Below are 53,025 nucleotides of genomic sequence, written 5' to 3'. Positions count from 1 at the left end.
GGGGGGGGGGGTGGGGGGTGGGGGGTGGGGGGCTACTTCTTGCCGGTGGGTTTGGCGTCGCCGGAGTCGGAGGAGAGGGCGGCGATGAAGGCCTCCTGGGGCACCTCGACGCGGCCGACCATCTTCATCCGCTTCTTGCCTTCCTTCTGCTTCTCCAGCAGCTTGCGCTTACGGCTGATGTCACCGCCGTAGCACTTGGCGAGCACGTCCTTGCGGATGGCGCGGATGGTCTCCCGGGCGATCACCCGGCTGCCGATGGCCGCCTGGATGGGCACCTCGAACTGCTGGCGCGGGATGAGCGTACGGAGCTTCGCGGCGATGGTGACGCCGTAGTTGTACGCCTTGTCCTTGTGCACGATGGCGCTGAACGCGTCCACCGGCTCGCCGTGCAGCAGGATGTCCACCTTCACCAGGTCGGACGCCTGCTCGCCGGAGGGCTCGTAGTCCAGCGAGGCGTACCCCTTGGTACGACTCTTCAACTGGTCGAAGAAGTCGTAGATGATCTCGGCGAGGGGCAGCGTGTAGCGCAGCTCCACCCGGTCGGCGGAGAGGTAGTCCATGCCGAGCAGGCTGCCGCGCCGGCCCTGGCACAGCTCCATGACCGCGCCCACGTAGTCGTTGGGCGTCAGCACGGTGGCCCGCACCACCGGCTCGTACACCTCGGCGATCTTGCCGGTCGGGTACTCGCTCGGGTTGGTGACGACGATCTCCTCGCCGTCGTCCGTGATCGCCCGGTAGACGACGTTGGGCGCGGTGGAGATGAGGTCGAGGTTGTACTCGCGCTCCAACCGCTCCCGGATGATCTCCAGGTGGAGCAGGCCGAGGAAGCCGCAGCGGAAGCCGAAGCCGAGCGCGCCGGAGGTCTCCGGCTCGTAGTCCAGGGCGGCGTCGTTGAGCTTGAGCTTGTCCAGGGCCTCGCGCAGGTTCGGGTAGTCGGACCCGTCGATCGGGTAGAGGCCGGAGTAGACCATCGGCTTCGGGTCCTTGTAGCCACCCAGCGGCTCGGCCGCCGGCCGGGCGTTGATGGTGACCGTGTCACCGACCCGGGACTGCCGGACGTCCTTCACACCGGTGATCAGGTAGCCGACCTCGCCGACCCCGAGCGCCTCGGCCTTGACCATCTCGGGTGAGATGACGCCGATCTCGAGCAGCTCGTGCACGGCGCCGGTGGACATCATCTTGATCCGGTCGCGGGCGCTGATCCGGCCGTCGATGACCCGGACGTACGTGACGACGCCGCGGTACACGTCGTACACCGAATCGAAGATCATCGCCCGGGCGGGCGATTCGGCCTCGCCGACCGGCGGGACGAACTGCCGGACGATCTCGTCGAGCAGGTGCGGTACGCCCTCGCCGGTCTTGCCGGAGACTCGGATGCAGTCGGCGGGGTCACCGCCGATGAGGTGGGCCAGCTCCTCGGCGTACTTCTCCGGCTGGGCGGCCGGCAGGTCGATCTTGTTGAGCACCGGGATGATGCGCAGGTCGTTCTCGAGGGCCAGGTAGAGGTTGGCCAGGGTCTGCGCCTCGATGCCCTGGGCGGCGTCGACCAGCAGCACGGCGCCCTCGCAGGCGGCCAGCGACCGGGACACCTCGTACGTGAAGTCGACGTGCCCCGGGGTGTCGATCATGTTGAGCACGGCCTGCTCGCCGGTCCGCTCGCCCTCGCGGATGGTCCACGGCATGCGCACGGCCTGGCTCTTGATGGTGATGCCGCGTTCGCGCTCGATGTCCATCCGGTCCAGGTACTGCGCGCGCATCTGCCGGGGGTCGACCACGCCGGTGAGCTGCAACATCCGGTCGGCCAGGGTCGACTTCCCGTGGTCGATGTGGGCGATGATGCCGAAGTTCCGGATGCGACCGGGGTCGGTGGCACCAGGGGCGTTCGCGCCGGGATCGAGCTTCGGTGGCACAGCGGTCCGTTCTAGTCGGCTGACGTGAACAGGCCGGCGCGCCGCCGACCCCCTCCATGTTCCCACGCCGCCGGGGTACGCCCACTGCGCGGGCGACGGATCGGCCCCCGGGACGCCTCACTCCATCGGCGGCTCCACGAAGAGCGCGGCCAGCCGGGGCAGCCGGCGGCGGGCCTCGGACTCGTCGTCGAAGTCCCAGAAGTCGTTGAGGTTCGGCGTCCGGACCGGCTCGCGGTCCGTCGGCAGCTCCGACGCGGTGGCCCTGCGGTACGCGTCCCACGGCACCGCCAGCATCTGCTCGGCGGAGAACTCCTCCCCGCTGAGCGACGCGGCCCGCACCTGGGGCAGCTCGGCCAGCGAGTCGGGGTCGCCGACCGCGCGGGCGAACACCGCCCGACCCTGGGTCATCAGCCAGCCCCGGAAGTGCTCGAAACCCTCCGCCGACGCCCCACCGTTGATCAGGTACGCCGCGCCCCACAGGTCCGCCTTGTGCGAGGCGGCCAGCACTCTGGCCTGGTGCTGGGCGTACCCGACGATGTCCTGCGGATCGCGCTCGGCGAGCAGCGCCACGGCCCGCGCGGCGACCGGCCCGGGCTCACCCCCGCCCCCGGCGCGGGCCTGGTCGATCAGCTGCCAGAAGTCCTCGGTCCTCATGGGTTGGCAGTCTGGCAGTGTCGCCGCGCGCCGCGCATGTACCCCGGGGGAGCATGGTGGGGTGTCCTCCCCGCCACCGCCAGTGCCGTACCACGCGAGCGCGTCGCGCCCGTCGTGGCCGGAGCTGCCGGCGGCGCTGCGGGCCGCGATCGCCGACCGGCTCGGCGCGCCGGTGGTCACCGCCCAGGTTGCCACCGCCGGCTTCACCCGGGGCTTCGCCGCCGTGCTGCACACCGCCGACGGCGGTCGGGCTTTCGTCAAGGCGGCACCCGCCGCCGTGCAGCCGGGCCTGGTTCAGGGGTACGCCCGGGAGGCGGCGATCCTCGACCGGCTGCCGACCGACCTGCCCGCGCCCCGCCTGCGGTGGACGCTGGACGAGGCCGGCTGGTTCGTGCTCTGCGCCGAAGCGGTCGACGGCCACCTCCCACGCCTGCCCTGGGCGCGGGCCGAGCTGGACGCCACCCTCGCCGCGTACGCCGAGGTCGCCGCCGTGCTCGCCGATCCACCGACCGGCCTGACCGCGCTCGGCCTCCCCCGCCTGGCCGACCTGGCCCGCTCGGACATCCTCTGGTGGGAGGAGGTCGCCGCGGGCCGGGAGCCGCTCCCCGCGCTGCCCGCCGCCGCCCGGGGCAGACTCCCCGAGCTGGTGGCGCTGGAGTCCCGCCTCCCCGCGTACGCGGACGGGGCGACCGGCGTGATCCACGGCGACCTGCGGGTGGACAACGTGCTCATCGGCCGGGACGGCCGGGCCTGGATCTGCGACTGGACCTGGGCCTGCACCGGACCGGCCTGGTTCGACCTGGTCACGCTGCTGCTCACCGCATCCGACGGCGGCCTGGACGTCGATCGGATCTTCGCCGCGCACCCGGCGAGCGCGGGCGCTCCCCCGGACGCGCTGGACGCCACCCTCGCCGCGTTGGCCGGCTACTACCTCACCGGGGCGGACGCGACATCGGTGACGGCCTCACCGCACCGGTCCACGCACCAGCGGTCCAGCGGAAGACAGGCCCTCGACTGGCTCGCCCGCCGGCAGGGCTGGCGGTGACCGCGCCGGCGTCCTCGCGCGGGCCGTCCCGTGGTCCACCCCGGCTTTCCGGAAATCGGGCGGTCAGCGGCCGGCGGATACCCTGGTTCGCAGGAAGCCGGGTGGATCACGGCTCCCGCACCCACTGGGCGCGGGAGTCGAGCAGGCGCGGTCGGGTGGAGCCGTTTTGGCTTGTCCCCGGGCGACCTGGTAACCTGGCTTTTCGCGCGGCGATGACTCATGTCGTCATGCCGTGCGCAAGCTGACCAACCCGAGCTATCAAGACGAGGCTGTCGCGTGGCGAACATCAAGTCCCAGATCAAGCGCAACCGGCAGAACGAGAAGGCCCGGCTGCGCAACAAGTCGGTCAAGTCGTCGCTGAAGACCGCCGTCCGGAAGTTCCACGAGGCCGCCGAGGCCGGTGACGTCGAGAAGGCCACCGCTCTCATGCAGGATGCCTCGCGCAAGCTGGACAAGGCCGTCAGCAAGGGCGTGATCCACGCCAACCAGGCCGCGAACCGCAAGTCGGCGATCGCGAAGCGCGTGGTGACGCTCTCCGCCTGACGCTTCGTCGTCAGACTGATTCGGAAAGCCCCGGACCGAGGTCCGGGGCTTCCGTGTGTCCACGAACCGGCGCGCGCCTGCGCTTCGGCGGCCGTCAGTCCAGCGGGTCCCTGCGGCGTCTGGGCCGCACCGGGTCGGGTCGGACCACCACCGGAGTCACGGCGCTCCACTCGACCCGGGCCCGGCCGACCACCGGCTCCATCTGCCGGCGGAAGCGGTCCCGCTCCTGTTCGGGTACGAGCGCGGCGGAACGGACCACCACCGCGGCCACCATGTCGTTGAGCTTGACCATCGCCGCCACCACCACGGGTAGCACCAGCACCGCCCACCAGGTGACCAGCTCCGCGAGGGCGAGCAGCACGGCCAGGGCGATGGCGCCCTCGAAGAACAGGAAGCAGAGCACCCCACCGGGGTTGACGAACCGCAGGCCGAGGAGCCGGGCGTAGAGCGGCCGGTACCGCTCCTCGTCGGCGGACACGGTGGCCCACGCCGTACGGTTCGGCCCCGTCACCGACTGCTGCCCTGCCGGGCCGCCGCCACCGAGAAGACCGCCCGTTCCAGGGCGTACGCCCGGTCGTCCGAGCCGCCCTTGACGGCCGCGTTGCACTCCGCAGCGACCTGCATGGCGCGGACCAGTCCTTCCGGGGTCCAGCCGCGCCCCTGTCGCTGCGCCCGTTCGATCTTCCACGCCGGCATGCCGAGGCTGCTGGCGAGCTGGTACGCGTTGCCCCGTCCGGCCGACGCCACCCGGGCCACCGTCCGCACCCCGTCGGCCAGGGCGTCGGCGATGGGCACCGGGTCGACACCGACGTGCAGGGCCCAGCGCAGCGCTTCCAGGGCGGCCGGCACGTCGCCGACCATGGTGGCGTCCGCCACGGTGAAGCCGGTCACCTCGACCCGTCCCCGGTAGTAGCGGGATACCGTCTCGGCGCTGATCCGCCCGTCGGTGTCGGCCATGAGCTGGGAACAGGCGGCGGCCAGTTCGCGCAGGTCGTTGCCGACCGCCGCGATCAGCGCCTCGGCGGCGTCGTCGGGGCACCGGCCGCCGGCCCGCCGGATCTCGTCGCGGACGAAGGCGACCCGGTCGCGGTGGCCCTTGAGCTTGGCCGCCGGCACCACCGTCGCGCCGGCCGACCGCAGCCCGTCGGCGAACGCCTTGCCCTTGGCGCCGCCCAGGTGCAGCACCAGGAGCTGCACCTCCGGGTCGGGATTCTTCGCGTACGCCAGCAGCGCGGCGACCAGGTCCTTGCGGGCGTCCTGGCCGGAGCGCAGGACGAGCAGCCGCCGGCCGCCGAACAGCGACGGGCTGAGCATCTCGGCTATCTCGCCGACGGTGAGCGCACCCGCCTGGTACTCGCGGACGTCCACCTCGGGGTCGGTGGCGCGGGCCCGTTCGACAGCTTCGGAGACCGCGCGCGTGGCGAGCAGCTCCTCGTCGCCGAGGACGAGCACAATGGGGGCGAGGCTGGCGGGGGTCACGTCGCCCATATTCGCACGGCCCACGGCGGGTACGGGCCTGCTCATTCGCCGCCCGGTCGGCGCAGCCCGCACTTAGCGCAAATCCAGACATTTATCTCGGTTCACCACCTAATCCGCAAATGACTAGGATTCTGGGTCGAGTGCGCGCAATTTCCACGCGACCGACGGTCCCCCTCACGGTGGCCGTCCCGGCGGTACCCCTCGACGGGCCACCGCCAGGCCGTCGGCGGTCCGGATCGCCGCCACGTCGCCGTCGGTGTCGGTCCGCAGGACCCGGGCGCCGTGCCGGCTCAACCGGGACAGCAGCGCCGGGTTCGGATGCCCGTACGTGTTGCCCGTGCCGACCGGCACCAGCGCCACGGCCGGCCGCACGGCGGCGAGGAAGCTCTCGTCCTGGTACGCCGAGCCGTGGTGCGCGACCTTCAGCACGTCCGCCCGTAGCTGGTCGGGCGGCGTCCGGACTAGGACGGCGTGCTGCTCCTCGGTCTCGGCGTCGCCGGGCAGCAGGACCGAGACGCCGGCGACCGTGGCGCGCAGCACCAGCGAGTTGTTGTTCGGGTCCGAGCGGGTGCCGGCCAGCGGATACGGCGGTCCGAGCACCAGCAGCTCGACACCGCCGACCCGGTGACGTGCCCCGGCGGTGGTGTCCCGCATCGTGGCCCGGCCGCCGGTCGCCGCCGCGCGGACGGCCGCCCGACCGCTCGCCGGGTCCGTCGACGGCGGGGTCAGCACGGCGGCCACCCGTCGCCCCCGGAACACCCCGGCCACCCCGCCCACGTGGTCGAGATGGAAGTGGCTGACCACCAGCAGCGACACCTCCCGGATGCCGAGCCGTCGCAGACACGCGTCCACCGCGCCCGGCTCCGGCCCGGTGTCGACCAGCACCGCCCGGCCGGGCGCGACGCGCAGCACGAGGGCGTCCCCCTGCCCCACGGCGCACGCCACCACCACCCAGCCGGGCGGCGGCCAGCCGCTGGCGAGCAACCGGACCCCGAGAGCGCCCACCAGGACGGCGACCGCGACCACCGCCACCAACCGGCGCACCAGCGGGCGGCGCGCGGCCACCAGAAACGCGACGGTCAGCCCGGCCAGCAGCAGGGCACCGGCCGCCCCACCCGGCCACGCCAGGGTGCCGGCCGGCAGGCGGGCGCCGTGGCGGGCGATGACGACCAGCCACCAGGCCGGCCAGCTCGCCAGCCACGCGACGAACCCGGCCCCGGCCGGCCAGACCGGCGACAGCAGCGCGGCCGTCACCCCCAGCACCGTCGCCGGCGCGATGGCCGGCACCGCCAGCAGGTTGGCCGGCACCGCCACCAGGCTGACCGTGCCGGAGATTCCGGCGACGACCGGCCCGCAGGCCACCTGGGCGGCCGCCGGTACCGCCAACGCCTCGGCCAACCCGGCCGGTACGCCCCGACGGCGCAGCCCGTCGCGCCAACGCGGCGCGAGCAGCAGCAGACCCGCGGTGGCCAGTACGGACAGCGCGAACCCGGCGTCGCCCGCCAACTCGGGGTCGACGAGCACCAGCACGGTGACGGCGGCGGCCAGCGCGGGCAGCGCGGCCCGGGGTCGACCGGCGGCCAGCGCGACGAGCCCGATCGCCCCCATCGTGGCGGCCCGTACGACGCTCGGTGACGGACGCACCAGGATGACGAAGCCCACCAGCGCCACCCCACAGAGCACACCGGCGAGCCACGGACCGGCGCGTGCCCAGCGCGCCACCAGCAGCACCGCACCCACCACGATCGCGACGTTGCTGCCCGAGACGGCATTGAGGTGCGTCATGCCGGTCGCCCGGAAGTCCTCCTCGACGGCGGGCGACAGGCGGCTGGTGTCCCCCACCACCAGTCCCGGCAGCAGACCACCCGGGTCGTCGGGCAGCGGCGCGCAGGCCCGTTGCAGACCCGCGCGCAGAGTGCCGGCGGCGCGCTGCGCCCACGACGGCGTACCGCGCCGCTGGGGTGGACCGGTGGTCGCGAGGACCGCCGCGGTGAGGTCACCGCCGCGCGGCAGGCCGAGCCGCCCGTCGGCGGTCAGCCGCTGCCCCGGCAACAGCCCTCGCCAGCCGGGGTCGGTGGCGAGGACCAGCACCCGTACCGACGCTCGGAGCGGCTGGCCGTCGGGACCGGTCAGCCGGATCAGCTCGCCCGACACCAGCAGCATGCCGGGACGCCCGGCGGAGCGGATGGGGCGCGGATCGTCCCGCACGACGAGGTCGGCGGTGACCGGGGCGCGCTTCTCGGCAAGGGCGCGGACCGGCGGCGCGTCCCGCACGACCAGCCGGGCCGAGGTCGCCGCCGCGCCGCAGAGGACGCCGAGACCGACCGCGACGACGATCCAGCCGAAACGGCGGGCGAGAGCCCTTGGGCGACCGAGCCGACCGAGCAGGTGCAGGGTGCTCAGCGCGGTCGACACGGCTGCTCCGCCGGCCACCAGCAGCAGCGGTCGGGGGCCGAGGTGCAGTCCGGCGAGCGCGGTGAGCCAGGCGGCCACGGCCAGCCCGGCGAGCCGGAGGTCCGGTGGCGGCGGGTCGCCGACGACGGGTGGGACGTTCACACCGTCACCAGGTCCTTGAGCTGCTCATAGCGCGCGTCGCCGATGCCCTCGACCTGGCGCAGGTCACCGACGGCCGTGAACCCGCCGCGCTGGTCCCGGTAGGCGAGGATGCGCTGGGCGAGTACCGGCCCCACCCCGGGCAGCGCGTCGAGCTGGGCAAGTGTCGCGGTGTTCAGGTTCAGCGCCGCGCCGGGGGCCGGCGCACCGGCGGGGGCCGGACCGGCGGCGGGTCCGGGTGCCGGCGGGGGCGTAACCCCGACGACGATCAACTCACCGTCGGCGAGCTTGCGAGCGGGATTGAGCAGCGCCACGTCGACGCCGGGCAGCGGGCCACCGGCCTCGGAGAGGGCGTCGGCGAGTCGGGCCCCGGCCGGAACCCGCACCAGCCCGGGTTTGCGCACCTTGCCCGCGACCGTCACCACCAGCTCGCCGGACGCCGACGCGCTGGCCTGCCCGGCCACGACGGCCGAGGTGGCCTCGCCCACCGGTGGGGTGACCGGTTCCGCGTGTGGTCGGGACCGCCAGGCCCAACCGGCCGCGGCCAGCACCACCACGAGGGCCACGGCGGCCAGCGCCCGTACTCCGCGCCTGCCCGGGTCGAATGCTCCGGGGCCGGGCAGCCGCGCCATACCGCCGGGCTGATCGCCATCTGGAAGACATCCCCGCTGTGGGTCGGCGGGCACGTCCGCTGCCGACGCGTCGGCCCCCGACGGAAGCGGCGTCGCGTCGCCCGTCGCGGCGGTCAACCGGCGCAGACGCTGGCGTACCGCTGTCTCCTCGTCCTCTGCCACGCCGTGACGCTAGGACGCCGGACGTCACGACGGCCGCCTCGCTGGCCCGACCTGTGGACAACCGGGGCCTCTGTGGACAACGCCCTGATCATGCTCGCGTCTGCTACGGGAGCACGGGCCACCGACCACCCGGAGGTAGCGCGCATTCATGGATGAGGATTAATGTTAACGCTATCATCACCCCCCACCACCGCCACCTGAGGGGAACCATGGACGTGAAGAGAAGGCTGCACCGCCTGCTGGCCGCAGCGGGGACCCTGCTGGTCCTCGTCGCCGGGGCCGGCGTCTACCTGGTCACGGAGACGCCAGGCGTCGCCCGGGCGGCCGGCACCGGCCCGTGCGACATCTACGCCTCCGGCGGCACGCCGTGCGTCGCCGCGCACAGCACCACCCGGGCCCTGTACGGCGCGTACAACGGCCCGCTCTACCAGGTGCGCAGATCATCGGACAACACCACCCGCGACGTCGGCGTGCTCAGCGCCGGTGGCGTCGCCAACGCCGCCACCCAGGACACGTTCTGCGCCAACACGAGCTGCGTGATCACGATCATCTACGACCAGTCCGGCCGCAACAACCGGCTCACGCAGGCGCCTCCCGGCGGCTTCACCGGCCCGGCCCCCGGCGGGTACGACAACCTCGCCGACGCGAAGGCGGCACCGGTCACCATCGGCGGCCAGAAGGCGTACGGCGTCTACATCGCCCCCGGCACCGGCTACCGCAACAACAACACCAACGGCGTCGCGACCGGCGACCAGCCCGAGGGCATCTACGCCGTCGTCGACGGCACGCACTACAACCAGTGGTGCTGCTTCGACTACGGCAACGCGCAGACCAACGTCCAGGCCGACGAGCGCGCGATCATGGAGACGGTCTACTTCGGCGCGAACAAGCAGTGGGGCTACGGAGCGGGCGCGGGTCCCTGGATCATGGCCGACCTGGAGTGGGGCCTGTTCTCCGGGGTTAACGCGGGCTACAACAACATCGCGTCCATCAACCACCGCTTCGTCACGGCCATGGTCAAGGGCGAGCCGAACCACTGGGCGATCCGCGGCGGGAACTCGCAGTCGGGTGGCCTGACCACCTACTTCGACGGTCGGCGGCCCAACGGCTACAACCCGATGAAGAAGGAGGGGGCCATCCTCCTGGGCATCGGTGGTGACAACAGCATCACCGGTCGCGGCACCTTCTTCGAGGGCGTGCTGACCTCCGGCTACCCGACGGCCGCCACCGAGGACGCCGTGCAGGCGAACATCGCCGCTGCCGCCTACACCCCCGCGAGCGGCGGCAACCCGCAGCAGAACGCCCAGATCGTGGGCGCGCAGTCCGGTCGCTGCGTCGACGTGCCGAACGGCGCCACCACCAACGGCACCCAGCTGCAACTGTGGGACTGCATCAGCAACAGCGCCGCGCAACGCTGGACCTACACGGCCGGCAAGCAGATCCAGGTGTACGGCAACAAGTGCCTCGACGCCAACGGCCAGGGCACCGCGAACGGCACCCAGGTGATCATCTGGGACTGCCACGGCGGCGCGAACCAGCAGTGGAACGTCAACGCCAACGGCACCCTCACCGGCGTCCAGTCCGGGCTCTGCCTGGACGCCAACGGCGCCGCCACCGCCAACGGCACCAAACTGATCCTCTGGGCCTGCAACGGTGGACAGAACCAGCAGTGGTCCCTGCGAAGCTGAGCGGACAGCAGTCGGGCCGTCTCCGGAGGGAGGCGGCCCGAGTGCACCGGATCAGCGGGCCTCCGGGTCGAGGCCGAGCGCCGCCCGTCCCCCGTCCACCGGCAGGGTCACCCCGTTGACGAAGCTGGCCGCCGGCGACAGCAGGAACGCGACCGCCTCGGCCACCTCGTCGGCACGCCCGATCCGGCCCACCGGGTGCAGCCGGGTCAACTCGGCGTCGATCCACTCGGCCCGGGTGGGCTCCTGCGCGGCGAGGTACTCGGCGTGCCGCTCGGTGGCGATCGAGCCGAGCGCGACGGCGTTGGCGCGGATGCCGTGCCGTCCGTACTCGACGGCCAGCGCCCGGGTCAGCCCCTCCACGGCGGCCTTCGCCGTGGCGTACGGCAGAGCGCCCGGCACCGGCCGGCGGGCCTGGTGCGACGAGACATTCACGATCGCGCCGCCCGTGCCGGCGGCCAGGAAGCGGCGCACCGCCACGGCGGCGCCCACCACGGCCGGACGCAGGTTCAGCCCGATCAGGTCCAGCACGATGTCGGCCGACGCCGTGTGCAGGGCGGCGTCCCGGAAGATCGCCGCGTTGTTCACCCAGCCGGTCAGCGGGGCGATGCGTTCGGCCACCTCGGCGGCGTGTTCGGCCACCCGCTCGTCACCAGCGTCGCCGACCACCGCGAGCAGGCGATCGGCGGCCGGGTGCCCGGCGAGCCAGTCCACCGCCTCGGCGTCGCGCTCCACGACGACGACGGTCACGCCGGCAGTCACCAGCCGTCGCGTCACGGCCCGACCGACGCCACGGCCACCACCGGTCACCACGCACGCGCCGGCCACGATCTCAGCTCCCGGGCCGACGGTGCACGACGACACAGGCCAGACCCGGCCCGGCGTGTGCGGCGACCACCGCGCCCGCCTCGGAGACGTACGTGTCGTGCACCCGTTCGCCCAGGCGCGCGGTGAGCGCGGCGAGCAGCGCCTCGGCGCGCTGCGGCGCGGCCAGGTGGTGTACGCCCAGGTCGACGTCGTCGTCGCCGGCCGCCTCGACGGCCAGGTCGACGAGCCGGGCGACTCCCCGACTGGCGGTACGCACCTTCTCCCGCAGCACGATCGCGCCGTCCGGCATGTGCATGATCGGCTTGACCGACAGGGCGGTGCCGAGCAGCGCCTCGGCGGCGTTGATCCGGCCGCCCCGGCGGAGGAACTCCAACGTGTCGACGTAGAACCAGACGGTGGTCCGGGCCACCGCGGCGAGCGCCGCGTCGCGTACGCCGGCCAGGTCCGCCCCGGCCTCGGCGGCGGTGGCGGCGGCGATGGCCGGGAAGCCGAGGCCCATGCCGGCGGAGCGGCTGTCGACGACCTCGACCCGACCGCCGAGGTCGACGGCGGCCAGGCGGGCGGCCTCGACGGTGCCGGACAGGCCGGCGGAGATGTGCACCGAGACGACGCCGTCGGCGCCGTCGTCGAGGAGACGACGGTACGTCCGGGCGAACTGTTCGGGCGCCGGCCGGGACGTGCTGGCCGACACCCGCCGTTCGCCCAGCGCGCGGGTGGCGTCGGCGGGTTGGGTCTCCACCCCCTCCAATCCCTCCGCCCCGTTGAGCACGACGGTCAGCGGGACGACGGTCAGCCGGTGCCGCAGCACCAGCTCGGGTGGGAGGTAGGCGGTGGAGTCGATGACGACCGCGACGGGCATGCCCGGCACGCTAGCCGATCACGACCCGCCGCGCCGAGGTGCGAGCGCCGACCCGGGCCGGATCGGCGCTCAGACCGCGTCGACGACGGCCGGGGCGGTGACGAGGCCGACGTTGTGGCCACGGAGCTGCCAGCCCCGGACGTCGTCGTGTCGCAGCTCGGTCCAGTGGCAGTTGGCCAGTGAGCCGATGGTGCGCAGCACCTCGGAGGGCCAGCCGAGCAGGTGGCCGACGCCCTGGCGGGAGGCGCCGCCGTGGGTGGCGAGGACCACCGTCCCGCCGGGCGTCGCGTCGGCCGCCGTCAGGAACGCGGCGGCGACCCGCTCACCGAGTTCGTGCAGCGGCTCCAGATCCGCGCCCGGCGCCGGGTCGCCGGCCCGCCAGCGCGCGTACTCGCCGGGGAAGCGCTCGGCGACCTCGGTGAGGTGCAGGCCCTGCCACCGGCCGAAGTGCCGCTCGCGCAGCCGGGCGTCGGTGCGTACCCCGAGGCCGGTGAGCGCGGCCAGCGCCGCGGCGGTCTCCGCGGCGCGGCCCAGGTCGCTGGAGACGATGGCGTCCGGACGCAGCGACGCGAGCAGCGGCGCGGCGGCGCGGGCCTGGTCGCGGCCCAGCTCGTTGAGGGGTACGTCGGTCTGCCCCTGGACGCGGTTGGCGGCGTTCCAGTCGGTGTTGCCGTGCCGCCAGACGATCAGCCGGGTCATTCGGCTGCGGCGGACCCGCTGGCGTCGGCCTCGACCAGGTCGCGGTCGACGAACGGGATGGTGGGGCAGTCCTTCCAGAGGCGGTCGAGCCCGTAGAACTCGCGCTCCTCGGTGTGCTGGACGTGTACCACGATGTCGACGTAGTCGAGCAGCACCCAGCGGCCACCCCGCTCGCCTTCGCGCCGGATCGGCTTGGCCTTCTCCGGAAGCTCCAGCAGGCGCTCCTCGATGGCGTCGACGATGGCGAGCACCTGGCGCTCGTTGGGGGCGGCGGCGAGCAGGAACGCGTCCGTGATGGCGAGCTGGTCGCCGACGTCGATGATCGCGATGTCCTGCGCCTTCTTGTCGGCGGCTGCCTGGGCGGCGGCGATCGCCAGCTCGTGCGCGCGTTCGGAAACTGTCACCGTTCTCCTTCGATCAGGCGTGCGATCCTCCAAGCGTCTCACACCCGGCGAGGTCCCGACCCGTCAGTTCTGGTCGGTTAGACGCACCAACCAGCACATACCGGACGCGATCAGGACTGATAGAGGCGTCGCTTGGCGATGTACTGCACCACACCGTCAGGCACCAGGTACCAGACCGGCTCACCCCGGGCGACCCGGGCACGACAGTCGGTCGACGAGATGGACATCGCGGGCACCTGGATCAGGCTGACCGTGTCCGCCGGGAGGTGCTTGTCGGTCAGCGCGAAACCGGGCCGGGTCACCCCGACGAAGTGGGCCAGCTCGAAGATCTCGTCCAGGTCCTTCCAGGACAGGATGCGTTGCAGCGCGTCCGCTCCGGTGATGAAGAAGAGCTGGACCTTGGCGCCGTACTCGGCCTGGAGGTCGCGCAACGTGTCGACCGTGTAGGTCGGGCCGCTGCGGTCGATGTCGACGCGACTGACCTGGAAGCGGGGGTTGGAGGCGGTGGCGATGACCGTCATGAGGTACCGGTCCTCGGCGGGGCTGACCGGCTCGTCGGCCTTCTGCCACGGCTGCCCGGTGGGGACGAAGACCACCTCGTCCAGGCCGAACCGGTCCGCCACCTCGCTGGCCGCGACGAGGTGCCCGTGGTGGATCGGGTCGAAGGTGCCACCCATGATCCCGATCCGCCGGATATCTTCCTCCACCCGTTGATCGTAGGCCGGGCGTCCGAACCGGTCGTATCGGCCCGAGGGCTGGCGACACGGATACTCGCGCGCGTATACTCGTCCACGAGTATTTGGGAGGTGCGTCATGCCGAAGCGGCGCAAGGTCGGCAACCTGCTGGCGCTGGCCGTGCTCTCCGCCCTCGTCCAGCGGCCCATGCATCCCTACGAGATGGCCAGCACACTGCGCGCCTGGGGCAAGGACCAGGACATGGAGTTCAAGTGGGGCTCCTTCTACACGGTGATCCGCAACCTGGACAAACACCAGTTGATCGCCGCCGTGGAGAGCGTGCGCGAGGGCCGACGCCCGGAACGCACCGTCTACCGGATCACCGACGCGGGCCGGGCCGAGCTGGTCGACTGGGCGCGGGAGCTGGTCGGCATGCCCATGGCGGAGCATCCCCGCTTCCGGGCCGGCCTCTCCGTGCTCGCCGCCCTGCACCCCGACGAGGCGACCGACCTGCTCCGGCAGCGACTCGACCGACTGGACGACGCGCTCCGCCGGGACCGCGAGACGCTCGACGCCCACCTGCGGGACGTCCCGCGACTGTTCCTGGTCGAGAACGAGTACGACCTCGCCATCCGGGACGCCGAGGCCACCTGGCTGCGGGCCCTGCTGGCGGAGTTGACCTCGGGAAGCTACCCGGGGCTGGACACCTGGCGGGCCTTCCACGAGACCGGCGAGATGCCGGCCGAACTGGCCGAGCTGGCCGCAAGGACCAGCAGCGACCCCGACACCGCCGACTGACAAGACAGCTCCGGCGGGGTGCGCCAACACCCCGCCGGAGCCCTACCCCGAACCGACACCTGAGCAGGCACCCGGCCCGAAGCGGCAACCACGAGGATAACCGGGTCCCCTCCCAGGACGGTTCGTCCGCACCCACGCGACGACACCAGGGAGAAAGAGCATGACAACGGTACGAACCGCACTCGTCATCGGCGGCGGCATCGCGGGGCCCGTGGCGGCCCTCGCCCTCCACCGCGCCGGCATCACCGCCACCGTCGCCGAGGCGTACCCGGCGACCGCCAGCGGAGCCGGTGGCATCGGTGGCACCCTCGCGCTCGCGCCCAACGGCGTGGCAGCCCTGCGGGCCGTCGGCGCGGACGAGGCGGTGACGGCGATCGCCACCGGGATCCACCGCAGCGTCATGGCCGTCGGCGCCCGACGGATCGACCTGCCGATGCTGGCCGGAGTGCCGCCGCTGCGCGTGGTACACCGGGCCGAGCTGCACCGGGTGCTGCACGACCGGGCCGTCGCCGAGGGCATCACCTTCGCGTACGGCAGGCGACTGGTCGACGTCACGCAGACCGACGACGGCGTGACCGCGCGTTTCGAGGACGGCACCACGGCGACCGCCGACGTCCTGGTCGGCGCGGACGGCATCCGTTCCACGGTCCGTGACCTCATCGACCCGGCCGCGCCCGGCCCCCGATTCACCGGACTGCTCGGCTTAGAGGCGGTCGCCCGGCACGAGGTGGACGCCGAGGCGGGCACGATGACGTTCGCCTTCGGACGGCGCGGCTACTACCTGTACTGGCCCGAGCCGGGTGGCGGCACCCGCTGGGGGGCCAACCTGCCGGGGCAGCGGCCGATGAGCCTCGTCGAGGCCCGTACGGTGCCCGCGCGGCAGTGGCTGGACACGTTGCGCGCCACCTACGGCGACGACGACCCGGGCCGGGAGCTGATGGCCACCAGCTCCGCCGACGACCTCCAGGTGGCCGGCGCGTTGCAGATCATGCCGCCCGTGCCGCACTGGCACCGGGGTCGCCTGGTGCTGGTCGGCGACGCCGCGCACGCGCCGTCGAACAGCTCCGGGCAGGGCGCCTCGCTCGCCATCGAGAGCGCGGTGCAGCTCGCCCGCTGCCTGCGGGACCTACCCGACGTGACGTCGGCCTTCGAGGCGTACGTGCGGCTGCGTCGCACCCGGGTCGAGAAGGTCGCCGCCCGCGCCGCGCGGATCAACCACACGAAGGCGCCCGGCCCGGTCGCCCGGACGCTGATGCCGCTGCTCATACCGCTGCTGGTGCGCACGGCGATGGACCCGGAACGCACCATCGCCCACGAGCAGCGCTACGTCATCGACTTCGACGCCCCGGTCACGGCCGAACCCGCCCTGCGGTGAGCACGGGCGCGGGGTGGCCGCTCGGCCACCCCGCGCTCCGACCATCGCAACCCGGGCCGCCCACCACGGCGGCCGGCCGACCTCAGGCCGAGGCGGCGGCCACCGCCGTGCGCGCCACGAGCGCCCGCCGCAGGTCGTCGTCGGCGTCGGTGACGACCCGCCGCAGGCCCGCCGTCAGGTCGTCGCGGGCCAGCAACGCCGCGGCCGCCTCCCGGGTCGGCTGCGCGACGGCGTAGCGGGGAAACGCCAGCTTCGCCACCCGGTCGGCCGTCCAGGGGGTACGACGACGAGCGGCGGCCGGCATCTCGGCGAAGTACCACCCGACGTACGCGGCGGTCAGCTCGGGCTGCTCGGGCTGCCAGAACCCCTCCGCGGTGGCCTCGAGCAGCCGGTTGGACAGCTCGGTGTCCCGCATGAGGATCTCCCATGCCGCCTGCTTCGCCGCCGGGTCGGGCCGGGCGGCCCGGCAGTACGCGGCCTGTTCCGCGCCGGCGGAGCTGACGTCGGCCCGCGCCTCCTCGGCGATCTCCGCCTCGCCCGCCGCGCCCAGCACCACGAGCCGGCGCAGCACCGCCCACCGCAGCTCCGCGTCGACGGCCAGCCCGGCCGGTACGTCCCGGCCGGCGAGCCAGCCGACGAGCAGGTCGCTGTCGGTGGTCGCGGCGATCCAGCCCCTGGCGGCGGCGAGCTGCAACGACTCCCCCGCCGGCGCGCCATCGAGCAGACGCCGGCACGCCTCGGCGACCCGGGCCAGCGCCGCCGAACGGGCCAGCGGGTCGAGGTAACGGTCCACCAGCGACCGGCTGATGACGAGCACGTCCTCCGCGATGATCACCTCGGTCTCGACGGGCAGCGCCGCGACCATCAGGTCGACCAGGCCGGCGACGGGCCGTTCGCCGTCGGTCGCCGCGTCCAGCGCCTCGCCCCAGAGCACCGCCCGGGCGAGCGGATCGGTCAGAGAAGGCAGCACCACCGCGACCGCGTCCGCCGACGCCTCGTCGAGGCGTACCTTGGCGAAGGTCAGGTCACCGTCGTTGAGCAGCAGCACCTGGGCCGCCGGCTCGCCCGTCAACGCGCCGAGCACGGTACGACCGCCGTCGACGGCCGGATCGAGATCCACCTCCGCGCGCTGGACGGCACCGTCCGCCGCGTACCGACCCACCCCGATGCGGTGCGGACGCAGCACGGGGTGCGACGCGGGGGCGGTCTGCACCACGGCGACCTCGGTGTAACGCCCGTCGGCGTCGACGTGGGCCTCGGCGCGCAACGTGTTGACCTGCGGCCGGCGCAACCACAGCTCGGCCCAACCGGACAGGTCCCGGCCGCTGGCGGCGGAGAGGCTGGTGAGCAGGTCGGCGAGGGTGGCGTTGCCGAAGCGGTGCGCGGCGAAGTGCGCGTTCAGGCCGGCGAGGAAGGCTTCGTCGCCGAGCCACGCGACCAGTTGCCGCAGCACGGCGGCGCCCTTGGCGTACGAGATGCCGTCGAAGTTGAGCAGGCCCTCGTCGGCGTCGGCCACCTCCGGCGGCGCGACCGGGTGGGTGGAGGGACGTTGGTCGGCCGCGTATCCCCAGGCCTTGCGGCGCATGGCGAACGTCGTCCACGCCTGGTCGAAGCGGGTGGCCTCGGCGGTGACCCGGGTGCCCAGGTACTCGGCGAAGGACTCGTTGAGCCACAGGTCGTCCCACCAGCGCATGGTGACCAGGTCACCGAACCACATGTGCGCCATCTCGTGGGCGATGGTGGTGGCCCGCACCTCGCGCTGGGTGTCGGTGACCGCCGAACGGAACACGTAGTCGTCGCGGAAGGTGACGATGCCCGGATTCTCCATCGCGCCGGCGTTGAACTCGGGCACGAACGCCTGGTCGTACTTGCCGAACGGGTAGCGCTCGGCGAAGAGCTGGTGGAACCGGTCCAGGCACCGCCCGGTGATGTCGAAGATCTCCTCGGCGTCGGCGTCCAGGTGCTCGGCGAGCGAGCGTCGACAGTAGATCGCCAGCGGTATGCCGTCGTGCTCGGCACGGCGGACGTGGTACGGCCCCGCGATCAGCGAGAAGAAGTACGTCGCCAGCGGCGCGGTCGGGGCGAACTCCCAGCGCCCCGGGGCCGGGGTGGCGACCACCTCGGCGTTGCCGGAGACCGTCCACCGCGGCGGCGCGGTGACCGAGAGGGTGAACGGGGCCTTGAGGTCGGGCTGGTCGAACGCGGCGAAGATGCGCTGGGCATTGTCGAGGAACGACATCGCGTAGAGGTAGGTCTCGCCGTCCGCCGGATCGACGAAGCGGTGCAGCCCCTCCCCGGCGTTGGAGTACGTCATCTCCGCCTCGACGACGAGGGTGTTCGTCGTGTCGAGATCGACCAGCGGCAGCCGGTTGTCGGTCAGCGTGGCGGGGTCGACGGCCCGGTCGTTGAGGCGTACCGCGAGGAGGTTCGCCGGCCTGACCTCGGCGAAGGTCGCGGCCCCGGCGGTCGCCCGGAACCGGATCTCGACGCGGGACCGGAACAGATCGCCGTCGCCGGTCAGGTCGAGGTCCACCTGATAGGACTCGACAGTAATCGCCGCGCCACGCGCGGTCGCCTCTACACGGGTCAGGCTCGGCATCCGCTTATCCTGCCCGATGGGGATCGGCAGGCGGTCCCCACCTGGCCCCCTGCAGTGGAGGAAAGAACCATGGCGCAGCACCCCAAGGGCGATTTCGACCTCTCCCGCGCGGTCTGGCAACGGGCCGAGGGGGACACCTCCGAGAGCGCTGTCGAGGTCGCCTTCGTCGACGACCTGATCGGGATGCGCAACTCCGCCGAGCCGCAGGGCCCGGTGCTGGTCTTCACCCAGGCCGAGTGGGACGCGTTCGTGGCCGGCGCGCAGGACGGCGAGTTCGACCTCGACTGATCCGCCGTGGCACGTGCCGGTGTCCTCTTCGAGGGGGACACCGGCACCGGTCGCGCGGTGGGGGTTTCTCAGCAGGGTTAGGGCGGGTGTCAAAGCCCGTGGCTAGTCGCCGTCGCCCCAGCCCAGACCGCCCGGGCCCGGCGCGTGGTGGAAGCCGGGATGGTCGGCGACGTCGACGCAGCGCTCCCCGTCCGGGCCGACCGCGCCGCAGAACAGCCGTTCGGCCCGGTGCCAGGCATCGGCCGGCGACAGGGCCGCCGCACCGAGCGCCAACTCCGGGCGGAGCAGGCTCAGCGCCTCCGCGTACGCCACCGCCTGTTCGAGCGCGTCGGCCGCGCCCGGCGCGGTGAAGCCCAGGTGCACGGTGAAGAACCGGCGCGGTCGGGCCGGCCGGCCCGGCGGGCCGATCAGCGGCCGCCCGGCCCGGCCCGCACCCAGCGTCTCGACCGCCCGCCGCTGCCGCCAGCGCGGCGGCCTGTTGTCGTTCATACGTCCTCCCCGTGGTCGTGGACACCTCGGCCCGACGGGGTCGTCACCGTCGTCCGACGATGCCGGCCGACGACGGCCCCACCGGCAAGCCAACCAGGTTCCGCCGCCCGTGGGAGGGGCCAGCGGACGCGCTGTCGACGCGGGGATTGCGCGGCGGCCACGAGGGTAGACGTGCCCCGGCGGCGACGCGGGCCGCCGCCGGAACCTCGAGGAGGCCCGATGGCGACCATGCCGGCCGACCGCGGCCCGGACAGCACCCTCGCCCTGCTGCGCGCCGGCTACCGGTTCATCGGAGAACGCTGCGACCGCCTGGGCAGCGACGTCTTCTCAACCCGGATCCTGCTCACGCCGACCATCTGCCTGCGGGGTCGACCGGCCGCCACCCTGTTCTACGACAACGAGCGCTTCCAGCGCGAGAGCGCCATGCCGCTGCGGATTCAGCGGACCCTCACCGGTCGGGGCGGCGTGCAGGGGCTGGACGGCGCCGCGCACACCGACCGCAAGGCCATGTTCATGTCGATCATGACGCCGACGGCGATCGCGCGACTCGGGCACCTCTTCGACGCCGAGTGGCGGGCCCGGATTCCCGCCTGGGAGGCGGCCGGCGCGGTGCCGCTCTACGACGAGCTGGGCCGGCTGCTGACCCGGGTGGTCTGCGCCTGGGCCGGCGTGCCGCTGGCCACGTCGCAGGTCGACCGCCGCGCCGTCGACCTGCACGCCATGATCGAGGGCCCGGCGGTCGTCGGCCCACGGCACTGGCGGGGCCTGCTCGCCCGCCGCCGCGCCGAACGCTGGATCGGCGACCTCGTCGAACGGACCCGGGTCGGCATCCACCCGGCCCCGGCCGACAGCCCGCTACGGGTCGTCGCCGAGCACCGCGACACGCGCGGGGCGCTGCTCCCCCGCCGGATCGCCGCCGTCGAACTGCTCAACCTGCTGCGTCCGACGGTCGCCGTGGACCGGTACATCGTCTTCGCCGCGCTCGCCCTGCGCGACCACCCCGCGTGGCGACAGCGGGTCCACGGCGACGACGGGGCCACCGAGCAGTTCGTCCAGGAGGTACGCCGTTACTACCCGTTCTTCCCGATGGCCGCGGCCCGGGTCCGGCGCTCCTTCGACTGGCAGGGCCACCACTTCCCACAGGGGCGGCGGGTGCTGCTCGACCTCTACGGCACGAACCACCACCCGGCGCTCTGGCCCGAACCGGAACTGTTCCGCCCCGAGCGGTTCGCCGACCGGCGCGTGGACCCGTTCGCGCTGATCGCGCAGGGCGGCGGCGACCACAGCACCGGACACCGCTGCGCCGGCGAGTGGATCACCATCGACCTCATGAAGCGGGCGGTCACCCACCTGACCGGCGGCATGCGCTACGACGTGCCGCCGCAGGATCTGCGCCTGGACCTGCACCGGATGCCCGTCCTGCCACCCGGCCGCATGACCGTCACCAACGTCCGCCGCGCCTGAGGTCGTCGTTGTCCCGGGGGTCGGTGCTTCGCACCGGTTTGGGCGGCCGCCGTGCGGGCAGGCGCAGCGGGCGGCACACCCGCCGCGCAGCACCGCCCAGGAGGCGCGATGCCCTCTCCGGCCACCGGTGACGCCCGGCGCGCCGCGCGTCACGACACCGGCGGAACGGCCCTGCCGATGGCGTACGTCCTGCCGCTGCGCTGGCACACCGACGCCGGCCTGGACGAGCTGACCGGCTACCTGCGCCGGCTGAGCGGTCTCGTCGACGTGATCGTGGTCGACGGGTCGCCTCCGGAGCTGTTCGCCCGGCACGCGGCGGCCTGGCGGGCGCTGGTGCGGCACCTGCCACCCGACCGCGCCCGGCGCGGGCTCAACGGCAAGGTGGCTGGGGTGCACACCGGCGTCGGCGCGGCACGCCACGAGCACGTGGTGATCGCCGACGACGACGTCCGGTACGACGAGGCCGGGCTCCACGCGGTGCACCGACTGCTGGACCGGGTCGACCTGGTCCGGCCGCAGAACTACTTCGACCCCCTGCCCTGGCACGCCTGGTGGGACACCGGGCGGACGCTGCTCAACCGCGCTCTCGGAAACGACTACCCCGGCACCCTCGCGGTACGCCGCAGCACGTTCCTCGCCATGGGCGGGTACGACCCCGACGTGCTCTTCGAGAACCTGGAGCTGATCCGTACGGTGCGGGCTTACGGCGGCGTCGAGGTCGCGCCGCCCTGGCTGTACGTACGGCGGCTGCCGCCGGACGCGGCGCACTTCCGGGGCCAGCGGGTCCGCCAGGCGTACGACGACCTGGCCCAGCCGGTCCGCCTGCTGACCGCGCTCGCGGTCGTGCCCGCGCTGGCCGCGGCGGTCGCGTCCCGCCGGCCCCGGCTGCTGCTCGGCATGACGGCCAGCGTCGTCGCCCTGGCCGAGGCGGGTCGCCGCCGCGCCGCCGGTGCCACCGTCTTCCCACCGACCACCACGCTGGCCGCCCCGCTCTGGCTGCTCGAACGCGGCATCTGCAGCTGGCTTGCGATAACCCAGCGCCTGCTGAAAGGCGGCGTCAGCTACGGCGACACCAGAATCCGCACCCCAGCCCACCGCCACGAAGTCCCCGCGATCTTGCACTTTCTGCTGGGACAGAAGCCGCGTTAGCCGACAGGTCAGCAACAGCAAGTGCAAGATCACGGGGAGATACGGCGACGGCTCGCAGCCACCGGGGTGGCCGCGAGCCGTCGTCGACGTCGGTGGCTTCAGGAACTGACCTGCTGGCGGGCCTGCTGTGCCTGGTCCTTGACGTCCTGGGCGGCCGAGCGGCCGTCGTCCTTGACCGCGTGCACCGCGTCCTGGGCGGTGGACCTCACCGACTCGGCGGCGTGCTGGGCCGGCTCACGCAGCTCGTCCTTGAGTTCGCTGGCAACCTCGCCCAGCTTCTCCTTGACGACTCCGCTGTGCTCGCCGACCTTCTCCTTGACCTGCGCGGCCGCCTGCTGCTCCCGGCGGGACGCCGGAATCAGCGAGGAGGCCAGCCAGCCCACGCCGAAGGCGATCAGACCGGCGGCGAGCGGGTTGCCCTGCGACTTCTCCCGGATCACGCGGGGCGCGGTGTGGGCCGCGTCGCTCACCGAGGAGGCCGCCGACTGCGCGGCGTCGCTGACGCTGGACGCCGCCGACGACGCGCGGTCACCCACCGAGTGGGCGGCGTGGCCGGTGCCCTGGCCGAGGTCGGAAGCGGTTCCCATGACCTTGTCCCTCACATTCTGCAGCGCGGAGCGGGCCCGCTGCTTACGGTCGTCGACGATGCGGCTGGGGCTGACCTTGTACGCCAACGCGTCCACGTCGGAGCTGAGGCTGTTGCGGGTGGCTTCGATCTCCCGGCGGATCTGGTCGGGGTCGGTGCTCATCGGGTGACTCCCTCCGGGTGGGGCTTGAGCGCGTCGGGGATCCGCTGCACGCTGTCGTTGGTCTGCTTGAGCCCGCGTACGTGCTGGGCGTTTTTCTTCGCCGCCGAGTAGAGGACGGCGGCGACCACGGCCCAGAGCACGGCCACGATCAGCGCGGCGAGCCCGGAGTCCATGACGTTGTCCAAGAACTGCCAGATGGCGATCGAAACGAAGAGGGCCACCATGTAGCCGCCGAAGCCGGCACCGCCGAATAGGCCCGCAGCCTTGCCGGCCTTCTTGCCCTCCTGGCGGATCTCGGCCTTGGCCAGCTCGACCTCCTGGCGCATCAGCGTCGACAGGTCGGTGGTGACCTGACGCATCAGATCACCGAGCGAACTGCCCTTCACCTCGGCCGCGGTGTGCGGGGCACCCGCGTCGGGGTGGTAACCGGAGTCCAGTCCGGACCCCTGCGTCGGCATGCTCATGCCGCCGCCTCCCTTCGGATGACTCGACACCTCACGGGCGAGGGCTGCCGCTGGACGGCACGCCCGGCAGCGGGTCGGTCTGGGTCACCGGCGGCAGCGGCTGACCGGTGCTCGCCGGCTCGGTGTAGCCGCCCTGGCGGGCCGGATCGCGGTAGCCGCCCGGCGTCGGGTCGGCGTAACCGCCGGAGGTCGGCTCGGTGTAGGTGCCCGGGGTCGGGTCGAGGTAACCGCCGGCCGGGGTGGCGTCCGCGGCCGTGCGGGGCGTCGGCGGCGGGGTGGGGATCACGGCGGTGCGCTCCGGGTCGTACGCGCCCGCGCCGCGGTAACCCGCGGAACCGTTGCCGGAGTCGTCACCGGAGGCCGAGATGCCCTTGGTCAGGCGGCCGGCCAGCACACCGAGCACCGCCGCGCCGACCAGGAAGGTGCCCGGGTTACGCCGCGCGTAGTCGCGTACCTCATTGATCAGGTCGCCGGGCTGGCGCTCCTCGAGCCAGCCGGCCACGCCGTGCACCCGGTCGGCGGCCTGGCGGGCCAGCTCGCTCACCGGACCGGCCTGGCCACCCTGCTCGGCCATCGAGCGCATCTCGTCGGCGATCGACCGCAGTCCGCCGGCCGCGCGGCGCTGCTGCTCACCGGTCTGGCTGGCGAGCTGGCTGCGGGCCTCGCCGTAGAGGTTGCGGGCCTGCCGGACGGCCTCACGGCCGACCTCGGTGCCCTGCTCCTTGGCGGTCTGGGCGACCGCGCCACCGGCGTGCGCCGCCTCGGACCCGACGTGCCGGGCCTGCTCGCGGACGCCGCCGCCGTTGGTGGACTCCTGGCCGTACGTGGTGGAGGTGGGTGACAGATCGTAAGTCATGATTTCCCTTCCGCTCGGAAGTGTCGTCGCGGTTGTTCTGGGGGAGGCGGCCGTGTCGCCGTGGCCGCTGACAACTCACCTACCCGGCGTTTTGGCTTCCATACCTGTTCGTGCATTTCTCTGCGCGAGCGTCGGGAGGGACTTCAAAATGGAGGATCGCGGGGCTGCGTCACGTCGCCGCTGCGGACAGCGACGTTCGCGGGACCGGGAGATCCACGAAAGGGGCACCGATGGCACGAGACGCGCGGGGTGGCCGACCTGCCGCGCCCCGACCGCGGGTGCAGGTCGCCGCGCTGGTCGTGGCCGGGGTCTTCCTGCTGATCGGTGTCCTCGGCTACATCCCCGGCATTACCACCGACTACAGCGATCTGGCCTTCGCCGGGCACCACTCGGACGCCAAACTGCTCGGCGTGTTCCAGGTCTCGATCCTGCACAACGCCGTACACCTGCTGTTCGGGCTGGTGGGTCTGGTGTTGGCCCGCAGCGTCGCCGGCGCGCGGGTCTTCCTGGCCGGGGGCGGCGCGATCTACCTCGCCCTGTGGCTGTACGGCCTGGCGATCGAGGCGATCGACGAGGAGGGTGGCGCGAACATCCTGCCGGTCAACGGCGCTGACAACTGGCTGCACCTCGCCCTCGGCTTCGGCATGCTGGCCCTCGGCCTGCTGCTGTCGAACGAAGCCGGGACCGGCGGACGCCTCGACACCCCGATCGACCGCCCCTGAGCTGCTACTTCGCGCGGATGCTCACCGGTACCTGGTGCAGCGCGGCTCGACCGGAGTCCAAGCCGGTCACCGTCGCGCACGCCGAGGCCGGGGCCTGACGCCGCCCGCGCGCCCATTAGCCGTTAGGAAGGGCCCCTTTCTATACACCAGGCGTTAAAAAGGTGCCCTTCCTTACGTCAGGCAGCGACCGGGAGCCGTTTGGCGAAGCAGACGCTGTACGGGTTGCCCACGTACTCGCCGTACACCGGGATCGGTTCGTAGCCGCACGAGGTGTACAGCCCGACGGCCGCCGGCAGGTACGTGCCGGTCTCCAGGCAGACCACGGTGTGCCCCTGCTGGAACGCGCACTCCTCCAGGGCGGCGAGCAGTTGCCGAGCGATGCCCCTGCCCCGGTACGCCGGCCGCACGTACATCCGCTTGACCTCGCCGGTGACGGCGTCGAGCGACTGGAGTCCGCCACAGGCGACCGCCCGACCGCGCACCACCACGGCCAGGTAGCGGATGTCGTCGTGGGTGACGGTGACCTGCCCGTCCAAACCGCCGTCAGCGACGCGCAGCTCACGCTGCTGGGCGACGACCAGGGCGGCGATTTCGGGATCGATGGCGGGCCGCGACTCGATCAGCATCACCCGACGCTAAGCGGGATTGATTTCGCGGAGGTTTCCGGCAATCAACCCGATCACGGAGCGCAACCGGCTACTCGGCGTCATCCTCGATGTCGTCGTCGCCCATGTCCGCGCCGATCTCGTCGGAGTCGATCTCGTCCTCCGGGCGCACCCGGCGGGCCTTGCGCGCGGCGAGCCGCTCCGCCGCCGACGCCCGGTTCGACTTCTCCTCCAGGCGGACGTCGGTGCCCCGGTTACCGGGCACGAACTCCACGCCCGCGTAGAGCGTCGGCTGCCAGTCGAACTCGCGCTCACCGATCCGGACCAGGTCACCGGGTTCGGCGCCGGCCTTGGCCAGCTTGTCCTCGACACCGAGGCGGGCCAGCCGGTCGGCGAGGTAGCCGACCGCCTCGTCGTTGTCGAAGTTGGTCTGCTTGACCCACCGCTCCGGGCGTACGCCCCGGACGGTGAACGAGCCGTCGGCCTCGGCCGTGATGGTGAAGCCGGCGTCGTCCACCGCCATCGGCCGGATCACGATCCGGGTCGGCTCGGCCGGCGGGGCCGCCTTGCGCTCCGCCTCGACCAGCTCGGCCATCGCGTACGTCAGCTCCTTGAGCCCCTCGCGGGTGGCCGCGGAGACCTCGAACACGCGGTAGCCGCGCTCCTCCAGGTCCGGGCGGACGATCTCGGCGAGGTCCCGGCCGTCCGGCACGTCGACCTTGTTCACGGCCACCAGCCGGGGGCGGTCGGTCAGGCCGCCGTACTGGCTCAGCTCGGCCTCGATGGCGTCGATGTCGGCGACCGGGTCGCGGCCGGGCTCCAGGGTCGCCGAGTCGATGACGTGCACCAGCACCGCGCAGCGCTCGATGTGCCGCAGGAACTCCAGGCCCAGGCCCTTGCCGGTGGCCGCGCCCGGGATCAGGCCCGGCACGTCGGCGACGGTGAAGGTGTGGTTGTCCATCCGGACCACACCGAGGTTGGGCACGAGGGTGGTGAACGGGTAGTCGGCGATCTTCGGCTTCGCGGCGGAGATCACCGAGATCAGCGACGACTTACCGGCCGACGGGAAGCCCACCAGGCCCACGTCGGCGACGCTCTTCAGCTCCAGCACGATGTCCAGCTGGTCGCCGGGCTCGCCCAGCTCGGCGAAGCCGGGCGCCTTGCGCTTGGCGTTGGCCAGCGACGCGTTGCCGCGCCCGCCGCGCCCGCCCCGGGCCACCTCGAAGGTGGTGCCGGCGCCGACCATGTCGGCCAGCACGGTGCCGTCGGTGGTCTGGACCACAGTGCCGTTGGGCACCTTGAGCACCAGGTTGTGGCCGTTGGCCCCGTCCCGGTTCGACCCGGCGCCGCCCTTGCCGTTGTCGGCCTTGACGTGCGGGTGGAAGTGGAAGTCGAGCAGCGTGGTCACCTGCGGGTCGACCACCAGCGACACGCTGCCGCCGTGGCCGCCGTTGCCGCCGTCCGGCCCCCCGAAGGGCTTGAACTTCTCGCGGTGGATCGAGACACAACCGTGCCCACCATCGCCGGCCTGCAGATGCAGGACGACCCGGTCAACGAACGTCGCCACGGCGTCAATCCTTCCAGCGAGGGTCGACCCCGCACGTCGAAAAAGCCGAGCGGGCCGGGACCCGGAGGTCCGCGGCCCGCTCAGCGAAGAGAACTACTGCTGCGGAACGATGCTGACGGTCTTGCGACCGCGCTTGGTGCCGAACAGGACCGAGCCGGCGGCCAGGGCGAACAGCGTGTCGTCGCCGCCACGGCCGACCAGGTCACCGGGGTGGAACTTGGTGCCACGCTGCCGGATGAGGATCTCACCGGCGCTGACGACCTGACCACCGAAGCGCTTCACGCCAAGTCGCTGGGCCGCGGAGTCACGACCGTTACGCGAGCTGGACGCACCCTTTTTGTGAGCCATTGGAGGACGACCTACTTCCCGCTGGAGATGCCGGTCACCTTGACCTGGGTCAACGGCTGGCGGTGACCCTGGCGCTTGTGGTAGCCGGTCTTGTTCTTGAACTTGTGGATCCGGATCTTCGGGCCCTTGGTGTGCGCGGCGATCTCGCCGGACACCGCGACCTCGGCAAGCTTCGCCGCGTCGGTCACCAGGTCGTCACCGTCGACGAGGAGCACCGCGGTGAGCTTCACCGCGTCACCGGGGGCACCGGTGAGCTTCTCGACCTCGATCACGTCGCCCTCGGCGACCTTGTACTGCTTGCCGCCGGTCTTGACGATCGCGTACATCGGAGGCGGACTCCCTGTCGTTGAGGCTGCTGACTGGTCGTCCCCGCGGCGGCTCGCCGGGTAGCAGTGCACGGCGGCGCGGGCACGCGGGAACTCGGCACACCAAAGGTGGGCCGTAGGCAAGAGTACGCCATCGCTGGCATGGACCCCAAACCGGCCCGCCCTGGTTACCGGGCGCAGAGCTGATCGAGACGCTGCTGGAGCCGGTCCAGCTCGGTCTCGTCGATCGACTCGACGTCGACGCCGAGGGCGGCGACCTCCGTGCCGAGGTCACTGAGCAACGTCCTGAGCTGCGCGTCGGTGGCCTGAGCCCTCTGCTCCCGCAGCGCGGTCCGCCAGCCGGCCAGGGCCGCCTGCGCCCGGGTCCGGGCCGCGTCGGCCGTCACGGTGTCACCCGCGCCCACCGCGGCGACCATCTGGCCCAGCTCCTCGACGTATTCCCGGACGGCGGTGGTCCCGGCCCGCCGCGCCTCGGCACAGACCCGGGCGTCACCGCCCGTCGCGCCACCGCCCAGCGGCGTAGCAGCCGGACCCGTCGGCGCGGAACCCCCGGTCGGGCCCGCACCACCCGAGCGGTCGTCGGAGCAGCCCGCCGAAGCCAGGAGTACGGCTACCAGCAGGGTACGAGCGAGCAGGCGACGCATCTTCTTCTCCTGACCGGGGCCGAGCGTTCCCGCATCGGGGTGACCCGAGCGGCGAGGTCCCTCCCCGTCACATTGCCGGGAAAGGGACCTCGTCAAACACCGGGCCGGTCAGCCGTCAGAGACGGGCGGGCCGGTCAGCCGTTCAGGGACGGCGGGCCGGTCAGCCGTCAGAGACAGGCGGGCCGGTCAGCCGTTCAGGGGCGGGTCCGTCGGCGGGCGCCACCCCGACGGGAACGACGACGTCCGGTGCCACCCTCGGCGGCCTCCTCGTCGCCGTCGGCGTCGGCGAGAGCGTCCGGGTCGTCCGCCGCGGCCAGCCGGGCCGACTCACCCCGCTGGCTGTCGGACACCGCCGGAGCGGCCTCCGTCTCCGTCTCGTACCGGGACAGGTCGTACCCCATGGTGTCCTGGTAGTCGGCGTGCGGTTCGGCGTGGTTGTCGGTGTCGACGACCTCGATGACGGCGCGCTCGGCCGGGGCGCTCTTGCGCGCCCGGCGGCGGGAGGACGGCGTGCCGTTCTCCGCGGCCGGGGCGGCCGCGGCGGCCGGCGCCGACGACGCGACGGCCTTGACCTTCTCCGCGGCCCCGCCGGTGCGCGGCTTCTCCGGCACCGGCTCGGTGTGGATGATGACGCCCCGGCCCTTGCAGCAGTCGCACGTCTCGCTGAACGCCTCGAGGAGGCCCGCGCCGATCCGCTTGCGGGTCATCTGCACCAGACCGAGCGAGGTGATCTCGGTGACCTGGTGCTTGGTGCGGTCCCGACCCAGGCACTCGGTGAGCCGGCGCAGCACCAGCTCCCGGTTCGACTCGAGCACCATGTCGATGAAGTCGATCACCACGATGCCGCCGATGTCCCGCAGCCGGAGCTGGCGGACGATCTCCTCCGCCGCCTCCAGGTTGTTGCGGGTGACCGTCTCCTCCAGGTTGCCGCCGGAGCCGGTGTACTTGCCGGTGTTCACGTCGACGACCGTCATGGCCTCGGTCTTGTCGATCACCAGCGAACCGCCGGACGGCAGGAACACCTTGCGGTCCAGACCCTTGATGATCTGCTCGTCGATCCGGTACTCGGCGAACACGTCGTTGGTGCCGACGTGCCGACGGACCCGGTCGACCAGGTCCGGGGAGACGTGCGACAGGTACGACTCGACCATGCCGTACGACTGCTCGCCCTCGATGACCAGCTCGCGGAAGTCCTCGTTGAACAGGTCCCGGACCACCCGGATGACCAGGTCGGGCTCCTCGTAGAGCAGCACCGGGGCGCCACCCTCGGCGGCCTTGGCCTGGATGTCCTCCCACTGCGCCTGCAACCGCTTGACGTCGCGGGCCAACTCGTCCTCGCTGGCGCCCTCGGCGGCCGTCCGGACGATCACGCCGGCGCCGTCCGGGACCAGCTTCTTGAGCACGTCCCGCAGCCGCTTGCGCTCGGTGTCCGGCAGCTTGCGGCTGATCCCGGACGCGTTGCCGTTGGGCACGTAGACCAGGTGCCGACCGGAGAGCGCGATGTGGCTGGTCAGCCGCGCGCCCTTGTGCCCGATCGGGTCCTTGGTGACCTGGACCAGCACCGAGTCGCCGGAGCGTAGCGCCTGCTCGATCGAGCGGGCCCGCCCCTCCAGCCCGGAGGTGTCCCAGTTGACCTCGCCCGCGTAGAGCACCGCGTTGCGGCCCCGGCCGACGTCGACGAACGCCGCCTCCATGCTGGGCAGCACGTTCTGGACCTTGCCCAGGTAGACGTTGCCGGCCATGGTGCCGGAGGAGTTGCGGGTGACGTAGTGCTCGACCAGCACCCCGTCCTCCAGGACGGCGATCTGGGTACGGTCGCCGCGCTGCCGGACCGCCATCACCCGGTCCACCGCCTCCCGGCGGGCCAGGAACTCCGACTCGCTGAGGATCGGCGGCCGCGTACGGCGCTGCTCCCGGCCGTCCCGGCGACGCTGGCGCTTGGCCTCCAGCCGGGTCGAGCCGGACACGCCCTGGACCTCGTCGACCGTACGACGGGGTTCGCGGATCTTGACCACGGTCGGCACGCCGTCGTCGGCGGCCGCCCCCTCGGTGTCACCCGCGCCCCGGCGACGACGGCGACGGCGACGGCGGGTCATCCCGTCCCCGCCCTCGGACTCCTCGTCCTCGTCGCCCTCGCCCTCGGCCTCGACCTCGGCGGTCTCCTCCTCGGCCTGCGCCGCCTCGTCGGACTCCTCGTCCTCGGCGTCGTCGGCGCCACCCTTGCCCCGGCCCCGACCACGGCGACCACGGCGACGGCGACGGCGCGCGGCGGCGCTGTCCTCGTCGTCCTCGTCCGCCTCGGTGGCCTCGTCGGCCTCCTCGGTCGGCTCCTCCTCGGCCTCGACGGCCTCGATCGGCTCCACCGGCTCCGCGTCGCGGCGGCCGCGCCGCCGACGACGGGAGGGCTCGGCCTCGACGGCCGGCTCCTCGGCGACCGGCTCGGGCTCGGCCGGGCGGGTCACCGGCACGGCGTCCGGCTGAGGCGCCATGAACAGCACGGTGGGCGCGGAGAGCGCTGCGCGACGACGGCGGGTCTTCGGCGGCTCGGCCTCGATGGCCTCGGCCGGCTCGATCGGCTCGTCCGTCACGTTGGCCACGGCGACACCGGGCGCGACATCCCCGAACGCCTGCTCGGCCGCGCCCGGCGGGGTCTGCGCCTCGTCCAGCTCGGCTTCGGCCTCCCGCAGGTCGGACTCGGCCGGCGTCTCGTCGGCCGGGACGGGCTCGGGCTCGATGACGGCGGCCCGCTCCGACTCGACGGCCGGCTCCGACTCGACGGCAGCGGCGGGCTCCGGCTCGGTGACGGCGGGCGTCGCCTTCTTCCGCCGGGTGCGGGTCACCTTGACCGGGGGAACGACCTCGGGGGACGACAGCTCCGCGCTGGCCGCGACCAGCGGCTCCTCGGCGGTCGTCTCGACCGGAGCGGCCTTGCGACGGCGGCGGGGGGTTTTCGGAGGGACGTCCAGGTCACCGGAGATCGGGGCGAAGACCTCCGCCTGCGGCGACTCGACGGCGCCGATCCCACCGGTGGACGCCTCGACGGGCGCCTCGGCCTGCTCCGGCTGGTTGAGCGGGGCGGCCCGACGCCGGGTGACCCGTGCCCGTCGCGGCTTCGCGGCGGGCTCGGCGCTCTCGGCCCCGGTCTGCTGCGCGCCGGTGGCTTGCTCGGTGCCGGCGGTGCTGTCGGTGTTGCTCTGGTCAGCGGTATCCCCGGCCGGCTGTGAACCGGTCCGTTCGCCGCCCTCGGGCTCGTTCTCGAGCATGGACGTTCTCCAGTTCTGGCTGCCCCGGGCGCGGGTGAGCGCTGCCACGCAGGGTCGCCGCAAAAGTGTTTCCGCCGGGCGCGCGTGGTGCGCGACCGCCGAAGTCTGCCTGCAAGAGCGCTGACCGTCGGTCAGTGCCCAACGATGGCTGCCCCGCCGCGGTCCGCATCCAACGGATCCACGATCGCACCCTGCGCGGTCAGCGTGCCCTGAGCCAGCCGGGTCACCCTCGGCGAGACCGGCGGCTCCAGGTCGGCCACCACGCGGAGGCCGGAAAGGACGTCATCGGGCCGTACGGACGGAGTGACCTGCCGTACGACCAGTTCGAGTATCGCACACGGTACGGCCGGCGCCCCGGAAGGCGTCTGCGTCGGGGGTAGGACATCGATTGATATGACTGCCGCGCGGGCGTCGAAGGTGCGTCGCCCCTGCTTGGTCATCCGCTCGACCAGAACCTCGTCGGCGGCGGTGAACGCGTCCACGGCGGTGCGCAGGGTCGCCGTGTCGACCTCGGGCAGCTCGATGTGCCAGTGCGACGCCTCGATACGGTCGGCCAGGCTGCCACCCTCGGCGATCACCACCTCCAACACGTCCAGCCCGGGCGAGAGCGCGGCGTCGAGCGCGGCGCGCAGCGCCTCCGGGTCGACCGGGGCCTGAAGGCCGATCTCCAGGTACTCCGCCTCGCTGGCGACCCCGGTCGGAGCGGCGCTGGCGTAGGAGATCTTCGGGTGCGGGGTGAAGCCCTGGGAGAACGCGATCGGTACGGCGGCGCGACGCAGCGCGCGCTCGAAGGCCCGGGCGAAGTCCCGGTGCGAGGTGAACCGCAGCGGCCCGCGCTTGGCGTACCGGATGCGGGCGCGCTGGACGACCGGCGCCTGCCCACCCTCCGGCTGGTTTCTCTTACTGATCGTCTCGCTCCTCGAAACTCAGCACCTCGTTGATCATGAAGTTATTGTCGACGACACGCCGTGGTGCGGGCAACAACTTCATGATCGACGCGAGCGACCCACTGGGGTCGGTCAGGGGGCGGGGGTCTTCAGGGGGGTGATCGGCGTCAGGGGGAGGAGTTTCTTGCCCGTCGGGCCGATCTGGATCTCGGTGTCCATGGAGGGGCAGACGCCGCAGTCGAAGCACGGGGTCCACCGACAGTCGTCCTGCTCGAACCCGCTGACCGAGTCCTGCCAGTCCTGCCAGAGCCAGTCCTTGTCCAGGCCCGAGTCAAGGTGGTCCCAGGGCAGGACCTCCAGCTCGTCGCGCTGGCGGGTGGTGTACCAGTCGAGGTCCACCCCGAACGCGGGCAGCGTCTCGGCCGCCGCGTCCACCCAGCGCTGGTACGAGAAGTGCTCGCTCCACCCGTCGAACCGGCCGCCGTTCTCCCAGACCCGGCGGATCACCGCGCCGACGCGGCGGTCACCCCGGGAGAGCAGGCCCTCGATCAGCGACGGCTCGCCGTCGTGGTAGCGGTAGCCGATCGCCCGGCCCAGCGAACGGTCGGCGTTGATGGCCTGCTTGAGGATCTTGAGCCGGTGGTCGATGACCTCCGGACGGTCCATCGAGGCCCACTGGAACGGGGTGTGCGGCTTCGGCACGAACCCGCCGATCGAGACCGTGCAGCGGATGTCCTTGGAGCCGGTCGCGGCCCGCCCGGCCCTGATCACCTCGTGGGCCATCTCGGCGATCTCGAGGACGTCCTCGTCGGTCTCGGTGGGCAGGCCGCACATGAAGTAGAGCTTCACCTGCCGCCAACCGTTGCTGTACGCGGTGACGACCGTGCGGATCAGGTCTTCCTTCGACACCATCTTGTTGATGACCTTGCGGATCCGCTCCGACCCGCCCTCCGGGGCGAAGGTCAGACCGGTACGCCGCCCGTTGCGGGACAGCTCCTGCGCGAGGTCGATGTTGAAGGCGTCCACCCGGGTCGACGGCAGCGACAGCGACACGTTCGTGCCCTCGTACTGCTGGGCCAGGCCCGAGCACATGTCGCCGATCTCGGAGTGGTCGGCCGAGGAGAGCGACAGCAGGCCCACCTCGTTGAAGCCGGAGAACTCCAGGCCCTCACGCACCATCTGCCCCACGGTGGTGATCGACCGCTCCCGCACCGGGCGGGTGATCATGCCGGCCTGGCAGAAGCGGCAGCCCCGGGTGCAGCCCCGGAAGATCTCCACGGCGTACCGCTCGTGCACCGTCTCGGCGAGCGGCACGAGGGGCTTCTTCGGGTACGGCCACGCGTCCAGGTCCATCGTCGTGCGCTTGTGCACCCGGAACGGCACGTCCGCCCGGTTCGGCACGACCCGCTGGATCCGCCCGTCCGGCAGGTAGTCGACGTCGTAGAAGCGCGGCACGTAGACGCTCTCGGTGCGGGCCAGCCGCAGCAGCAGTTCGTCGCGGCCACCCGGGGAGCCCTCGGCCTTCCACTCCCGGACGATCGCGGTGATCTCCAGGACGGCCTCCTCGCCGTCGCCGAGCACCGCGGCGTCGATGAAGTCGGCGATCGGCTCCGGGTTGAACGCGGCGTGCCCACCGGCCACGATCACCGGGTCGGCGTCGGTACGGTCGGCGGCCAGCAGCGGAATGCCGGCCAGGTCGATCGCCGTGAGCATGTTGGTGTAGCCCAGCTCGGTGGAGAAGGAGATGCCGAACACGTCGAACTTGCGCACCGGCCGGTGCGCGTCGACGGTGAACTGCGGCACGCCGTGCGTGCGCATCAGGCTCTCCAGGTCGGGCCAGACCGCGTACGTCCGCTCGGCGAGGGTGTCGGGCAGCTCGTTGAGCACCTCGTAGAGGATCTGCACACCCTGGTTGGGCAGGCCCACCTCGTACGCGTCGGGATACATCAGCGCCCAGCGCACCGTCGCGGCGTCCCAGTCCTTGACGACCGCGCCCAGCTCACCGCCGACGTACTGGATCGGCTTGGAGATCTGCGGGAGCAACGGCTCGAGCCGGGGCCAGATCGACGGCTCCGAGCTGGAGTCGTCGCCCGAATTGGTCGCGGCCGCGCGCGGCGTCGTGGACGGGGCACTCATGATGCCCAAGGGTACGCGCCCGCTCGGAGGTGACCGCGCGCACGCCACGATGCCGGCCGACCGGCCGACCCGAGCCCCGCGCCGGCCGACCCGAGCCCCGCGCCCGGTGCCCGGGCGGCGGTGGTGGCGGCACGGTACTAACCTCGGACCGGCGCGAGAGGAGATTGCCGCGATGCCGGAGCCCCAGCCGGGAGCACGGCCGGCCGACGGGCGCACCCCTGGCCCGAGGCCGGACGACGCTCCGGCGGTCGCCGACGAGTCGACCTCCCCACCCGTACCCCCGAATCAGCCGGCCGCCCCCGACGGCCCGGAACCCCCGGTCGAACCGACCGCCGCCGCCCCGGCGGAGGCGGCGACGCCCGAGCCCGCGGCGAAGCCGGACCCGACGCTGTCCGAGCCCGCGGCGAAGCCGGACCCGACGCTGTCCGAGCCGGCGGCCGAGCCGGACCCGACGGCACAGCAGCCGGCGGCCGAGCCGGACCCGACGGCACAGCAGCCGGCGGCCGAGCCGGACCCGACGGCGCAGAAGCCGGCAGCCGGGCCGGACCCGACGGCGAAGGAGCCGGCGGCCGAGCCCGAGCCGGCCGACAAGCCCGAGCCGCACCCGACTTCCCCGGAGCCCGCGGCCGAGGCCAGGCCGGCTGCCGGGCCCGAACCCACGGCCCGCGAGCGCGTGGGTGAGGGCCCCGACTCCCCCGCCGCGCCGCCCGCGCCCCGGTGGAGCGGATCCGCGCCGGTTCCGCCTGCGCTGCCGCGTCGGCGCGCCTGGGGGGAGTCGGCCGAGCCGACCCCGCCGCCGCCGTTGCCGGAGCAGCCGCTCGAGCACCGCACCCCGGTCGACCCGTGGGCCGGGGTGGACACCGGCGGCTGGGACCTGCCGTCCGCCGAACTGCCTCCGCTGCCGCCGACGCTGGGCTACCCGGTCCCGCCGGCCACCCGGCAGTGGTCCGGGCCGCCGGTCGGCGCGCATCCCGTCTCACCGCCGCCGGTCGGGACGCACCCCGTCTCGCCGCCGCTCCACCACCAACCCGCCGCCCACCCACCGCCGGCCTACCTGCCGCCGGTCGCCTACCCGCCACCGCACGCCCGACCTGCCCCGCCGCATCCACCCACCGCCGCCGGGCCCGCCGCGCCGGTCCGCCCGGCGCCGCCGGCCCGGGTGCCGAAGCAGCGCCGGGGGCGGGGTCCGACCGCGCCGCCGCCGCTCGGGGAGGCCGCCAAGGGGTACCCGCCCCCTCGACCACGGCGCCGCCGGCGTCGCTGGCCGTGGCTGCTGCTGCTCAGCCTGGCCTGCTGCTGTGGCTGCCCCGCCTACTACGGCCTGCCGATCTCGTCCCAGTACCCGGCCAGCGCCGCGCTGCCCGAGCAGGTCGCCGACCTGAGCCTGCGGCAGGACGACGGCAGCTCCGAGACGGCCAAGCAGTTGGAGAAAGAGGTACGCCAGGAGCACCTGCTGGCCGAGGACACCTTCGCGGGCGTCTACCGGACGGCGGACGGCAAGCAGGTGACGGTATTCGGCGGCACCGGCTTCCGGCTGACCCCCGAGGCGGACGCGGACGAGGAGATCACGCGGCTCGGTGAGCGCTACGCGCTGGAGGCCCCCGAGACGGTGCGGACCGGCGTACGGGGTCGGTACGAGCGCTGCGCGATCGGTCGACCAGCCGGGGGCGACGTGGTGGTGTGCACCTCGGTCGACCACGGCAGCATCGCCACCGGGGTGTTCACCCGGCTCTCCGTCTCGGACAGCGCGACGTTGCTCGACACCCTGCGCACGCAGATCGTCCAGCCCAAGCAGGGCTGAGTCGCATCCGGGCCGCCGCTCGCGGGCATCCGGACGGCCTGGGCGGGGTCAGACCTCGCTGGCCGGGTCGGTGTCGGCGCGCTTCGGCGCGTACCGGGGGATGTACTCCTGGCCGGTGAGCTTCTGGATCTCGCTCATCACCTCGTCGGTCATCTGCCGCAGCGAGGTGCGATCGTCCGGGCGGCCGGTGAAGTCCAGCGGCTTGCCGAACTTCACGGTGATCTTGGCAGTGCCGGGGCGGGGTACCCGCGCCCCGATCGGCTGCGCCTTGTCGGTGCCGACCGTGCCCACCGGGATGATCGGCACACCGGCGGCGACCGCCAGCCGGGCCGCCCCGGTCCGACCCCGGTAGAGCTTGCCGTCCGGGGAACGGGTGCCCTCCGGGTAGACCACCACCAGGTCACCGCCCCGCAACGCCGGGATGGCGGCGTCGAAGGCGGACAGCGCGGCGCGCCCACCGGCCCGTTCGACCGGGATGGCGCCCAGACCGGTGAGGACGAACTTCGAGAACGCGCCCTTCGCGCCGGTGCCGGTGAAGTACTCGGACTTGGCCCAGAACGCCAGGTGCCGGGGCACCACCGTGCCGAGGAACAGCTCGTCCGCCACCGAGAGGTGGTTGCCGGCGAAGATCGCGCCGCCGGTCTCCGGCACGTGTTCCAGACCCTCCACGGTCGGGCGGAACGCCAACCGCAGCGCGGGCGCCACGGTGAGCTTGCCGATGGTGTAGAGCAGGGGCACTGGTCCTCCGGCAGATGAGGTGCGAGCAGGCGGTGTCACGGTAGCGGACGCCCCCACACCCCACCGACGGAGGTGGGAGGCGTCCGCGTCCCGACAGTGCTGGGTGTAAGGAAGGGCCCCTTCCTATACACCAGGCGTTAGAAAGGGGCCCTTCCTTACACCCGACGGACAGTGACCGTCACCCGCTCGCCCTCGCCGACCTCACCGGCGAAACCGTCGAGGCCCTCGGCGAAGTCGACCGAGTCGGCCAGCACCTCACCCGACACGAACTCCAGGTACGCCCCGACCGCGGCGCGCACCTCGTCGGACGCCGACACCGCCACCACGATCCGGTCCGAGACGTCCAGGTCGGCGTCGCGGCGGGCCTGCTGCACCACCCGCACCACGTCGCGGGCCAGGCCCTCGGCGGCCAGCTCGGGGGTGACCTCGGTGTCGAGCACCACCACGCCCTCGCCACCGGGCAGCGGCGCGGAGTGCTCGGCGTCGGCGGCCACGAGACGCAGCTCGTACTCGCCCTCGGCCAGGGTGATGCCGGCCGCCACCGGCGCGCCCTCGACCAGCTCCCAGTCACCCGCCTTGACCGCCTTGATCACCTGCTGGACCTGCTTGCCGACGCGCGGGCCGAGCGCCCGGGGCACCACGGTCAACACCTGCTCGCAGTACGCGGACAGCTCGGCGCTGAACTCCACCGCCTTCACGTTGACCTCGTCGGCGATCAGGTCGGCGAACGGGCGCAGTTGCTCGGCCACCGGGGACGCCACGGTCAACGTCGACAGCGGCAGCCGTACGCGCAGCCCCTTGGCCTTGCGCAGCGACAGCGCCGCCGAGGCGACCGCCCGCACGTTGTCCATGGCCGCCACCAGGTCGTGGTCGGCCGGGAACTCCTCGGCGGACGGCCAGTCGGTCAGGTGCACCGACCGCTCGCCCGTCAGGCCACGCCAGATCTCCTCCGCGGTCAGCGGCGCGAGCGGCGCCACCACCCGGCAGAGCGTCTCCAGCACGGTCGACAGCGTGTCGAAGGCGTTGGCGTCACCCGACCAGAACCGGTCCCGGGACCGGCGCACGTACCAGTTGGTCAGCGCGTCCAGGTAGGACCGGACGGTGGCGCACGCGCCGGAGATGTCGTACGCGTCCATCTGCGCGCCGACCGTCGACACCAGCTCGTTGGTCTTGGCCAGGATGTACCGGTCGAGCAGGTGCGTCGAGTCGGTGCGCCGCCGCGCCTGGTACCCGTCCGCGTTGGCGTAGAGCGAGAAGAAGTACCAGACGTTCCACAGCGGCAGCAGCACCTGGCGTACCGCGTCGCGGATCAGCGTCTCGGTGACCGCCATGTCCCCGCCGCGCAGCACCGGCGAGGACATCAGCATCCAGCGCATCGCGTCCGACCCGTACGAGTCGAAGACGTGGTAGACGTCCGGGTAGTTGCGCAGGCTCTTGGACATCTTGCGCCCGTCCGAGCCGAGCAGGATGCCGTGGCTCAGGCAGTTGCGGAACGCCGGCCGGTCGAACAGCGCGGTGGCCAGCACGTGCATGGTGTAGAACCAGCCGCGGGTCTGCCCGATGTACTCGACGATGAAGTCACCCGGGTAGTGGTGCTCGAACCAGTCCGCGTTCTCGAACGGGTAGTGTACCTGGGCGAACGGCATCGACCCGGACTCGAACCAGCAGTCCAGCACCTCCGGCACCCGGCGCATCATCGACTGACCGGTCGGGTCGTCCGGGTTGGGGCGGACCAGGTCGTCCACCGCCGGCCGGTGCAGGTCGCTCAGGCGTACGCCGAAGTCCCGCTCGATGTCGGCGAGCGATCCGTAGACGTCCAGGCGCGGATAGTTCGGGTCGTCGGACTTCCACGCCGGGATAGGCGAGCCCCAGAACCGGTTCCGGCTGATCGACCAGTCGCGGGCGTTGGCCAGCCACTTGCCGAACGAGCCGTCCTTGATGTGCCCGGGCGTCCAGTTGATCTCCTGGTTCAGCTCGACCATCCGGTCCCGGAACTGGGTCACCGCCACGAACCACGACGACACCGCCTTGTAGACCAGCGGGGTGTCGCACCGCCAGCAGTGCGGGTACGAGTGGGTGTAGGTGTCCTGCCGCAGCACCACCCCCCGCTCCTTCAGCTCCCGGATCACCGGCTTGTTGACGTCGAAGACCTGCTCACCCTGGTACGGCGGGACCAGCGCGGTGAACCGCGTGTGGTCGTCCACGGTGACGATGGTGGGGATGCCGGCGGCGTTGCAGACGTTCTGGTCGTCCTCGCCGAACGCCGGGGCGAGGTGCACGATCCCGGTGCCGTCCTCGGTGGTGACGAACTCCGCCCCGAGCACCTGGTACGCGTTGTCGCCCGCCTGCTCGACGAGGAAGTCGAACAGCGGTGTGTAACGGCGTCCGACCAGGTCCCGGCCGTACACCGTGCCGACCTGCTCGTACCCGTCCAGCTCCTTGGCGTACGCGCCGAGCCGCGCCGCCCCCACGACGAACCGCTCCCCGTCGCGTTCGAGCACGGCGTACTCGATGTCCGGGCCGACGGCGAGTGCCAGGTTCGACGGCAGGGTCCACGGCGTGGTGGTCCAGACACCCAGCTTGACCGGCCCGCGCAGCAACTCCGGGGCGGAGTCGTCGGCGGTCAGCCCGAACCACACGGTCAGCGTCGGGTCGTGCCGGTCCCGGTAGACGTCGTCCATCCGGGTCTCGGTGTTCGACAGCGGCGTCTCACAGCGCCAGCAGTACGCCAGCACCCGGAAACCCTCGTAGATCAGACCCTTGTCGTGCAGGGTCTTGAAGGCCCACATGACGCTTTCCATGTAGTCCAGGTCGAGGGTCTTGTAGTCGTTGGTGAAGTCGACCCAGCGGGCCTGCCGGTTGATGTACCGCTCCCAGTCCTGGGTGAACTCCAGCACCGACGTGCGGCAGGCCTCGTTGAACCGGGCCACGCCCAGGTCGATGATCTCGGCCTTGCTGGTGATGCCGAGCTGCTTCTCGGCCACCACCTCGGCGGGCAGGCCGTGGCAGTCCCAGCCGAAGCGCCGCTCCACGTGCCGGCCGCGCATCGTCTGGTAGCGCGGCACCACGTCCTTGACGTACCCGGTGAACAGGTGGCCGTAGTGCGGCAGGCCGTTGGCGAACGGCGGGCCGTCGTAGAAGACGTATTCGTTCTTGCCGTCGGTACCGGCGGGGCGGGCCTCGATGCTGGCCTCGAAGGTCTTGTCGGCCGTCCAGTGCTCCAGCACCCGGCGCTCGACCGCGGGCAGGTCCGGGCTCGCCGGGACACCGGCGGCGGGGTCGTGCAGTGGATAGGCCATCGCCTGTCGCTCTCCTCGCAGCTCACTCAACGTGGGTCTGCGAGGACGAACCGTCCGGGGTACGCCGACAACGACGCTCCCCGGGTGGCCCGCGGTACCACCCCGCTTGGCGGTCAGGATCGACCGCCCGCTCATTGGCCGGCTGTGACGGGCCGGACCCGTCCGGTTCTACTGGGCCGGTCACCCGGCTGTTCTTCCGGAGGCTCACCGGTGATGGCCGGGTCATCGCCTTACGGCCTCCAACGATACAAGACCCACCCAGCCCCCCGCCCCCGACTAATCCCCCACCCCCACCCCACCCCCACCCCACCCCACCCCCACCCCCGCCCACCCCCGGTGATCAAGAGGTTTGCGTCAAATTCGCGCCGGATCCTGACGCGAATCTCTTGATCACCAGGGGTGGGCTCCCGGGGGTGGGGGTGGGGGGTGGGTGGGGTCAGGGGGTTGGGAGGGTGGTGGTCCAGAGGGAGGCGCCGTCGCGGTCGCGTAGGTGCACCGTCAGGGCCCCGGATTCGCCGTCGATCTGGACCTCGCCGAAGTGCTGGAAGCCCTCGGCCGGGGAGGTGTTCGCGCGCGGCGGGGCGTGCACGAAGACCGCCTGCGGTCCGAACGTGCCGTCGAGGGCGTTCGGGCCGAACGCGCCGGCGTGCGCCGGGCCGGAGACGAACTCCCAGAACGGCGTGAAGTCACCGACCGCCGCACGGGACGGGTCGTAGTGGTGCGCGGCGGAGTAGTGCACGTCGGCGGTGAGGAAGACCATGCCGGTCACCCCGGCCCGGTGGGTCGCCCGCAGCACCTCGGCGAACTCCAGCTCACGCCCGACCGGCGCGCCCGGATCGCCCTGCGCGACACCCTCCTGCGCGCCCGGACCGTCTGGCACCACGACCCCGATCGGCAGGTCGTTGGCGATCACCTTCCAGGTCGCCGTGGAGCGCTTCAGCTCCCGGATCAGCCACTCCCGCTGCTCGCGGCCGAGCAGACCGCGCTTCGGGTCGGCGTACGTGTTGCCGTCGTTGGGGTCCTTGTGCGTCCGCATGTCCAGCACGAAGACGTCCAGCAGCGGCCCGTACGAGATCCGCCGGTACAGCGGCCCGTTGTCCGGCACCGGCAGCCACTCGTGGAACGCCTGGCTGGCCCGCGCTGCGAGCACGTCGACCCGCTGCTCGGTGTAGCGCGGGTCGTCCAGGATCTCCCCGGGATACCAGTTGTTGAGCACCTCGTGGTCGTCCCACTGGTTGATCTGCGGCACCGCCGCCGCGAACTCCCGCAGGTGCTCGTCGAGCAGGTTGTAGGCGAACTGCCCCCGGTACTCGGTAAGCGTCTCGGCGACCTTGCTCTTCTCCGGGGTGATGAGGTTGCGCCAGATCCGCCCGTCGGGCAGCGTCACCGACTCCACGAGCGGGCCGTCCGCGTAGACCGTGTCGCCGCTGCACAGGTAGAAGTCCGGACGGACCGCGCGCATCGCCCGGAAGATCGACAGCCCGCCGAAGTTCGGATCGATCCCCCAGCCCTGCCCGACGATGTCCCCGGTCCAGACGAACCGCACGTCCCGGCGGCGGTGCCACCCCGGCGCGGTGGTGAACGAACCGGTCAACGGCTCGCTGACCACCCCGTGCCGGTCCAGGCTCTCCACCCGCACCCGGTAGTGCAGCCGCTCGGCGTCCGGCAGGCCCCGCAGCCGGACCTTGCCGGTGAAGTCCGCGTTCGGGCCCAACACCGGGCCACGGAGCTGCCGCGCGCCACGGAAGTCGGGGCGGCGGCTCAGTTCGACAAGCATCCGGCCCGGGCGGTCGGCCCGCGTCCAGACCAGCGCCGAATCCGCGGTCACGTCGCCGCTCTGCACCCCGTGGGTGAGCACGGGGCGTCCGGCCGGACGCCAGGCCGGAGCGGCGTTCGCGCCGGCGCCGCCCAACAGGGCGCCGCCGGCGACTCCGGCCCCGGCCACCAGGCCAGCCCGCAGCAGGGTACGTCGATCAAGCTCGGTCATGCTTCCTCCCGGTGATGGGTTGACCCCGTGGGTGTACCGGGCGCAGATGACCGCGGCCGGCGGTCCGGGTGACCGGCGACCGAACGCCTGTTGTCCGAAGGGCACGACCCGGCGGCCAGCGCGGCTTGACCCCGGCGAGAGGCTCGCGCAGACTTCGCCGGTGCGTCCGCTCAGCCATGACGAATTTCAGGCCATGCGTCGATTCCCCGCGCTCGACGGCCTGCGGGCCGTGGCGGCCGTGATGGTCTTCGCCTTCCACTTCGGCGGTCCGTCCTGGGCCTGGTTGACCGGCTGGATCGGCGTACACCTCTTCTTCGTGCTCTCCGGCTTCCTGATCACGACGCTGCTGTTGCGGGAGGAACACCGCTACGGTCGGGTCTCGCTGCGCGCCTTCTACCTGCGGCGGTTCTTCCGGATCATGCCGATGTACCTGCTCGTGCTGTTCCTGACCTGGGGGCTGGCCCGGCTCAACGGCACCGCCGACGCGGTCGAACGCTCGATGCGCTACTACCTGCTGCTGCTCAACGAACTCCTGCCGGCGAACACCCCCTACCTGCACTCCTGGACGATCGGGATCGAGCAGAAGTTCTACCTGCTCTGGCCGGCGATCGCCTTCGTGCTGGTGACCGGCGCCTTCCGGCGCCGGCTCGCCGTGACCCTCGCGCTCCTCGTGCTCCTCGTCGCGCTGATCCCGCCGCAGATCGGCTGGCTGAGCTGGCCCATCCACTACGTGGCGATCCTGCTCGGCTGCCTGACGGCCGTGCTCATGCACCACCCACGCGGCTTCGCCCTGTTCCGGCCGCTGACCCACCCGGTCACCGCCAGCGTGGTGATCGTGGCCTTCGCCGCGGTGCAGGTGGCCGTGCGGTACTGGCCGGCCCGCTTCGGCCAGGAGGCGCTGATCGGCTGCTACGCGGCGGCGGCCGCGCTGCTGCTGCCGGCGCTGCTGTCGCGCAGCGTCCTGGCCCGTGTGCTGGGGCTGCGGCCGCTGGTGTTCGTGGGCGAACGGTCGTACTCGATGTACCTGGTCCAGTCCATCGCGGCGTGGGCGGCGGTCGGGCTGCTGCCCGCGGTGGGTCGGCACAACACCACCATCTTCGTGGCCGCCGTGGTGGTGGCGTTGGTCCTCGCGGACGTGCTCTACCGCTGGGTGGAGCTACCGATGATCAAGGTGGGCCGCGACCTGGCCGCCCGGGTGTCGCGACCCGTACCCCGCGACCAGGACCGCCCGTCCGGTGACGTCGACGGCGTCGTCCGGATCCCCCGCCCCCGCGAGGTGCTCCCGGACACCGTCCCCGCGACCCGCGGCTGACCCCCTCGACGTGACCGGGCTCATAGCCCCGGTTGTCACAGCGCGACCGGTCGGACCGTCGTAGCGGTGTCGAACCGATCAAGGAGGTTGCCGTGCAACGGATGAAGCTTTTCGAGGTCGCGCCGCAGGGATACCAGGCCGTGTCAGGTCTGGAGAAGTACGTCCAGGCGAACGTCGACCACACCGTGCTGGAGCTGGTCAAGCTGCGGGCGTCGATACTGAACGGCTGCGCGTACTGCGTGGACATGCACAGCCGCGACGCCCTCGCCGCCGGCGAGTCGAGCCGGCGGCTGTTCGCGGTGGCCGCCTGGCGGGAGGCGCTGTCGTTCTTCAACGAGCGGGAGCAGACCGCGCTGGCGCTCACCGACGCGGTGACCCGGCTCGGCGAGCACGGGGTGTCGGACGAGGTGTGGGACGCCGCCGCGAAAATCTGGTCGGAGAAGGAGTTGGCCGATCTGGTCCTCGCGATCGCCACAATCAACGTGTGGAATCGCATCGCCGTGACGACGCACACGGAGCCCCCGGCGCAGGTGTGACGACCGAGGCGGCAGAGGCGGCCGGTGCGCTCCAGGCGCACCGGCCGATGCTGCTCGGGCTCGCCTACCGGCTGCTCGGCAGCCGGCACGACGCGGAGGACGTGCTCCAGGAGGCGTACCTGCGCTGGCTGGGCGTGGACCGGTCGACGGTGGCCGAGCCGCGCCGCTACCTGTCCCGGGTGGTGACCCGGCTCGCGTTGGACCGGCTGCGGACCCGGCAGGCGGCCCGCGAGACGTACGTCGGACCGTGGCTGCCCGAGCCGGTGCCGACCGAGCCCTCGCCGTTCGGCCCGCTGGACCGCGCGGAGCTGCGGGACTCGCTGTCCACCGCGCTGCTGCACGTGCTGGAACGGCTCACGCCGCCGGAGCGTGCCGTGTACGTCCTGCGCACCGCGTTCGACCTGCCGTACGCCGAGATCGCGGAGATCCTGGACCGGACCCCGCAGGACTGCCGTCAGCTGTACCACCGGGCGAACACGCGCGTACGCCAGGAGGACCGCCGCTTCACGGCCAGCCGGTCCGAGCGTGAGCGGTTGCTGGAGGCGTTCCTCGCCGCCGCCCGGAACGGGGACCTGGCGACGCTCACCCGTCTGGTGGCCGCGGACGTCACGGCGTGGAACGACGGTGGAGGTCGCGTCCGTTCCGCGCGCAACCCGGTGCGCGGTGCGGACCGGGTCGCCCGGTTCTACGCCGAGATCTACGGCCCACGCCGCGAGTGGACGGCGCGGCGGGTCGAGTTGAACGGCGAACCCGCCATCCTGCTCACCCGCGGCGACGGCGGCCGCTACACGATGACCGTCACCGCCGCCGCCGGTCGGATCACCGGGATCTACGTGGTGGGCAATCCGGAGAAGCTACCCCCGGCCGCCTGAAATCGTGAGGTCGTCAGCCCAGCTCGGGGAACCAGAGCGCGATCTCGCGCTTGGCGCTGTCCGGCGAGTCGGAGGCGTGCACCAGGTTCTCCCGGTTGGAGAGCGACAGGTCACCGCGGATGGTGCCGGCGGCGGCCTTGCGGCCGTCGGTCGCGCCGACCAGCCCCCGGACCACGTCGATGACCTGGTCGCCGGAGAGGACCAGGGCGACCAGCGGACCGCCGGTCATGAAGTCCTTCAGCGGCGGGTAGAACGCCTTGTCGACGTGCTCGGCGTAGTGCGCGTCCGCGAGCGCGGCGTCCATGGTCCGGTGCACCATCGCGTCGATCCGCAGCCCTTTGCGCTCGAAGCGGGAGAGGAGCTCGCCGACCAGGCCGCGGCGGACCGCGTCGGGCTTGATCAGCACGAGGCTGCGCTCTTCCGGGCTGTCGTTGGACACGCTGGGTTCCTCCTGTACGCGCAGAACGCTTGGGCTCGGTACGGTCAGCGTAGCGACCCGGTCCCGGCGCCGGCGCGGCGGCCGGTCTTTCCACCGGTGGCCGATCCGGCCTAGCCTGGCCCTGACCCCCGGGAGGTCCACTGTGGCGAATGGCGGGAACCGGCCCATCGCGCCGGTACGCAAGCTGGTCGGCACGGTGCTCGGCACCGTGGCCACCTTCGTCGTCCTCTTCGGGCTGGGCATGACCAGCTGGGCCATCGTCGCGCTCGGCGTCGCCCTGCTGGTGCTGGCGATCGCGCTGGCCACCGTGAAGGGCGGCGGGCGCACCTGGGTGGTCGGCGTGGCGCACGTGCACAGCGCCTCCGAACCACCCACCCAGTACGCGTTCGGCCGGTGCGAGCTGCAACTGGTCATCGACGCGCCCGGCCTGCCGCCCCGATCCAAGAAGATCATCGAGCCGCGGGTGCCGGTCTCCAAGTGGCCGTCGTTGGGCCAGACCCTGCCCATCCGGGTCGCGCTCGACGACCAGCGGCACGTCAAGGTCCTCTGGGACGAGGTGCCCACCCACGCCGAGACCGCCGCGGCCGTCGCGGACCTGCCGCCCGAGTTCGGCGACCTCGACCCCGGCGACGAGGTGCTGATCGAGCAGGACGCCCCGCCCTGGGCGGACCGCGCGCCCGACGACGACTTCCGGGACGCGCGCGGCGGCGACCCGTTCGGCCCCGACCCGTTCGGCGACCCGCGCGGCCCCGATCCGTTCCGCGACCCGCGCGGCGGCGACCCGTTCCGCGACCAGCGCGGTCCCGACCCCCTGCGCGACGACCGGTCCGTCGTATCCGACGAGCGCGAGCCGGTGGTGGTGAGCCAGGCCCCGGGCGGCCCGGTGGTCCTCGAAGGCGTCGTCGTCGAGCAACAGCCCGGCGCGGGACTGCCCCGCCGGGCCACGCCCGCACCCCGGCCCCCGGCCGAGGAGCACTTCGACCAGCCCGGCGTCGACCCGGACGACCCGGACGACGTCCGTGCCGCCGAGTCCGACGACGACCCCGTGGACGCGGAAGCGCAGGCCCGGTCCGCACCGAGCGCGGACCGGCCGACCGACGCCCCGCCGACGCAGCGGACCGGCCCGCTCGCTACCGACCCGCTGGACCCGCTGGACCTGCCGCTGGACGACCCGACCCCGGCGGGAGCGGCCCGCGAGACCGTCACCGCCGAGGCCCTGGACGAGGCGATCTTCGGGTACGACGGAGCGTCGGCGGCGGACCCGGCCGGTCCCATCAGCGGCGTCGGACTGACCCTGCTGGTCACCGACCTGGCCCGATCGCTCGGTTTCTACCGGGACATGCTCGGCTTCTCCGAGGTCGACCAGGGCACCGGCAACGCGGTGCTCGCCTTCGGCTCGACCCGGCTGGTGCTGCGCGAGGTGACCGGGGCGGCGCCCATCAGTCGCCGGCTCGTGCACGTCAACCTCGAGGTGGACGACATCGAGGCGGCGTACGGACGGCTGCGCGGATCCGGTGTCCGCTTCACGTACGCCCCACGCGTGGTCAACCGGGGCAGCAGGCTGGAGGTGTGGGCGGCGGCCTTCCGGGACCCGGACGGCCACGGCATCGCCCTGACCCAGTGGCGCGAACGCGCCGACGCCTGACCCGACCCTCGGGGGTCAGCCGAGGATGACCCGGCGGACGTGCAACGCGTACGCCCAGACCAGCGCGAAGATGATGCCCAGCACGAGCAGCGACCAGTGCAGCAGCCCGGCCAGCATCAGCAGGCCCTGCAACACGGTGCCGGCGTGCCAGGCCCAGGGACGCCGCATCATGCCGGCCAGCAGGATGGCGGCCACCGCCAGGGCCACCACCACGGCGATCGCCGCGCCGCCCAGGTCACCGCCGACCACCCGGATCGGTTGGATGGCCAGCAGCAGCACCAGCGCCTCCAGGCCGAGCGTTCCCGCGCCGAGACCCCGTACGGCCGCCTGCGGGTTCCGCAGGCCGGAGCGCCGTACCTGCCCGGCCTCCGGCTCCCCCGCCGTCGATGCGGCCGTGTCCTGGTCCGGAGCGCTCCGACCGCGGTCCGGACCGGTCGCGTCGTCGGTGGCGCGCGGGTCGCGGTCCAGGTCGGTGGCGCGCGGGTCGCGGTCCAGGTCGGTCGCGTCGGTGGCGCGGGGGTCGCGCTCGGGGCCGGTCATCGCTTCAGCAGCCGGCGGGCGTCGGCGACCGTGACCACCGAACCCGTCACCAGGACACCGACGCCGCTGAGCTCACCGGGTACGTCCTCCTCGGCCAGCGCGACCGCCAGTTCGATCGCGTCCGGCACCTCCTCGGCCACCTCGACGCGCTCCTCGCCGAAGATCTCGACGGCAAGCGCGGCGAGCTCCTTCGTCGGCATCGCCCGTGGCGAGCTGTTGCGGGTGACCACCACGACGTCGGCCACCGGCTCCAGCAGCTCCAGCAGGCTGCTCGCGTCCTTGTCGGCGAGGACGCCCACCAGCGCCACCAGCTTGCTGAACGCGAACTCCTCCTGCAGCGCGGTCACCGTCGCGGCCATACCGTGCGGGTTGTGCGCGCCGTCCAGCAGGACGGTCGGAGCGCTGCGGACCCGCTCCAACCGGCCCGGGGAGCTGGCCGTCGCGAACCCCTCCCGGACGGCCTCGACGTCCAACTGACGGCGGGCCCCGGCACCGAGGAACGCCTCCACGGCGGCGAGCGCCACCGCCGCGTTCTGCGCCTGGTGCGCGCCGTGCAGGGGGATGAACACGTCGTCGTAGACGCCACCGAGGCCCTGCAGCTTGAGCACCTGCCCGCCGACGGCGACCGCCCGGCTCAGCACGCCGAACTCGGCGCCCTCACGGGCGATGGTGGCGCCCACCTCGGAGCAGCGTTCGAGCAGGGGACGCGCGGCCTCCTCCTCCTGCGCCGCCGAGATCACGGTGGCGCCCGGGTGGATGATGCCGGCCTTGGCCAGCGCGATGTCCTGGAGCGTGTCGCCGAGCCACTCGGTGTGGTCCAGGCCGATCGGCGTGATCACGCAGACGCCGGCCTGGATGACGTTGGTGGCGTCCTCGGCGCCGCCGAGACCCACCTCGACCACGGCGATGTCGACGGGCGCGTCGGCGAACGTGGCGAACGCCAACGCGGTCGTCATGTCGAAGTACGTCAGCGGCTCGTCCGAGCGCGCGTCGACCAGCTCGGCCAGCGGCTTGATCTCCCCGTACACCGCGGCGAAGCGCTCCTCGCTCACCGGCTCCCCGTCCAGGCTGATCCGCTCCCGGACGGTCTCCAGGTGCGGACTCGTGTACCGGCCGGTGTGCAGCCCGAACGCCCGCAGCAGCGAGTCGATCATCCGTGCGGTGGACGTCTTGCCGTTGGTGCCGGTGAGGTGGATCGACGGGTACGCCCGCTGCGGACTCCCGAGCAGGTCGAGCAGCGACTCGATGCGGTCCAGCTCGAACACCATGCGGGTGAAACCGCGGGCGTTCAGCTCGGCTTCGGCGGCGGCGAAATCGGTACGGTCGGTCACGAGGTAAGCGTCTCCAGAGCGGCGTCGATCCGGACCAGGTCGGCCTCGGCGGTGGCGAGCCGGTCGCGGATCTTCGCGACGACCGGCTCGGGGGCCTTGCCGATGAAGGCCGGGTTGTCGAGCTTCGCCCGGGCCTGCGCGACCTCCTTCTGGGCGGCCGCGCGGTCCTTGGTCAGCCGGGCCCGCTCGGCGGCCACGTCGATCGACCCCCGGGTGTCCAACGCGACACCTACCGCGCCGGGCATGGCCAACGTCGCGCTGGCCTGGAAGTCGTCACCGGCGGGGTCCAGCCGAACCAGCGACCGGATCAGCGGCTCGTGGGCCGCGATGCCGGCCCCGGCCAGCCCGTCCAGGCGGGCCGCGACCCGCTGCGTCGGGCGTAGCCCCTGGTCGGAACGGAACCGGCGGATCTCGGTGACCACCCGCTGCACGGCGGCCAGCTCGACCTCGGCGGCGTCGTCGATGAGCGACCGGTCGGCCACCGGCCAGGCGACGGCCTGCACCGTCTCGCCGCCGGTCAGCGCGAGCCACAACTCCTCGGTGACGAACGGGATGACCGGGTGCAGCAGCCGCAGCAGCTGGTCCAGGACGTGGCCGAGAACCCGGCGGGTCACGTCGGCCCGCTCACCGCCCTCGGCGAGCACCGGCTTGCTCAGCTCGACGTACCAGTCGCAGACGTCGTCCCAGGCGAAGTGGTAGAGCAGGTCACACACCTTGGCGAACTCGTACGCCTCGAACTGCTCGTCGACCTCGGCGGTGACGTGCGCCAGCCGGGACAGGACCCACCGGTCGACGGTGGAGAGCTGCTCGACGGGCGGCAGGTCGCCGGTCGTGTGCGCGCCGTTCATCAACGCGAACCGGGTGGCGTTCCAGAGCTTGTTGCAGAAGTTACGCGAGCCCTGGCACCACTCCTCGCTGACCGGCACGTCCTGGCCGGGGTTCGCGCCCCGGGCCAGGGTGAACCGGGTCGCGTCGGCGCCGTACCTGTCGATCCAGTCCAGCGGGTCGACCACGTTGCCGAACGACTTCGACATCTTCTTGCCGAACTGGTCGCGCACCATGCCGTGCAACGCGACCACGTCGAAGGGCGGCCGGCCGTCCATCGCGTAGAGGCCGAACATCATCATCCGGGCGACCCAGAAGAACAGGATGTCGTACCCGGTGACCAGCACGCTGGTCGGATAGAACTTCGCCAGGTCCGGGGTCTCTTCCGGCCAACCCAGGGTGGAGAACGGCCACAGGCCGCTGGAGAACCAGGTGTCGAGGACGTCCTCGTCCTGGTGCCAACCCTCGCCGGTCGGCGGCGTCTCGTCGGGGCCGACGCAGACGATCTCGCCGGCCGGGCCGTACCAGACCGGGATGCGGTGCCCCCACCAGAGCTGGCGGGAGATGCACCAGTCGTGCATGTTGTCGACCCAGGCGAAGTAGCGCTTCGCCAGCTCGGCCGGCTCGATACGGACCCGACCGTCGCGCACCGCGTCACCGGCGGCCTGCGCGAGCGGGGCGGTGTTGACGAACCACTGCAGCGACAGCCGCGGCTCGACCGTCGTCTTGCAACGCGAACAGTGACCGACGGCGTGCACGTACGGGCGCTTCTCGGCGACGATCCGGCCCTGTTCGCGCAGCGCCGCGACGATCGCCGGCCGCGCCTCGAACCGGTCCAGCCCTTCGAACGGGCCGGGCACGGTGATCACGCCGCGCTCGTCCATGACGGTCAGCGCGGGCAGGTCGTGTCGCTGGCCGATCTCGAAGTCGTTCGGGTCGTGGGCGGGGGTCACCTTGACCATGCCGGTGCCGAAGGACGGGTCGACGTGCGCGTCGGCGACGATCGGGATCCGTCGGCCGGTGAGCGGCAGCTCGACCTCGGTGCCGATCAGGTGCTGGTAGCGCTCGTCGTCGGGGTGCACCGCCACGGCGGTGTCGCCGAGCATCGTCTCGGCCCGCGTGGTGGCCACCACGACCTCGTCGCTGTAGCGGATCGAGATCAGCTCACCGTCGTCGTCGGTGTGCTCGACCTCGATGTCCGACAGTGCGGTCAGGCAGCGCGGACACCAGTTGATGATCCGGTTGGCCCGGTAGATGAGGCCGTCGTCGAAGAGCTTCTTGAAGATCGTCTGGACCGCGCGACTCAGGCCGGCGTCCATGGTGAAGCGCTCCCGCTCCCAGTCGACGGAGTCGCCGAGGCGGCGCATCTGGCCGAGGATCTTGCCACCGGACTCGGCCTTCCACTGCCAGACCCGCTCGACGAACTTCTCCCGACCGAGGTCGTGCCGCGACAGCCCTTCGGCGGCGAGCTGACGCTCGACCAGGTTCTGGGTGGCGATGCCGGCGTGGTCCATGCCGGGCAGCCACAGCGCCTCGAAGCCCTGCATCCGCTTGCGACGGGTCAGGGCGTCCATGAGCGTGTGCTCGAACGCGTGGCCCATGTGCAGGGAGCCGGTGACGTTCGGCGGCGGAATGACGATGGTGAAGGGGGGCTTGTCGCTGTCGGCGGAGGCCCGGAAGTGCCCAGCGGCTACCCACTGCTCGTACCGCCGCTGCTCTACCTCGCCAGGCTGGTACTGGCCGGCAAGGGTCGGGGCGTCGGGGCGTCGGGCATCCAGTCTCTCGGTCACCCGACAAGTCTACGAAGGGCTTCTGCGGACCTGACGTGCGCCACCTGTCGTTCGCGTACGGTGTCGGCTATGTCCGACGCACATCTCACCGAGCGGTCACTCGACCACGGCCGCGAGCCGGTCGAACTGACCGAGGAGCCGATCCAGCTGAGCACTCGGGACACCGGCGGCGATCCCGACGAGCGGTCCGGTGGCTGGTCCCGCCGCCGCCGGATCGGCTGGACGGTCGCCCTGGTTGTCGGCCTCGCGGGCGCGGGTGTGCTGGGGGTCGGCGGGTGGCGTGTGGCGCAGCAGAAGGACACCCGGCTGACCTCGCCCGAGCGGGTGGCGGGGTTGACGCGGGACGACAGCGAGCGCGCCAAGAGCACGGCGGACTACCTGCGCAGCGGCCTGGCCGCCGACATCGACCTGGACCGGAGCTTTGGCACCGTCTACCGCGACCCCGCCGACGACAAGCGCGCGGTCCTGGTCTTCGGCGGCACGACGCTGCTCTGGCAACCCGAGCGCGACCTGGACAGCCTCTTCGGCCTGATGTCCGACGAGACCGGGGCGGTGACGGGGCTGCGTAAGGTGCCTGCGGGCAAGCTGGGTGGAGTGATGAAGTGCGGCAGCACGAGCGGTGAGGGCGGCGACTTCGCGGTGTGCGGTTGGGCCGACCACGGCAGCGTCGTGATGGCGATGTTCCCCGGCAGGTCGGTGACCGACGCGGGCGCCCTCCTGGGCGACCTCCGCAACGAAATGCAATCCCGAACCTAACCCCTCCGCACCCTCCCGCCAGCCCTCTCCAGACCCCCCTTCGCGGCGTGTTGATCATGAAGTTGTTGCCACTGTCATCGGCGTGTCATCGCAAAAACTTCATGATCACCAGTGCCGAATGGGGGCCGGGGGCGCGGGACAAGGGGTGGGGTTCTTCTTGGGGGGAATGCAGGAATGGCCACCCCCATAGGGGTGGCCATTCCTGAAAGATTGTCCGGCGGTGTCCTACTCTCCCACACCCTCACGAGTGCAGTACCATCGGCGCTGGAGGGCTTAGCTTCCGGGTTCGGAATGTGA

At 72.5% G+C, this 53,025-nt stretch carries 46 protein-coding genes and 1 rRNA gene; 15 read left to right on the top strand and 32 right to left on the bottom strand.

All coding sequences use genetic code 11. The annotated features are described in order from the left end of the window. Nucleotides 1-32: 32 nt before the first annotated feature. Together lepA and AB0I89_RS32460 are read right to left on the bottom strand one after the other, a co-directional pair. Nucleotides 33-1,910, bottom strand: a complete 1,878-nt coding sequence (gene lepA, locus AB0I89_RS32465) for a translation elongation factor 4 (protein ID WP_357134533.1) — start codon at nt 1,908-1,910, stop codon at nt 33-35. 117 nt (nt 1,911-2,027) lie between these two features. After that, nucleotides 2,028-2,564, bottom strand: a complete 537-nt coding sequence (locus tag AB0I89_RS32460; protein WP_357134531.1) for a DUF4240 domain-containing protein — start codon at nt 2,562-2,564, stop codon at nt 2,028-2,030. On the opposite strand from AB0I89_RS32460, the gene AB0I89_RS32455 reads away from it, so the two are divergent. Both AB0I89_RS32455 and rpsT read left to right on the top strand, forming a co-directional pair. Next, entirely contained in the window at nt 2,563-3,609 is a 1,047-nt protein-coding gene (locus AB0I89_RS32455) for a phosphotransferase (RefSeq protein WP_357134530.1), read from the top strand. The two genes, AB0I89_RS32460 and AB0I89_RS32455, sit on opposite strands and share 2 nt — an antisense overlap. 276 nt (nt 3,610-3,885) lie before the next feature. After that, nucleotides 3,886-4,152, top strand: coding sequence for a 30S ribosomal protein S20 (rpsT, locus tag AB0I89_RS32450; RefSeq protein WP_355053192.1), 267 nt, complete (start codon nt 3,886-3,888; stop codon nt 4,150-4,152). A gap of 94 nt (nt 4,153-4,246) precedes the next feature. On the opposite strand, the gene AB0I89_RS32445 is transcribed toward rpsT, so the two are convergent. The 4 genes from AB0I89_RS32445 to AB0I89_RS32430 form a co-directional block, all read right to left on the bottom strand. Beyond that, nucleotides 4,247-4,663, bottom strand: coding sequence for a hypothetical protein (locus AB0I89_RS32445; protein ID WP_357134528.1), 417 nt, complete (start codon nt 4,661-4,663; stop codon nt 4,247-4,249). Further along, the gene (holA, locus tag AB0I89_RS32440) at nt 4,660-5,640 is read right to left on the bottom strand and encodes a DNA polymerase III subunit delta (RefSeq protein WP_357134527.1); all 981 of its coding nucleotides are present in this window, start codon (nt 5,638-5,640) and stop codon (nt 4,660-4,662) included. The genes AB0I89_RS32445 and holA overlap by 4 nt, the downstream gene beginning before the upstream one ends. 165 nt (nt 5,641-5,805) lie before the next feature. Further along, the gene (locus tag AB0I89_RS32435) at nt 5,806-8,187 is read right to left on the bottom strand and encodes a ComEC/Rec2 family competence protein (protein WP_357134525.1); all 2,382 of its coding nucleotides are present in this window, start codon (nt 8,185-8,187) and stop codon (nt 5,806-5,808) included. Beyond that, nucleotides 8,184-8,978, bottom strand: coding sequence for a ComEA family DNA-binding protein (locus AB0I89_RS32430; RefSeq protein ID WP_357134523.1), 795 nt, complete (start codon nt 8,976-8,978; stop codon nt 8,184-8,186). The genes AB0I89_RS32435 and AB0I89_RS32430 overlap by 4 nt, the downstream gene beginning before the upstream one ends. Nucleotides 8,979-9,187: 209 nt before the next feature. Here AB0I89_RS32430 and AB0I89_RS32425 point away from each other — a divergent pair, with 209 nt between their 5' ends. Next, on the top strand, nt 9,188-10,666 hold the full coding sequence (locus AB0I89_RS32425; RefSeq protein WP_357134521.1) for an arabinofuranosidase catalytic domain-containing protein: 1,479 nt from the start codon (nt 9,188-9,190) through the stop codon (nt 10,664-10,666). Nucleotides 10,667-10,717: 51 nt separating this feature from the next. Here the strand turns inward: AB0I89_RS32425 and AB0I89_RS32420 are convergent, their stop codons facing one another. From AB0I89_RS32420 to nadD, 5 genes are all read right to left on the bottom strand, one after another. After that, nucleotides 10,718-11,494 carry an SDR family oxidoreductase gene (locus AB0I89_RS32420; RefSeq protein ID WP_357134537.1) on the bottom strand — a complete coding sequence of 259 codons (777 nt, stop codon included), beginning with the start codon at nt 11,492-11,494 and terminating at the stop codon, nt 10,718-10,720. A gap of 1 nt (nt 11,495) precedes the next feature. Beyond that, nucleotides 11,496-12,350 (bottom strand): DegV family protein, encoded by an 855-nt coding sequence (locus tag AB0I89_RS32415; RefSeq protein ID WP_357134519.1) that lies wholly within the window; start codon nt 12,348-12,350, stop codon nt 11,496-11,498. A gap of 69 nt (nt 12,351-12,419) precedes the next feature. After that, nucleotides 12,420-13,049, bottom strand: a complete 630-nt coding sequence (locus AB0I89_RS32410) for a histidine phosphatase family protein (protein ID WP_357134517.1) — start codon at nt 13,047-13,049, stop codon at nt 12,420-12,422. Beyond that, nucleotides 13,046-13,453: a ribosome silencing factor gene (gene rsfS, locus AB0I89_RS32405; RefSeq protein WP_355053184.1), complete on the bottom strand. Its 408-nt coding sequence runs from the start codon at nt 13,451-13,453 to the stop codon at nt 13,046-13,048. The genes AB0I89_RS32410 and rsfS overlap by 4 nt, the downstream gene beginning before the upstream one ends. A gap of 110 nt (nt 13,454-13,563) precedes the next feature. Further along, nucleotides 13,564-14,160 (bottom strand): nicotinate-nucleotide adenylyltransferase, encoded by a 597-nt coding sequence (gene nadD, locus AB0I89_RS32400; RefSeq protein WP_357134515.1) that lies wholly within the window; start codon nt 14,158-14,160, stop codon nt 13,564-13,566. A gap of 106 nt (nt 14,161-14,266) precedes the next feature. Here nadD and AB0I89_RS32395 point away from each other — a divergent pair, with 106 nt between their 5' ends. Further along, nucleotides 14,267-14,926: a PadR family transcriptional regulator gene (locus tag AB0I89_RS32395; protein WP_357134513.1), complete on the top strand. Its 660-nt coding sequence runs from the start codon at nt 14,267-14,269 to the stop codon at nt 14,924-14,926. A gap of 160 nt (nt 14,927-15,086) precedes the next feature. Then, nucleotides 15,087-16,301 carry an FAD-dependent monooxygenase gene (locus tag AB0I89_RS32390; RefSeq protein ID WP_357134511.1) on the top strand — a complete coding sequence of 405 codons (1,215 nt, stop codon included), beginning with the start codon at nt 15,087-15,089 and terminating at the stop codon, nt 16,299-16,301. Between the two features lie 82 nt (nt 16,302-16,383). On the opposite strand, the gene pepN is transcribed toward AB0I89_RS32390, so the two are convergent. Further along, nucleotides 16,384-18,900 carry an aminopeptidase N gene (gene pepN / locus AB0I89_RS32385; RefSeq protein WP_357134509.1) on the bottom strand — a complete coding sequence of 839 codons (2,517 nt, stop codon included), beginning with the start codon at nt 18,898-18,900 and terminating at the stop codon, nt 16,384-16,386. Nucleotides 18,901-18,969: 69 nt separating this feature from the next. Here pepN and AB0I89_RS32380 point away from each other — a divergent pair, with 69 nt between their 5' ends. Next, nucleotides 18,970-19,188 carry a DUF397 domain-containing protein gene (locus AB0I89_RS32380; RefSeq protein ID WP_355053179.1) on the top strand — a complete coding sequence of 73 codons (219 nt, stop codon included), beginning with the start codon at nt 18,970-18,972 and terminating at the stop codon, nt 19,186-19,188. A 102-nt stretch (nt 19,189-19,290) separates the two neighbouring features. On the opposite strand, the gene AB0I89_RS32375 is transcribed toward AB0I89_RS32380, so the two are convergent. After that, nucleotides 19,291-19,677 (bottom strand): hypothetical protein, encoded by a 387-nt coding sequence (locus AB0I89_RS32375; protein ID WP_357134506.1) that lies wholly within the window; start codon nt 19,675-19,677, stop codon nt 19,291-19,293. 219 nt (nt 19,678-19,896) lie between these two features. On the opposite strand from AB0I89_RS32375, the gene AB0I89_RS32370 reads away from it, so the two are divergent. After that, complete coding sequence (locus AB0I89_RS32370) at nt 19,897-21,141, top strand: cytochrome P450 (RefSeq protein WP_357134504.1); 1,245 nt, start codon at nt 19,897-19,899, stop codon at nt 21,139-21,141. Between the two features lie 108 nt (nt 21,142-21,249). Continuing rightward, nucleotides 21,250-22,290: a glycosyltransferase family 2 protein gene (locus AB0I89_RS32365; RefSeq protein ID WP_357134502.1), complete on the top strand. Its 1,041-nt coding sequence runs from the start codon at nt 21,250-21,252 to the stop codon at nt 22,288-22,290. 98 nt (nt 22,291-22,388) lie between these two features. Here AB0I89_RS32365 and AB0I89_RS32360 read toward each other — a convergent pair whose 3' ends face one another. The 3 genes from AB0I89_RS32360 to AB0I89_RS32350 are packed head-to-tail and all read right to left on the bottom strand — an operon-like array spanning nt 22,389 to nt 24,359. Then, nucleotides 22,389-23,039: a DUF3618 domain-containing protein gene (locus AB0I89_RS32360; protein WP_357134501.1), complete on the bottom strand. Its 651-nt coding sequence runs from the start codon at nt 23,037-23,039 to the stop codon at nt 22,389-22,391. Continuing rightward, entirely contained in the window at nt 23,036-23,503 is a 468-nt protein-coding gene (locus AB0I89_RS32355; protein WP_357134500.1) for a phage holin family protein, read from the bottom strand. The genes AB0I89_RS32360 and AB0I89_RS32355 overlap by 4 nt, the downstream gene beginning before the upstream one ends. Before the next feature lie 31 nt (nt 23,504-23,534). Further along, nucleotides 23,535-24,359, bottom strand: coding sequence for a hypothetical protein (locus AB0I89_RS32350; protein WP_357134498.1), 825 nt, complete (start codon nt 24,357-24,359; stop codon nt 23,535-23,537). Nucleotides 24,360-24,589: 230 nt separating this feature from the next. Between AB0I89_RS32350 and AB0I89_RS32345 the strand changes: the two genes are divergently transcribed. After that, nucleotides 24,590-25,081 carry a DUF4383 domain-containing protein gene (locus tag AB0I89_RS32345; RefSeq protein WP_357134497.1) on the top strand — a complete coding sequence of 164 codons (492 nt, stop codon included), beginning with the start codon at nt 24,590-24,592 and terminating at the stop codon, nt 25,079-25,081. A 176-nt stretch (nt 25,082-25,257) separates the two neighbouring features. On the opposite strand, the gene AB0I89_RS32340 is transcribed toward AB0I89_RS32345, so the two are convergent. The 8 genes from AB0I89_RS32340 to AB0I89_RS32305 all read right to left on the bottom strand — a co-directional run bounded on the left by AB0I89_RS32340 (nt 25,258) and on the right by AB0I89_RS32305 (nt 34,857). Beyond that, nucleotides 25,258-25,707 carry a GNAT family N-acetyltransferase gene (locus tag AB0I89_RS32340; RefSeq protein WP_357134495.1) on the bottom strand — a complete coding sequence of 150 codons (450 nt, stop codon included), beginning with the start codon at nt 25,705-25,707 and terminating at the stop codon, nt 25,258-25,260. Nucleotides 25,708-25,777: 70 nt separating this feature from the next. Continuing rightward, the gene (obgE, locus tag AB0I89_RS32335; RefSeq protein WP_357134493.1) at nt 25,778-27,253 is read right to left on the bottom strand and encodes a GTPase ObgE; all 1,476 of its coding nucleotides are present in this window, start codon (nt 27,251-27,253) and stop codon (nt 25,778-25,780) included. Nucleotides 27,254-27,346: 93 nt separating this feature from the next. Next, entirely contained in the window at nt 27,347-27,601 is a 255-nt protein-coding gene (rpmA, locus tag AB0I89_RS32330) for a 50S ribosomal protein L27 (protein ID WP_043966727.1), read from the bottom strand. A gap of 11 nt (nt 27,602-27,612) precedes the next feature. Next, a complete protein-coding gene (gene rplU / locus AB0I89_RS32325; RefSeq protein ID WP_007464063.1) occupies nt 27,613-27,927 on the bottom strand; it encodes a 50S ribosomal protein L21 in 315 nt (104 codons plus the stop codon). 167 nt (nt 27,928-28,094) lie between these two features. After that, nucleotides 28,095-28,571, bottom strand: a complete 477-nt coding sequence (locus AB0I89_RS32320) for a hypothetical protein (RefSeq protein WP_357134492.1) — start codon at nt 28,569-28,571, stop codon at nt 28,095-28,097. A 194-nt stretch (nt 28,572-28,765) separates the two neighbouring features. Continuing rightward, entirely contained in the window at nt 28,766-31,834 is a 3,069-nt protein-coding gene (locus tag AB0I89_RS32315; RefSeq protein WP_357134490.1) for an Rne/Rng family ribonuclease, read from the bottom strand. 131 nt (nt 31,835-31,965) lie between these two features. Continuing rightward, nucleotides 31,966-32,685: a TIGR03936 family radical SAM-associated protein gene (locus AB0I89_RS32310; protein WP_357134535.1), complete on the bottom strand. Its 720-nt coding sequence runs from the start codon at nt 32,683-32,685 to the stop codon at nt 31,966-31,968. A gap of 168 nt (nt 32,686-32,853) precedes the next feature. Beyond that, entirely contained in the window at nt 32,854-34,857 is a 2,004-nt protein-coding gene (locus AB0I89_RS32305) for a TIGR03960 family B12-binding radical SAM protein (protein ID WP_357134489.1), read from the bottom strand. Nucleotides 34,858-35,029: 172 nt separating this feature from the next. Between AB0I89_RS32305 and AB0I89_RS32300 the strand changes: the two genes are divergently transcribed. Beyond that, the gene (locus tag AB0I89_RS32300) at nt 35,030-36,658 is read left to right on the top strand and encodes a hypothetical protein (RefSeq protein WP_357134487.1); all 1,629 of its coding nucleotides are present in this window, start codon (nt 35,030-35,032) and stop codon (nt 36,656-36,658) included. Nucleotides 36,659-36,706: 48 nt separating this feature from the next. On the opposite strand, the gene AB0I89_RS32295 is transcribed toward AB0I89_RS32300, so the two are convergent. The 3 genes from AB0I89_RS32295 to AB0I89_RS32285 form a co-directional block, all read right to left on the bottom strand. Continuing rightward, nucleotides 36,707-37,396, bottom strand: coding sequence for a lysophospholipid acyltransferase family protein (locus tag AB0I89_RS32295; protein ID WP_357134485.1), 690 nt, complete (start codon nt 37,394-37,396; stop codon nt 36,707-36,709). Nucleotides 37,397-37,551: 155 nt separating this feature from the next. Beyond that, nucleotides 37,552-40,695, bottom strand: coding sequence for an isoleucine--tRNA ligase (gene ileS / locus AB0I89_RS32290; protein WP_357134483.1), 3,144 nt, complete (start codon nt 40,693-40,695; stop codon nt 37,552-37,554). A gap of 436 nt (nt 40,696-41,131) precedes the next feature. Further along, complete coding sequence (locus tag AB0I89_RS32285) at nt 41,132-42,682, bottom strand: alkaline phosphatase D family protein (protein ID WP_357134481.1); 1,551 nt, start codon at nt 42,680-42,682, stop codon at nt 41,132-41,134. Nucleotides 42,683-42,875: 193 nt separating this feature from the next. Here AB0I89_RS32285 and AB0I89_RS32280 point away from each other — a divergent pair, with 193 nt between their 5' ends. The 3 genes from AB0I89_RS32280 (at nt 42,876) to sigJ (ending at nt 45,402) form a co-directional block, all read left to right on the top strand. Then, on the top strand, nt 42,876-43,994 hold the full coding sequence (locus AB0I89_RS32280) for an acyltransferase (RefSeq protein ID WP_357134480.1): 1,119 nt from the start codon (nt 42,876-42,878) through the stop codon (nt 43,992-43,994). A 92-nt stretch (nt 43,995-44,086) separates the two neighbouring features. Next, nucleotides 44,087-44,530: a carboxymuconolactone decarboxylase family protein gene (locus AB0I89_RS32275; protein WP_357134479.1), complete on the top strand. Its 444-nt coding sequence runs from the start codon at nt 44,087-44,089 to the stop codon at nt 44,528-44,530. After that, nucleotides 44,527-45,402 carry an RNA polymerase sigma factor SigJ gene (gene sigJ, locus AB0I89_RS32270; RefSeq protein ID WP_357134477.1) on the top strand — a complete coding sequence of 292 codons (876 nt, stop codon included), beginning with the start codon at nt 44,527-44,529 and terminating at the stop codon, nt 45,400-45,402. The genes AB0I89_RS32275 and sigJ overlap by 4 nt, the downstream gene beginning before the upstream one ends. Before the next feature lie 13 nt (nt 45,403-45,415). Here the strand turns inward: sigJ and ndk are convergent, their stop codons facing one another. Further along, nucleotides 45,416-45,841, bottom strand: a complete 426-nt coding sequence (gene ndk / locus AB0I89_RS32265) for a nucleoside-diphosphate kinase (protein ID WP_357134476.1) — start codon at nt 45,839-45,841, stop codon at nt 45,416-45,418. Nucleotides 45,842-45,983: 142 nt separating this feature from the next. On the opposite strand from ndk, the gene AB0I89_RS32260 reads away from it, so the two are divergent. Further along, the gene (locus AB0I89_RS32260; protein ID WP_357134474.1) at nt 45,984-47,486 is read left to right on the top strand and encodes a VOC family protein; all 1,503 of its coding nucleotides are present in this window, start codon (nt 45,984-45,986) and stop codon (nt 47,484-47,486) included. Nucleotides 47,487-47,501: 15 nt separating this feature from the next. On the opposite strand, the gene AB0I89_RS32255 is transcribed toward AB0I89_RS32260, so the two are convergent. From AB0I89_RS32255 to AB0I89_RS32245, 3 genes are read right to left on the bottom strand one after another with little or no spacing between them, the layout of a single operon-like run. Continuing rightward, nucleotides 47,502-48,026: a DUF4233 domain-containing protein gene (locus tag AB0I89_RS32255; RefSeq protein ID WP_357134472.1), complete on the bottom strand. Its 525-nt coding sequence runs from the start codon at nt 48,024-48,026 to the stop codon at nt 47,502-47,504. Then, nucleotides 48,023-49,357 (bottom strand): folylpolyglutamate synthase/dihydrofolate synthase family protein, encoded by a 1,335-nt coding sequence (locus AB0I89_RS32250; RefSeq protein ID WP_355053152.1) that lies wholly within the window; start codon nt 49,355-49,357, stop codon nt 48,023-48,025. Before AB0I89_RS32250 ends, AB0I89_RS32255 begins: the two co-directional genes overlap by 4 nt. Further along, a complete protein-coding gene (locus AB0I89_RS32245; protein WP_357134469.1) occupies nt 49,354-51,972 on the bottom strand; it encodes a valine--tRNA ligase in 2,619 nt (872 codons plus the stop codon). The genes AB0I89_RS32250 and AB0I89_RS32245 overlap by 4 nt, the downstream gene beginning before the upstream one ends. A gap of 69 nt (nt 51,973-52,041) precedes the next feature. Here AB0I89_RS32245 and AB0I89_RS32240 point away from each other — a divergent pair, with 69 nt between their 5' ends. Next, the gene (locus AB0I89_RS32240; protein WP_357134468.1) at nt 52,042-52,728 is read left to right on the top strand and encodes a hypothetical protein; all 687 of its coding nucleotides are present in this window, start codon (nt 52,042-52,044) and stop codon (nt 52,726-52,728) included. Between the two features lie 212 nt (nt 52,729-52,940). On the opposite strand, the gene rrf is transcribed toward AB0I89_RS32240, so the two are convergent. After that, nucleotides 52,941-53,025 (bottom strand): 5S ribosomal RNA (gene rrf, locus AB0I89_RS32235); the annotation flags it as partial.

The organism is Micromonospora sp. NPDC049801, assembly GCF_040656575.1.
Lineage (GTDB): Bacteria > Actinomycetota > Actinomycetes > Mycobacteriales > Micromonosporaceae > Micromonospora.
Note: the sequence above shows the minus strand (reverse complement) of the source record. Positions and strands in the feature narration are given on the sequence as shown.

Excerpts from the sequence above, each read along its gene's own strand:
- AB0I89_RS32280 (WP_357134480.1), top strand. The coding sequence starts at position 42,876 with ATGCGTCGATTCCCCGCGCTCGACGGCCTGCGGGCCGTGGCGGCCGTG.
- AB0I89_RS32415 (WP_357134519.1), bottom strand. The coding sequence starts at position 12,350 with ATGCCCGTCGCGGTCGTCATCGACTCCACCGCCTACCTCCCACCCGAG.
- AB0I89_RS32300 (WP_357134487.1), top strand. The coding sequence starts at position 35,030 with ATGCCGGAGCCCCAGCCGGGAGCACGGCCGGCCGACGGGCGCACCCCT.
- AB0I89_RS32460 (WP_357134531.1), bottom strand. The coding sequence starts at position 2,564 with ATGAGGACCGAGGACTTCTGGCAGCTGATCGACCAGGCCCGCGCCGGG.
- AB0I89_RS32315 (WP_357134490.1), bottom strand. The coding sequence starts at position 31,834 with ATGCTCGAGAACGAGCCCGAGGGCGGCGAACGGACCGGTTCACAGCCG.
- AB0I89_RS32340 (WP_357134495.1), bottom strand. The coding sequence starts at position 25,707 with ATGCTGATCGAGTCGCGGCCCGCCATCGATCCCGAAATCGCCGCCCTG.
- AB0I89_RS32365 (WP_357134502.1), top strand. The coding sequence starts at position 21,250 with ATGCCCTCTCCGGCCACCGGTGACGCCCGGCGCGCCGCGCGTCACGAC.
- AB0I89_RS32285 (WP_357134481.1), bottom strand. The coding sequence starts at position 42,682 with ATGACCGAGCTTGATCGACGTACCCTGCTGCGGGCTGGCCTGGTGGCC.
- AB0I89_RS32350 (WP_357134498.1), bottom strand. The coding sequence starts at position 24,359 with ATGACTTACGATCTGTCACCCACCTCCACCACGTACGGCCAGGAGTCC.
- AB0I89_RS32395 (WP_357134513.1), top strand. The coding sequence starts at position 14,267 with ATGCCGAAGCGGCGCAAGGTCGGCAACCTGCTGGCGCTGGCCGTGCTC.
- AB0I89_RS32425 (WP_357134521.1), top strand. The coding sequence starts at position 9,188 with ATGGACGTGAAGAGAAGGCTGCACCGCCTGCTGGCCGCAGCGGGGACC.
- AB0I89_RS32360 (WP_357134501.1), bottom strand. The coding sequence starts at position 23,039 with ATGAGCACCGACCCCGACCAGATCCGCCGGGAGATCGAAGCCACCCGC.
- rplU (WP_007464063.1), bottom strand. The coding sequence starts at position 27,927 with ATGTACGCGATCGTCAAGACCGGCGGCAAGCAGTACAAGGTCGCCGAG.
- AB0I89_RS32390 (WP_357134511.1), top strand. The coding sequence starts at position 15,087 with ATGACAACGGTACGAACCGCACTCGTCATCGGCGGCGGCATCGCGGGG.
- AB0I89_RS32355 (WP_357134500.1), bottom strand. The coding sequence starts at position 23,503 with ATGAGCATGCCGACGCAGGGGTCCGGACTGGACTCCGGTTACCACCCC.
- AB0I89_RS32455 (WP_357134530.1), top strand. The coding sequence starts at position 2,563 with ATGGGTTGGCAGTCTGGCAGTGTCGCCGCGCGCCGCGCATGTACCCCG.
- pepN (WP_357134509.1), bottom strand. The coding sequence starts at position 18,900 with ATGCCGAGCCTGACCCGTGTAGAGGCGACCGCGCGTGGCGCGGCGATT.
- AB0I89_RS32305 (WP_357134489.1), bottom strand. The coding sequence starts at position 34,857 with ATGAGTGCCCCGTCCACGACGCCGCGCGCGGCCGCGACCAATTCGGGC.
- AB0I89_RS32240 (WP_357134468.1), top strand. The coding sequence starts at position 52,042 with ATGTCCGACGCACATCTCACCGAGCGGTCACTCGACCACGGCCGCGAG.
- AB0I89_RS32380 (WP_355053179.1), top strand. The coding sequence starts at position 18,970 with ATGGCGCAGCACCCCAAGGGCGATTTCGACCTCTCCCGCGCGGTCTGG.
- AB0I89_RS32370 (WP_357134504.1), top strand. The coding sequence starts at position 19,897 with ATGGCGACCATGCCGGCCGACCGCGGCCCGGACAGCACCCTCGCCCTG.
- AB0I89_RS32255 (WP_357134472.1), bottom strand. The coding sequence starts at position 48,026 with ATGACCGGCCCCGAGCGCGACCCCCGCGCCACCGACGCGACCGACCTG.
- AB0I89_RS32410 (WP_357134517.1), bottom strand. The coding sequence starts at position 13,049 with ATGACCCGGCTGATCGTCTGGCGGCACGGCAACACCGACTGGAACGCC.
- rpmA (WP_043966727.1), bottom strand. The coding sequence starts at position 27,601 with ATGGCTCACAAAAAGGGTGCGTCCAGCTCGCGTAACGGTCGTGACTCC.
- ileS (WP_357134483.1), bottom strand. The coding sequence starts at position 40,695 with ATGGCCTATCCACTGCACGACCCCGCCGCCGGTGTCCCGGCGAGCCCG.
- AB0I89_RS32375 (WP_357134506.1), bottom strand. The coding sequence starts at position 19,677 with ATGAACGACAACAGGCCGCCGCGCTGGCGGCAGCGGCGGGCGGTCGAG.
- AB0I89_RS32345 (WP_357134497.1), top strand. The coding sequence starts at position 24,590 with ATGGCACGAGACGCGCGGGGTGGCCGACCTGCCGCGCCCCGACCGCGG.
- AB0I89_RS32320 (WP_357134492.1), bottom strand. The coding sequence starts at position 28,571 with ATGCGTCGCCTGCTCGCTCGTACCCTGCTGGTAGCCGTACTCCTGGCT.
- holA (WP_357134527.1), bottom strand. The coding sequence starts at position 5,640 with ATGGGCGACGTGACCCCCGCCAGCCTCGCCCCCATTGTGCTCGTCCTC.